This is a genomic window from Streptomyces sp. NPDC003943, assembly GCF_053605265.1.
The window spans coordinates 57,672-114,124 of the sequence record NZ_JBSGIW010000013.1; the positions used below are offsets into that span (position 1 = coordinate 57,672).

Here is a 56,453-nt window from a genome sequence, read left to right on the forward strand (position 1 = left end):
AGGACGCGGCGGTCGCTGCCGCGGTTGATCAGGTTGTGGGACTCGTCGATCACGACGGCGTCCCATTCGATGCCCTGGAGCCAGGCGCCGTAACGCTTGGCGTTCTTCAGGGTGTCCATGGAGATGATGACGCGCTTGTAGTACGTGAACGGGTTCCGGCCGACCGGGATCTTCCGCTCGATCCGGGAGATGCCCACACTGTCCAGCCGGACGAGGGGCAGCGAGAAGCGCGTCCACATCTCGTGCTGGAACTGCTCAAGGACGGGCGCCGGAGTGACCACGAGGATGCGTTCGCCGCGACCCCTGCGGATCAGCTCACCGAGCAGGACTCCGATCTCCAGCGTCTTGCCGAGGCCGACGACATCACCGATCAGCAGGCGCGGCCGCAGCGGATTGGCGAGGGCCTTCTCGGCCGGCCGCAGCTGGTAGTCCATGCGATCGAGCAGAAAGCCCTCGGTGAGGGCGAGGCGGCGCTCGATTTGAGGGAGCGGGGTCTTGCGCAGCACGGCCTCCAGGAAGAGCCGGCTGCGGCGGAAGCCTGCGGACTCGTCGTGGACGAGCCGGGTGTTCTCAGGGCGGAGGACGCGGGGCATGCCGTCGAGCGAGGTGAGGAAGCGTGCCCGGTGCCCGCGGACCAGTTCGGAGGCGCCGACGGCCTCGATCAGGATCTCGCCGGCGCGGACCTGGCTGCTGCTGCGGACCAGCCACTCCTCGTCCCGTACCTCGATCACCGTGCCCGCCGGGGGCGGGCCGGAGGGGAGGTCGGACGCTGCGTCGGGCATGGCGGGCGGTTCCTTTCGACAGGACGGCGGGGCGCACGCCGTACTCGGGCGCGCGAGGTTCTGTTTCTACCGGGGACGGGGGGCGGCGCGGGCCCCTTTTGAAGCCTAAGCGGACAAACGCCCTCGCGATCCGGGGCCCTGCGAGACCGGGCCGCCGTACCGCGGCAGGTCAGAGGCGCCCGCTGTGGGCGTACTCCTTCCGCAGCCGCTCGGCGGCACGCAGGGCGGCAGACGGAACCACGGTCGGGTCGAGCGCCGCGGCGGGGGGCTGCGGCGGCGCGAGGCGGTAGCTGGTCACGGTGGGCTGCGCGGGGACCGGTGCGACGGCCGCCGGAGCCTGCTGCGCGCCCGGGTCCACCACGGTCGGCACGTACCCGCCGGGGGCGGGCTCGGGCTCGGCCGCCACGTCCAGGGGCTCCAGGTCCTGCGCCTCGGCCTCCAGGAACTCGTCGAACAGGTCGGGCACCCACGGACTGTCCGGGGCGGCGCCCTGGTTGACCGCTTCCTGGGCCGCCTGCTGGACGCCCGGGTCCGGCAGGTCGGAGAGTGCCTTCGGGGGGAGCTCGGGGATCAGACCGGACTCCGCCACGAGGGCCCGCAGCTGGTCCGCGGCGGCCTCTTCCGTCAGCCCGTGAACGGCGAGCAACTGGCGAAGGTCGCTCGCGATCTCGTCGAGGGACGGCCGCTGCGTCTCCACCTGCACCAGAATCCGGCCGAGCAGCGGCAGGTACGGTGCGTGGACGCCGTCCCACTTCGGCGCGGTGAGCAGGGGAGTGATCGGGTACGGCGGCCGCTTGGCAGCCGCGAAGAACATGACGGCTCCCAGCGAGTAGATGTCCGCCGACTCCGTCACGTGCTTGGTGTCGGTCGCCTGCTCCAGCGACATGTAGGACGGGGTGCCGAAGCCGACGCCCGTCTTGGTGAGAGCCGCGTCGCTGTCCCGCTCGGTGAGGACGGCGAGACCGAAGTCGAGGACGACGGGGCCGTCGGGCCCGAGAGCGATGTTGCCCGGCTTGAGATCCCGGTGCAGCAGCTTGGCGCTGTGGATGGCGCGCAGCGCGTCCACCAGGGCGAGGCCGAGCGCTCCGTACGGGCCCACGGCCAGGGGTCCGCAGGTGTGGACGAGTTTGTGGAGGGTTGGGCCGTGGACGTAGTCCATGGCCAGCCAGGGCTGCTCGGCGTCGGCATCGGCGCCGAGCAGCGCCGGGACCCGAGCGCTGGCCACCGTGCGCATCGTCTCGATCTCCTGCGCGAACCGCGCCCGCGCTTCCGCTTCGGAGTGCTCGGAACTGTCCCGCAGCTTCGACGGCTTGATCACCTTGACCGCCGCCAGGGCCGGCTGAGCCGACTCCTTGAGCTCGGCCAGGTGGTACCCCGTCTCGAGTTCGGGTCCGAGGTTCTCGAGCGCGAGCCTGCGCCCCAGGTACGTACGGCCCATCCCGCCCTGCCCGAGCACGGCGAGCAGCTCGAACGGACCCAGCACCGCCGGATCCTTCTCCTCGTTCAGCTCGTACATGGCTCGTGCCCCCCCGTATCGAAACCCTGATCGTGGTTTCGTCGGCGGTGCGCGTGGCCCTGGAGGAGCCGGACGCGCGGGAGGGCCGCGTCCGGCCGACGGCGCACACGGCTCGCCGGTCAGTCTAGGGCGGGCGCTCCGCTTCTCTGCTGGAACCGGAGCAGGTCAGGGAGCCGAGCGGCCGGATCAGAGCGCGTACTGGCCGAGAACCGCCGTGCGGGTCTTGAGCATCGGCTGAAGCTCCCGGCGCAGCAGATCGGCGTCCGGCTCGGGCAGCCTCAGCGAAGCACGACGCATCCGAACACTCCAGGTCTTCGGGTCTGGGAAGACCTGAAGCTGTGGGACGAGGTCGGCGAGGATCACTCCTTCGTGACGCGGAGCGAGTCCGTGCACCTGGAGGGTGCACCCGGAGGTGAAGTCACGGCCGCCGAACGAGACAGGGTCCGGGAGCGCCGCGACCTCGGAGGTGACGGTCGCCAGGCCCATGATCCGACCGCGATCGCGCCCCGGGTTCCGGTAGCAGCCCCTCGTCGTGTAGAGCAGGACCTCATCACCCTTCTCGGGGAGTCCGGTGCTGCGCCCGGTAGGGAAGGCCATCCGCTGGCTCTCCAGTACCCAGGCCAGGGGCTCGCGGTCGCCGATGATGATCAGATGCGTCGCCATCAGGCCCCGCCTCGCAGCTGCTCGCGGAGGTCCTGGAGCCGGACCTCGGGGTTCGTCTTGAGGACGTACTTGCCGTAGCCGTTGATGTCGACCCCGGTTTGCGCCTTGAGCGCGGGCGAAGGCTTGGGGAACTCTCGCCCGTCCTCGATCGCGAGCCAGCCGTCCGCCGTCACCGTGGTCTCATGGGTCAGCCCGCGACGCGGCTGGACGTGGATGAGCTTGTCCCCGGCCGTCAGCAGACCGGCCTTGATGAACGGCATCAAGTCTCCGGGCCGGCGCTCCGACGTGGCATCCGGCAGCCGACCGGAGCTTCCGAGGAGCAGCCGTCGCAGTACGTCGTTGGGGGTGTCCACCAAGGGTTCGCTCTGGCTCTGCAGGAACGCGAACACCTCGTCGTCGATCTCGATGGAACGCTTGGGCACTACCGACCTCCATCAATCTTTGATGCTAAGACTTTAAAGTTTAGAAGATTAGGCGGCTTGGTGCAAGAGCTGACAGGACTTCGGCCGGAGATGGCCGCGGCCACTAGCATGTTCCTTCCGTGACGCAGGGGAGCGTCCTTGTTACTGGGGGGTGTGGGGTGGCGCTCGACGGGCCCAGCCTGGGCAAGATGCTGGATGACGTGGCGGCGGGGAGGATCCAGCTCCCCGACTTCCAGCGACAGTGGAAGTGGGACGACGACCGGATTCGCGCCCTTCTGGCGACGGTGACGCTCGACTATCCGCTGGGCGTCGCGATGACGCTGGAGACGGGGGGCGAAGCTCAATTCAAGGCCCGCCCGCTGCACGGCACCGAGGTGGGCCCGCAGACCGCCCCGGAACAACTGCTGCTCGACGGCCAGCAACGGCTCACGTCCCTGTTCCAGGCGCTCAGGTCCGACCGTCCGGTGGAAACGACCGGCGCGCGGAACAAGCCGCTCAAACGCTGGTACTACATCGACATCGCCAAGGCGGTGGACGACACGGCGGACCGGGACGAGGCGATCCTTTCCGTCCCGGAGGACCGTGTCGTGCGGGGGTCATTCGGTCGCGGCACTGAGTACGACCTCACCACGCGGGAAAAGGAGTGCGCGAGCGGCCTTTTCCCGTTGAACCTGATCTTCGAGCCAGAGCAGACGGGGAAGTGGCAACGGGCCTACGTCAGCGGTGCCGACGACCGGTGGGACCTGTGGTCGGCCTTCCAGGCCCGGGTCATCGACACCGTCAAAGGCTTCAAGGTGCCCTTGATCCGGCTGCCCAAGGAAACCCGCAAGGAAGCCGTGTGCTCAGTGTTCGAGCGCGTGAACACCGGTGGCGTCGTGCTCAACGTCTTCGAGCTGCTCACGGCGACCTATGCCGGTGACACGCAATACGCGGAGCGCAACGGGGGCGAGGACTTCAGCCTCATCAAGGACTGGCAGTCCATCAAGAGCACATTGTGCTCGGAGCACCAGGTCTTCGGGACGACGGACAAGGACGGAAGCCAGGAGACCGGGCTGACGAGCCTGGACTTCCTCCAGGCCATCGCGCTGGTGCGAACGTACCAGCGCAAGCAGGAGTTCCTGGCTGAGCACCCCGGGGCGACCAACGCACCCGCAGTGAGCTGCAAGCGCCGCGACCTGCTGCACCTCCCGCTCGCCGACTACACGAGGATCGCGCCGCAGACGGCGGAAGCACTCTCCTGGGTCGGCCGGTTCCTCGCCACACAGCACGTGTTCCGTGAGCGCGATCTGCCGTACGGGTCCCAGGTGGTGCCCCTCGCGGCGATCGGCGTCCTCCTCGGGGACGCGGTGAAGCGCCCGGGTGTCCAGGAAAAGCTCGCGCGCTGGTATTGGTGCGGTGTGCTCGGTGAGCTCTACGGAGGAGTCACGGACACCCGGTTCGTACGCGACGTCGAGCAGGTGGTCGGCTGGATCAAGGACGGCGGTCCGGAACCCGACACCATCGTGGAGGCGACCTTCCAGGAACAGCGCCTGCATCGGCTCACCACGCGCAACAGCGCCGCGTACAAGGGAATCCATGCCCTCCTTCTCAAAGAAGGGGCGATCGACTGGTTCTTCCACGAAGAGCCGGTCACCGAGCAGTTCCTGATCGGGCAGTACGTGGACATCCGGCAGGTCTTCCCCAAGGCCTGGTTCGAGCAGAACGATATGGACGTCTCCCGGATGAGCAGCATCGTCAACAAGACACCGCTGTCCTATCGGGCGCTGCAGGCCATGGGGGCGAGTGCGCCGTCCGCGTACCTGCCCTCCTTCGAACGGCATACCGGCAGTCCGGGTGACTGGTTCGACGACATCGTCGGGACGCACCTCATCGACGCCAAGGCACTGCGCGAGGACGACTTCGAGGCCTTCTACCGGGACCGGACGGCGAGACTTCTGGAACTCGTGGAGCGTGAAATGGGCAAGGCCACGGTGCGTGAGGGGGCGAGCGATGCCTACGCCGGCTGAGGCCACTGTCACAGGACTCGAAGGCGTGACCCTGCCGATCCGGGGCCTGCTGTCCCTGTGGGGATTTCGGATCCGTGACCACGCGTCCGTCCCGCAGATCCGGCTCGACCTGACGAACGCCGGCCTGAACACCGTGCCGGACTTCGCGGTCGGTTCCCTGGACGACGAGGTCGCGGTCGTCCCGATCGTCCGTGATCGTGAAGCGGGTGCTGCCGTCGATGACGTGGACACTGGTGTAGAACAGGACTCGGCCGATGACCTGGACGATCCTGTCGGCATGTTTCCGCAGGCGGCCATGCGGGTTCACGATCTGCCGTGCGCCGGACGGGTCACGTCGGTCACTCCCGACGAGCTCCTGCCCATCGCGATGGGAAAGATGGTCGAGCACGGCTACTCGCAGCTTCCTGTAATCGACGCGTCAGGGACTTTGCACGGGGTTGTCACCTGGGCATCGATCGCACACATGCACGCGACGGGCCGTACGTCGTGTCTGACCCACGCGATCAGCAGCGAGTACGAGGTTGTCAACGCCTCCGCTCACCTGCTGCCGGTACTGCCGGTCATCCGCGCACACGAGTTCGTCCTCGTCCGAGCCGCGGACGGGCGGGTGAGCGGCATCGTCACCTCCGCCGATCTCGCCGGCGAGTTCGGCACGGTCGCCAGGCCCTTCTTCACTCTCGGGGAGATCGAGCGGCGGCTGCGGCGTTGTCTGGGACGCGTCTACGACGAGGCGGACATCCAGAAGGTGCACAAGAACAAGCGATCCGTCGACGAGATGGTGTTCGGCGAGTACATCCGTCTTCTGGCCGACGAGGAACGGTGGCACAAGCTCGGCTGGCCCGGTGTTGACAAGGACCAGTTTGTCGGGCTGCTCAGGCGCGTGAAAGACGTCCGAAACACGGTCATGCACTTCAACGCGCCGTCACTCAGGCCCGAACAACTCGACCTGCTCGACAGATTCGTCTCCATGCTGCGTCTCTACGACCCGGACTACGGAACGATCGTCACGGCGTGAAGAAGCCTCTTGATTGCACGGGTCGTTTTGTGACGGGGTCGTGCTCGGCTACGGTACTGCGCTCGACGACGGGGAAGGACGGGGACGCATGGTTTGGGAAGAGTGGGAGCAGGCCAAGGCCGCGGTGCGGGACCGTCACGAAGCCAGAACGCAGCTCAATCAGGTCTCTCCTGCAAGCGGATCCGACGACGGGGATCTCGTCGTGCACCAGGACGACCTGGGAGCCGTGGGTCATGAGGCATTCATCCTCCACGGCGAGCTGAAGAAGAAGGCCGATATCGCCGGAGCAGGTGCCGACAAGAGCGGATCGGGTTCCACCATGCAGGCCGCCGCCGCGCTTAAGAGCCACAACCTGGGCCTGGGCGCGGAACTTGAATCGACCGTCGAGGTCTGGAGCTCGCAGGTGAAGCACGTCCTGCAGGCGTGCGCGCACATCTCGAACCACCTCGACTACAGCAAGAAACGGCACGCGCAGGACGACGCGATGATCGCCGCCGAGCTCCGCGGCCGGACAGGTCCCGTGTCCGTCTCGGCGCTAAACGAGTACTTCAAGTAGGAGGAACCGTGGGGGACTTCTCCTATTCGGATCTCATGGCCCTGGACCTTGCCAAGCTAGGTGCCGCGGCCACCGACTGGAAGACGATGGCCGGCGACCTGGCCAAGCTCGCGACCGACGTCCGGGACGGGCTGGCCAAGAAAGCGGACGCGGCTCGGTGGCAGGGCGTCAATGCCACTGTGACCAGAGAGTTCGTAGGCAAGACAGCCAAGGAGTTCGCCGACCTGCAGATGGAGGCCGAGAGCATCGCGAGCGTCCTTGCGGACGCCCACGCCGAGCTGACGCGGTACCAAAAGCAGGCGCAGACCCTCACCGAATCGGCAGGCAAGGGAGACCCGTCCCACCAGCCGCCGGATCCCGGACTCCTGGTCTTCGACGGCCCGAACGGCACGGTCCGCGTCTCCGAGACGATGTGCACCCCCGAGGGCCCCGACCAGCGGACCAGGGACCGCATTCAGTGGTACGCGGACACCCTCACCGGCATCGTTCAGCATGCCGCCGAGGTCGACGCCGCGGCCGTACGTGCGCTCCGCAAGAGCCACGGCAACGACCCGCAGAACGCCGGCCACGCCCGGTACACCTCCCTTGACGAGGAACAGCTGCCGCGCGCCAATGAACTCGCCGGTCTCGGCAAGGACGCGAATCCGCAGCAGCGGGCGGAACTGCGGCGCCTGTGGGAGTCCCTGAGCCCGGAGGCACGGGCCCAGCTCTGGCTGGCGCGGAAGGATGACCTGATGGCGGCGGGGATTCTCAGTCCGACCATGCCGCAGATCGCGGCGGACGCCGGGGCCGGGAAGCATGACTCCGAGTCGCCGGGCTTCGAGGAGTGGGCCACCGAGCAGAAGATGAAGCTGCTGTCGGAGGGCGCCGACTGGAAGGGCATGACGGACGCGTCCCGCCACATGGCGCACTACCTGGGCAACAGTGGCAGTCCCATGAACCTGCCGGTGGACAAGATGATGTCGGATGTACCGGCCTTCAAGTCGTACGTCGACGACATCGTCCGGATGAACCAGGACGACTGGCGCAAGCAGGCCCTGGAGGAGTTCCGGAAGAACGGCGGGAAGCCGGTTGCCTTCCCGGTCGAGGCGAAAGCGCCCGAGGGCTTCTACTTCTCCAAGGAGACCGACGAGAACTGGTTCTACGCGGTGGGCGGAGCCAACTCCAATGTCACGGGTGTGGTGACGGCGGTTCCGGACGCGAACGGCAACCCCAAGATCGGCATCGATTACCAGGCCAACGTCTGGGACCGCTACAACTGGGACGAGGGCAAGGGCGTCAGCATCGGTCCGATGGAGATCCCCGACGGACAGATGGCCAAGCTGCACCGGGTGGGACTCGCCCAGGAATTCGACATGTCCGGCAGCAGCGGCGTCAAGCACTACGACCTGGGCTCCGCAGAGCCCAACAACGACCCGCTCCCGGGTCCCGAAGAGAGCAGGGACGGACGGATGAATCCCGGCCGAGAGCAACAGCAGGACCGTACGTCCCCGGAGGCGGGGAGGGGCAGCGCCCGGTGAGCGAGTTCCGCACAGGCAGGACCAGAACCACCCGCGCCGGCCGCTTCGCGGGCCGTGGGCGGCTCATCGCATGGGCAGCAGGGGGGGTGCTGGCCGTCTCACTCGGAGTGGTGGGATGCGGCGATCGAGGCAATGGCGGCGGTGGCAGCGACCGCGAGGCGGGACAGGCGTCGGGTTCCACATGGGCCGCGGGCATCACGCCCCAGTGGATGAGCAAGCAGATGGGCCTCACGGTGCCGGTCACGGCGCAGTCACCCAAGGCGGCGTACGAGATCACCTCGCGCTTCGACACGGGCCTGCTCACCTTCACGCTGAGCAGGTCCGAGGCTGAGACGTACCTGAAGGAGAACCCCCCGAAGGGCAAGTGGCTGGAGCCCACGGCAGCCGCGACCGACGTCGAACCCCATGACTTCGCCCACTTCGGCCTCCCGGAGCCGGAGACACTCAAGGACGGCGTGCGCTACGGCTATGTCTGCCCGAGCAGCGGCGCTCCCAAGGCCACCGACCCTTCCGGCGCGTACGACACGTCCGATGAGCGCTGCGTCCGCCTGTACGCACACGAGTACTCCCCGGACCGTACCCGCCTCTACCTCCGAGCCCATTACGAACCAGGGATCCGCCCCCTCCCGGTTACTCCGTCGTCATCACCGAACTGAGAGCTGGTACTCCCACGAGACTGCCCCAGGGCCTCTGGACATGTTCCGGAGGCCTTCGCGTTTCCCTGCTGCCCGCACCCCGCCTGGCATACAACAAGACCCCGCGTTCAGCGTTTCCGCTGATCACGGGGTCTTTTGGCACTTCCTGCGAAGTGCCCCCGGCAGGATTCGAACCTGCGCACACGGCTCCGGAGGGCATGGCTGGGTCGAGGTGGACGGACCCTCTGACCTGCGCGTTCTCCTAGGCGGGGTTACGGGGGAGTTGGTCTCACTCGCCACTCACTCGTAGAGGGTGCACTCGCGCATGGGGTAGGTGTTCGTCGGTTGACTGACCGGAGGCGCACCTTCGAGTGCAAGTTGGCGCCCTTGTGTCGAATCGGCGCACGTCAGACTCGGCGTTCACAGTAGAGCTGGCTGCTGGTGGCGCGTATGTGTAGCCGAGCGGCGGATGAGACCTCTAGACTTTCAGGCATCGATCCTTCGAACAGTGATCTTTGAGTAGAAGGAGACGGGGATGATCGATGACACCCAGATGCGCCTGTTGGCGCTTTGTTCGCTACGCGTCGATGCGAAGAGCGTGGACTGGTCCCTGATCGCTCGGTGCGCTCTGAGGGGGAAGCTAGACAACCTGTGCGAGGGCTTCATTCCGGAAGACTCCGCCGCAGCTCGCAAGGCTCTTCCGCTCCTTCGACAGGGCCTCGCTGAAGCCCCGCTGGCGCAGCACTATGGGCGTATCGAAGAGGAATTGGAGTTGGCTGCCACCGCAGGGGCCAGTCTGGTCACCGTGCTCGATGCGGACTACCCAGAGAACCTGCGTAACGCGGATGACCTCCCGCCCTTCCTCTTCTATCGCGGGAATCTGGACCATGAGGCGGATGCACGTTCAGTGGCCGTTGTTGGCAGTCGGCAGGTCTCAGAGATAGGTCTATCCCGCGCGCGAAGAGTGGCCCGGGAATTGGGGGAAGCGGGCTATTGCATCACTTCCGGCCTTGCTCGTGGTGTGGATGCCGAAGCGCACCAGACGGCTCTATATTTCGGTCGCCGCACTATCGCGGTAATCGGCACCGGGATCACCAAGTGCTACCCGAAGGAAAACTTCGATCTCGCAGAAGAGATCGCTGAGCGTGGCGTAATCTTGTCGCAGTTTTGGCCGTCCCGCCCGCCCGGTCGCGACACCTTCCCGCGCAGAAACCACGTCACCTCTGCAGTCAGTCTCGGAAGTGTGGTGATCGAGGCGTCGGGAACGTCGGGCGCGAAGATGCAGGCGCGTGTCGCGGCAGAGCAGGGCAGGCACGTGTTGCTGTTGCGCTCGCTCGTGGACAGTCAGCCATGGGCCCGGAAGATGGTCGACGCTGGCAAGGCAACGCCCGTGGCCGGAACCGAACAGATGCTCGAAGTCTTGGCCACTCCGGTGCGCGTGAACGAACCTGCGCCCATGCTGCAACTGCTATTCGACGCTGAGTGATTGCCTGCTACTGGATCGTGCGCTTAGCCTTCCCTGGGGCACAGCTGTAAGCAGGGGGTGGCGTTGTCGTATCGAAATTTCGTGCGTCCGGACGATCGTGGCTGGAACACAGGGCACTGGCTGGATTGGCTTCGCGGTCAGCGTGTGGCTCCGCCGGTCCTGCCGGCTGACGCCGGGGCGACGTGCCTCACCTGCCGCGCGCCTACTCCGGTGGGTAGCTTGGGGACGCCCTATGAGCGTTGCTTCAGCTGCAATAGCGTTGTCTCCTTGAGTCTCGATGGCTTCGTTCCGATCTCCTATTCCCTTCACGGTGGACTGGAGGGAATGTTGTGGCGAGCCAAGAATGAGTCGTCGTACGAATGGCTTCGGTTTCCTCTGGGTTCGCTCCTCTGGGCATTCCTTGCGCGTCATGAGTCGTGCATTGAGGCAATGTACGGTGGGTCCTTCGACCTGCGGATAGCGATACCGTCCCATGCTTCAACGCGAGGTGGACGAAGTCATCTTGATTCAATGATTGGTTGCGTGAAGGATTTTTCTCAATCCTGGAGTGAGGTGGCTCTGGTCAAGAACTCTCCTTCAAAGGCAGAAGGGAGACGTGCGAAAGTCGTAGATGGGCTGTTCTCTGCCGCACCGGTAGTTGAGGGGAAGCGCGTACTTCTCTTCGATGACACGTTTACCACTGGCGGCACATTGGCTAGTGCGGCGAACGCTCTGAAGGCTGCTGGGGCGCATACGGTCGTGGGTATATCTATTGGCCGCCAGCTCTCCAGTGAGTGGGAAGTGTCTAGGGAATTGGTTGCGACGCTCCCGCAGAGAGATCTGACGCTGGATAGCTGCGTAGTGCATGGCGGCCCGTCGCAGGATCCGTTCGCCGCACTTTTCGGGCGTGCTCGATGAGTATCTCGCTGGTCCTTTTCGACCTGGATAGCACGCTGATTGACAGGCAGATCGGGCTAGATAGCTGGGTCCGGGAGTTTTCCACAGTCCGCGAGCTTCCCGAGCCCAGCGCCCGCGTGATTTCGGACATCCTTCGTGCGCGAGCGCACCCACAGGATTTTGTGCGGGTCAAGCTGGCGCTGGGGCTTGCCGACTCAGTTGATTCGCTGTGGCGTTCCTACGTATCCGGCATGGCCCAGCAGGTCCACTGCTACGACGGAGTCCTGGATGGACTCAGGTCGCTTAAGGCGGACGGTTGGTCGATCGGCATCGCCACGAATGGAGCTCCGGACATCCAGTACGCGAAGCTGGACGGAGCTGGGCTTTCTGAGTTGGTCGATGGGGTCTGCGCGTCCGGTGAGGTGGGAAGGCGGAAGCCTGATCGGACAGTCTTCGAAGTGGCCGCTCGCCGCTGCGGAGCGCGCCTTGAGGACGGCGGATGGATGGTAGGTGACAACCCCAGCACCGACATGGAGGGTGGCCGGGCCGCAGGACTACGGACGCTCTGGGTGTCTGGCGAACGGCAGTGGCCTGAGGGTGTTGAAAGCCCGGATGTGGCAGTGCCCGACGTCCGAGCGGCCGTCGGGCACCTGGCTAAGTGGGGACGCTCTCGGTCGCCTCAGCTCTCTGGAGCGATGTGAAGCCGGTTTAGTGCTTCCTCGATCCCCGGCGGCTGTTCCTTGAGGATTGCCCAGCGCCCCAACACCTCTGCTGACGCATCCATCAGGGCGGCCGGCAGGCCGACGTCATCGAGGGCCCGCGCCGTCTCACGCAGCTCCGGGGCCCAGCGCCAAGCGCGAGCGGCTGTCTTCGGGATGTACGACGTCTCTGTCAGGTAGCTAGTCGTACGGCCCCGAGCGATGTCGAGGAGTTCCTCCTCCACGCCGTGGTCGCTGGCGAGGGCGTACGAGACGGCGGCGAGGACCCGGCTCGCCTTCTGATAGCTCGTGTAGGCGAGCTTCAGAGCCGATGCCTTCCCGATGCCCCCTTCGAGGATGAACGGCTGGACGGCGCTGCCATGGAAGAGTTGGGCCACGGTGGCGGCTGGTCCGTCCGGACCCGAGAGGTACAGCCGCGGCTTCTTCGCTTCGGATGGCGGGGAACCCACCACGGCACCGTCGACCACCGCGGCTGCACTCGGCATCAGTAGATCGCCGATCTGCGCCATGGTGGCTGGCGCGATGGCATTGGCATCGACGTAGACACCGGGAAACGACTCGGCGGCAACGGCTTGAGCGACCTCGATGGCGTTGGCCGGCGGGCAAAGGCTGATGATGACATCGCATCGCCCGCACAGTTCTGTGAGGTCTGCTGTGGCAGCGAGACCGTACCGGCGGGCCCTTTCCTTGCTTGCGAAGCTGCGTCCCTCCGCGCACCAGAGGACATCTGCACCTTGCGCCTTCGCCTGCGCTCCGACGGCGGCGCCCATGCTGCCGGGATGCAGGATTCCGAGGGTCGTCATCCGACCAGCCCGCGAATGTCTCGTTCCTCCGCGGTGGCCTTGGAATCGACCGCATCGCTGATGATCCGTGCCGTCTCGGCGGGGGAGTGGTGGTGTGTTTCGATGACAACAGACCAAGGCTCCGCCGCGTGGTCCAAGAGGTCTTGTCGAGTCTCGCGCCAGACCTCCAACCGCGCCTCCAGGTCCTTGTCGCCCCGCTCTTCGCACCGCGTCTTGGTGACGTCCACGGGGCACCACAGGAGCACCTTCACCCAATGGATTGGGTAGGGAGTAACCGCGCTGGCTCCGGCGACCTGGCCCATGTGCAGGACGGGAACCAACCCCTGCTCGACGAGTTCGGAGACTCCCTGCCGATCGATGGCGTACTCGGCCCCGTACCGGGCGTTCCGGTAGAGCAGATCGCCGGCGCGGTCGAGATCCTCGATGTGCTCGATGGTTGTCAGGCGGTACCCCGTCGTGCGGCCCGGTCCGGCCTTGAGCCGCTGGAAGAGCCGGTACTCGGGCCGGGCGCGGGAGAGCTCCGCGGTCACCGTGTCCTTACCGGCTCCCGGGGGCCCGTAGAGAACGACGCCGACGTCGGTCACAGGGCCCCTCCGCTCAGCACATCGCGGGCCTCGTCCACCATCGCGATCGCGGCGCCCAACTTGTTGTCCACGACAAAGTGCGGCCCTTGCGGGCGCAACTCCAGGTTGAGCGACGACAGGTAGTCGTCCCAGGACTCCATCTTCCACGCGTCGCGTGCAGCGCCCCGGAACTCGATGTACTCGCGCATCGACTCGGGGTCGCACTCAACCCATATGGTCGTGACGGAAACACGCTTCGAGCGGCACCGATTATGGAATCGCTGCATCCAGTCCGCCTGTGAGAACTCGGAGACGAAGGGGGCGTCCAGGATCGTGGAGGTTCCGCAGTCGACGTTGTCCCAGGCCGCTTCCATGAGGCAGCGATATTCGAGGGGGCGCACCTTCTCGCGGTAGAGGTCGGAGCTCCGGTCGTGCGCCTCGCCGCCGAGGGCGACCAGGAGCTGGTCGACCAGAGGTCGGGTCAGGGAGTCCTTGTCGAGGATCGGCCAGCCGGTCAGGCCGCCGAGGAACTTGGCGAACTCGGACTTCCCAGATCCGGCGAACCCGCCGACGAGCACGACTGAGGGAGTGTCGTCCCCGGTCCCTGTCGTGCGCCGGCGCCAGGCGTCTATGACGCGGTTGCGGAGCGCCTCGCCGTCGACGTCGGGGGTTCCCTCGCGAATGCTCCCAAGGGCGTGCCGTACAGCTTCGGTCTGGTCGGGCAGTTTGCGTTCCACGGTTACGGGCGCGGGGTTCAACGGGGCGTCCTCTCCGGGCAGAGGTCCGCGAAAGCCCAGCTGGGCTTCGTTGCGGTTGTAGAGACGGCAGTACGCCCGGCGGTAATGAGGGCCGGGGTACACCGTTCCCTTTTCGTGCCCCCAGATCGTCTGGAAGTTGGCTGCGATGTTGAAGTTATGCCGCTCGGCAATCTCCCGCAGCTTTTCCCCCGCGTCTTCCAGTGTGAGCCCGAACTTTTCTCTGTGCTGACGCAGGAGTTCAGGGTTCCAATCAGGGTGCTTGCGAGCCATCTGCCCCTCCTGGGTGGCTACTCGGAGCCGCGAGTGTAGCGGCCCGCGTAGGTCGGTGGAAATTTGTGATAGCGCACGTGTAAGCGGATGTATAAAACTGCTGAGACCTATTCAGGTAAGGCGCCGTGATACCGGCTTCGATCCCCGTCCGGTGAACTTGCAGCACATTCCGAGAGGGGGTGCTGATGCGGTACATCGGGGGTGGGGTCGCTCGCCAGGAGCGACCCCGAACGGTCTCAGGCCGAGGGCGACTGCTCCTCAACTGCGTCCAGCCGGGCACGAAGGTCACTGACCTCAGCCCTCAGGCTGTTGATCTGCTCTTGCAGGTCGGCGAGGGCGCTTTCGGGGCTGCCGAGCTTGGCCGCCGCGGCGGAGCCCGGCGTGAGGAACGCACCCTTCCCCTGGTGCGTCACTGCGAGTCCGTCGGTGCCGAGCTGTCGGATGGCAGCACGAGCCACGGTGACGGTCACGCCGTACTTCTCCTGGATCTCCGCCAGGGAGGGCAGCTTGCCCGTCTCCTCGAACTCGCCGGCCGCGATCCGCTGCCGAAGCTGTTCAGCCACCTGTTGATAGGCGGGCTTGCCGGTCCACTCGACCATCTGCACCCCAAGTCTCTTCTCTCGGTCTCTGCCTCAGTGTGCCCAAGCGGCAGGGAGAGAACCAGTGTCGCCCCGCCCTTGTTCCGTGAGGGTGGTTGACACACTCTGCCTCACAGTGCACTCTGAGGCAGAGTTGAGGTTCGGAGATCGCTCCGAATCTGGCTCGAAGCCGCGACCTGCTGTTTTCGGCAGGGAGGGCACCGCAGTGCTCGCCCGGAGGGCCCCGTGAAACGGATCCAAAGGAAGCGATTGCTCCTTGAGAACTCAACAGCGTGACAAGTAGGCGGGGGTCAGAGCCCCGCCCCCCGCGACGGACCGGGTCACGTCCGTCGGCGGCCACTTCTCAACGTGCCAGCCCTGGAGAACACCCCTCGCGGGTGCCACCTGGTGCGTGCCGCCCTGCTGGCGTCAGAGCAGTGACGATGACGCACCCGACTCCCGGGCTCGGGACCGGACGGCCGTGGCAGCGGCCGGCCGGTGAAGCCCTGTCCCTCCCCGGAACGGAGGTTGATGTGCACAGACGAAGACCCTGGGCGCTGCTCGTGCTGGACCGGCACGGCGGACATGCCCACCGCGTCCCCCTGATCCGCCGCGCTTCGGCGCACCGGGATAGCCGGTGATTCGCGGACGTCAGGTCACCTGCGCAGCGGTTGCTGCGGCCGGTTGCCTCCCTCGCCCGTCCGGGCCCCGCACGGGGTGCCGTACGGGCGAGGCAGAGGGGAGCCGGAACCAACGGCCCCACCCTGCCGCGCTGGGGCGGCTGCCTCTCACCACGGACCGAGGCCGCCCCGGCGCCCCTTCGACACGACCAGGAGCGATCACTCATGCGTACGTTCATCGGCGGCCATCAGGCCGTCAGCACCAACGACTTCGTGGAACTCGCCCTCGGCACCCCGGTGGAACTGTGGCTCGGGGTGGAGGGCGAGAACGAGGAGGAGCGCGCGGCCCGTCTGGACGCGGCGCGGGACATCCTCGCGGACAACCCGAACCTGCCGGACGAGGTGAGCCGGGTCGCCGCCGAGGCGATCGAGGCGTTCGCGCCGGAGCTGTTCAACGTCATCCCGCTGGTACGGCCGGCGGCCCGCCGCTCCCGTTCCCGGAAGGGAGCGGCGGCATGAGCGCCCGGATGCCCTGGGGCCCGGAGCTGGGTCTCGTCTGGCTCGGCTCGCTGATCGCGGTGACCAGTGCCGCGGGCGCTGTTGCGGCCCATCAGGCGTGGCTGTTCGCCGCGGCGGTTCTCGGGTTCCTCATCCAGCACATCGGCTGGGCGGTTCGGAACCGGAAGCTCTTCGGCGGTGCGCGATGACGGCTGCGACCACCGGCGAGCGGTCAGCGGTGCCGCCGCTGACGCGTCCGGAGATGGGCCTCGCCGGTGTCGGGGCGCTCGCCGCCGCTGGCGTCGGAGCCCTGGGGCTTATCTCCTCCTTCGACGCGGTCTCGGCGGCCGCGCTGCGGTGGGGTTTCGGTGAGCCGTGGATGCTGCCGGTCGGCATCGACGTGGCGATCCCGGTGTTCACCGTGGCCAACCTGCTGCTGATCCGGATGGACATGGCCCTCGCGTGGGTGAGGTTCGTGCCCTGGGTCCTGACCCTGATCACGTGCGGCCTGAACGTGGCCGCCGGGCAGGGGATGTGGGCGAAGCTCGCGCACGGCACGATGCCGCTGCTGTGGGTGGTGTTTTCCGAGATCGGCGCCCACATCTACGCCGTACGGATCGGGGCGGCGACCGGCCGCCGGATGGACAAAATCCGGGCCTCACGGTGGCTGCTCGCCTTCCCCTCCACGTTCTCGCTGTGGCGCCGGATGACGCTGTGGGAGATCACCTCCTACGCCGACGCGCTCTCCCGCGAGAAGGAGCGACAGCTCGCCCGCGCCGACCTGCGCGAGACATACGGCTGGCGGTGGCGGTCGAAGACTCCGCGCCGTGAGCGTGTCCTCCTGCGGCTCGGGGAACTTGCCCCCGACGGAGCCGTGGAGGAGCCGGAGCAGGAGCCCGCTGTGCCGCCCGTGCCGCCGCCGGCCGAGGAGCCGGACGAGCGGAAGCCGCGCAAGCGCACCACCCGCCCGAAGCCCAAGGGAGCGAAGCCGCCGCGTTCGGCGGCGGAGCTCCTGGCCGAGGCCCGCAAGCTGACCGCCGACTGGCCGCTGGCGGGGATCAACGCCGAGGCAATCCGCACTGCACTGCACTGCTCGGCAGCCAACTCTCGCGTTCTGCGCGACGAGTTGCTCGCCGAGCGGGCCAGCCGCCCGGAACTCCACTCCGTCGACACGAACGACGGCAGCGACACGGACGAGTCCGCCGAGACGGCCGAGGAGGTCGCCGCATGAACACGCTCGCCACGATCCTCGCCGCGACCGGCCCGCTCGCGGCCGGATGGTCCGGCCACGTGCTGTGGCTGCGCCGTCGCCTCCGCACCGCCCGCCGCGACCCGCTCACCGGGCTGCGGACCCGCGAGGGCTTCACTCGCCGGGCCACCGCGCTCCTGCGCGACGACAGGGCGGTGGTTGTCCTCGCGGACGTCGACCACTTCAAGCAGATCAACGACCGCCACGGCCACGCGGCCGGCGACGCCCTCTTGAAGGCCACCGCCGACCGGCTCGCCCACTACGTCGGCCCGAACGGTGTCGCCGGGCGCCTCGGCGGCGACGAGTTCGCGGCCGTCGTCCTGGACACCGACGGCACGGTCACGGACCTGCTCGCCGTCCTGCACGGGGTACTGGCCCGCCCCGCTGGCAAGGACAACCCGCACGTGGCCACCACGGTGTCCCTTGGCTGGGTCCGCGCCGCCGACTTCCCCGGCGAAGACCTCTCCGCGCTCCTCGGCCGTGCCGATGAGGCCATGTACGCGGCCAAGCAGGCACGTGCCGGGATCCAGCGAGCGGGGCTGAGGCGGCTGTTCGCCACCGTGGCCGGCCGCCGCTCCGGACGACACGGCGCCCGCACCGACGCTCCCGCGATCGTGGCGGCGGCATGAGCGGGCCGCTGATCGGTTCGCTGTGCACTGGTTACGGCGGGCTGGACATGGCCGTCCAGACCGTCTTCGACGGGACGCTCGCGTGGGTGGCGGACAACGACCCCGGTGCGTCCCGCATCTTGGCCCACCACCACCCCGACGTGCCGAACCTCGGTGACCTTACGGCCGTGGACTGGCACGACCTGGAACCGGTCGACGTCGTCATCGGCGGCTACCCGTGCCAGCCGTTCAGCACCGCGGGCAAGCGGAAGGGAGTGCACGATCCCCGGCACCTCTGGCCCCACATCGCCCGTGCCCTTGGCGTTCTTCGACCCCGACTCGCAGTCTTTGAGAACGTCGCAGGGCACCTTCGACTGGGATTCGACACCGTCCTCCGTGACCTTGCCGCAATCGGGTTCGATGCGGAGTGGTGCCTTGTACGCGCATCGGAGGTCGGCGCTCCCCACCAGCGGCAGCGTCTCTTCCTCCTCGCCACTCCTGCCGACGCCGCGGACCTCGGACACGAATGGGGCCGGGACGCACGGCGACGGGGGCATGGACCTGCGGACCGTCGTCACGCTCCTGCCCACGCCGAGCGCCTCGTTCCCGGGCACCACGGCGAACTACCGGCCGGACGGGACGCCGTACAGCAGTGGGTACGGGCTGACGCTGCTCGATGCGGCGCGGCTGCTGCTGCCCACCCCGATGCGAGCGGACGGGGAGCGGACGAGCCCGACGTTCGGCCGGGGCAACCCGACGCTGGCTGGGGCCGTTTCGCCCCTGCGATCGCCCGCTGGGAGGCTGTCCTCGGACGACGTGCCCCCGGGGCAACTGACGCTCGACGCCGTCTGAGCCCCGCCTTTGTCGAATGGCTCATGGGCCTGCCCGCCGGCCACGTCACGGAGGTGCCGGGGCTGTCCCGCACGGCGCAGCTCAAGGCGCTGGGTAACGGGGTCGTACCTCAACAGGCCACGGCCGCCCTAGGAGCTCTCTGGGCCCGGCTGGAAGCTCCCGCGGATAGGGGGAGGGCCGCGTGAGGTCCGAGCCGATCGCTGCCGCGGGGCTGTTCCGCGCGGTGATGGTGGCCGCTGGCCACCGCTGTCAGTGCGAGGGCAAGTGCGGCCAGCCGCACACCAAGGGCGAGGGCCGCTGCACCCGCGAGCACGGCCGCCACGCGGGCAAGCACGGCGGCCCGATCCGCCTCATGGCCGCCGCGGCCGACCCGCTCGCCACCGAGCTCGCCGCCGCGGCTCTGCCCGCGAGCGAGCTGCGCGCCTGGTGCCCGCCCTGCTTCACCGCCGCCCGCCGGGCCGCTCAGCGCGCCACCGCGGCGCCTGACGACGACCAGGGCGGCCTGTTCGACCTGTGAGCAACGGGGTCCGGTCACGACCGACCAAAGCAGCGGCCGGACCCCACACTCCCTCCCAAGAGAAGGAAGAGTCTCAGTGAAGCACCCCGACGACGAGAACGACTTCTTCGACCGACTCGAAGCCGACATGGCCACCACCGGGTCGCCCGACTCCGGGGCCGACGTGGTCGACCTCGACAAGGCACGATCCGCCCGCACCGAGTCGGCCAACTCCACCGCCGACGCGTCGCCCGACTCCCACACGGACGGGTCGGCCGACGAGTCGGGCGACCCGTCGGCCCGCCGGTTGGTCGACGGTCCGGCGCTCGCCGGACCCGGATACCTCGGCCGACTCGCGGGCGCGAAGCGGCAACGGATCGTCCCCGCGTGGCTGCGATCGACGGCCGAACTCAAGACCGCCACCCGCTGGGTCGCCAGCCACTACACCCACCTCGCCGGTTACCACGCGCTCCGCTCCCCGGTCTACGCCGGGCGCCTCGCGCTCCAGGCCCCGCGCGGGGCGGCGAAGTTCGTCGGCGGCACGATGCGTTGGGTCGCCGACCGCGAGGGCGAGCCCGTCCGGCTCGCCGCCGTCCGGCGCGAGGACGCCGGGGAGTACCTGAAGCTGTCGCGGCAGCGCGACGGTCGGGTCCGGCTGCGGACCCTGGTCGCCACCCTCGCCGCGCTCATCGGTATGGGTGCCGCGCTCGCTCTCTACGTCCTCGCCCCCGGCTGGCTCCAGGTCGTCTCGGTCGGTGCGCTGCTACTCGCCCTCGGGTCGGCCGGCGGACAGGCCGACGCTCCGGTCATCAACCGGGCGGTGGAGATCACCAAGGCGCCCAAGCTCACCAGCGACATCGTCCTGCGCGCGTTGGGGGCGCTCGGAATCCCGGCGATCAACCAGGCGCAGGGCAAGGGCCGGGACGGCTTCACGTTCACCGCCCCGATCACCCGCGACGGGCCCGGCTGGCGTGCGGAGGGCGATCTCCCGTACGGCGTCACCGTCACGGACGTGATCGAGCGCCGCGACAAGCTCGCGTCCGGCCTGCGCCGCCCGCTGGGCTGCGTCTGGCCCGAAGCCGTGCCGGAAGAGCACACCGGACACCTGGTGCTGTGGGTCGGCGACCAGGACATGTCGACCGCGCGGAAGCCCGTGTGGCCGCTGCTCAAGAGCGGGGCCACGGACCTGTTCAAGCCGGTCGCCTTCGGCACCGACCAGCGCGGACGCTGGGTGGAGATGACGCTCATGTACATCGCCGCCGTCATCGGCGCGATCCCCCGCATGGGCAAGACGTTCCTCCTGCGCCTGCTGCTCCTGATCGCCGCCCTTGACCCGCGGGCCGAGCTGCACACCTACGACCTCAAGGGCACCGGCGACCTCGACCCGGTCGGCGAGCGCGTCTCGCACCGCCACCGCGCCGGAGACGACGACGAGGACATCGAGTACGCCCTCGCCGACCTGCGGGAACTGCGGGACGAGCTGCGACGCCGGGCGAAGATGATCCGCTCCCTGCCCCGGGACATCTGCCCGGAGTCGAAGGTCACCAGCGAACTGGCCAATATGAAGAACCTGGGACTCCACCCGATCGTCGTCGGCGTGGACGAGTGCCAGGTCTGGTTCGAACACCCCAAGCACGGCGCGGAGTTCGAGGAGATCTGCACCGACCTCGTCAAGCGCGGCCCCGCCACCGGCATCGTGCTGCTGCTCGCCACCCAGCGCCCCGACGCCAAGGCCCTGCCGACCGGCATCAGCGCGAACGCATCGGCCAGGTTCTGCCTCAAGGTCATGGGCCAGCTGGAGAACGACATGGTCCTCGGCACGTCCTCGTACAAGCGAGGCGTGCGGGCCACGATGTTCTCCTGGAAGGACAAGGGCATCCACTACTTCGTCGGCGAAGGAGCGGACGCCCGGATCGTCTCCTCCGTCTACGTCGACGCCCCCACCGCCGAGACCATCGGCCTGCGGGCCCGCAAGCTCCGCGAACAGGCCGGCACCCTCTCCGGCCACGCGCTGGGGGAGTCGTTCGAGACCGCCGAGACCAGCGCGTACGACCTGCTGCGCGACATCCTCGCCGTCGTCCCCGCCGAGGAGCCCAAGGTCTGGTCCGAAGTCGTCGTGGCCCGGCTCGCCGAGCTGCGCCCCGACGTCTACGGCGGCTGGGACCCCGAGGGACTGGCCGCCGCCCTCAAGCCGCACGGCATCTCCACCACCCAGGTGTGGGGCAAGACCGAGAGCGGCAAGGGCGCCAACCGGCGCGGCATCGAGCGCTCCCGCATCTCCGCCGCCATCACGGACCGTGACGGAAGCCGGGACGCGAGCTGACACGGATCGCCGCTAGACCTAGCAGCAAGCCCCGCTAGGTCTAGCGGCACCGCTAGCACCCCATACCGCATCTGATCAGCACGCTAGTTCCTAGCGGGCTGACCTGCGCAGACCCGGAAAACCGCCGGAGAGGCCCCGATGACCCCCTTCCTCGCCGCTAGCGCACTCCTGCTCACCGTCACACTCGGTTACGTCGCTCTGTGTGCGGCCTCGCCGTTCGGCAACTGCCGCAAGTGCAACGGACTCGGCTTCGCCCTCAAGACGGACCGCAAGGGCAAGCCCAAGCGCGGCAAGACCTGCCGCCGCTGCAAGGGCCACGGCATCCGCATACGCGTCGGCCGCCACCTGTTCAACATCGCCGCCCGCGTCCACCGCGACGGCACCCGCTGACCCCGCAACGACAGGAGCCTGACATGAACTTCGAGATCTCCGCCGTCCTGCTCTTCGGCGCCGCGTCCGTCTTCGCCGTGAAGAGCAAGTCCTCCGGGGCCGGCGCCGCCATCGTGCTCTTCCTCTTCGGGTTCTTCGCCGCCGGGACCGGCGCGTACGAGCCGATCGCCAACCTCGTCCAGTCCTCCGCCACGGCCCTCTCCGACCTCGCCAACTAGCCGAAGGAGCCCGCGATGAACGAGCCGATCACCGTCCCGCACTGGCTCACCACAGCCACGCCGAAGGTGGCCCCCGCCCTCGCCACGTCCACGGTCCTGGTCCTCGGCCGGATCTGGAACGCCAACGGCGCCGAACACTCCGTCGGCAACGCCGCCCTCATGGTCGTCCTCGCCGCCGGAGCCGCCACGGCCGGCGCCTTCGCCGCGGCCGGCCACCGCGGGGACAGCACGCTCGCCGGAACCGCGTTCGCGACCTCGGGCGGTCTCGCCTTCGCCGGGGTCGCCGGATACGCCGACGGACTGTCCCTCCCGCTCCTGCTGTGGGTGCTCGCCACCGCCGTCGCCTACGGGCTCGCCGCCCGCTACTGGCGCACCGATCGCCGCGCCACCGTCGCTCACGAGCGGCACACGGCCGAGCGGCGCGAGGACCACGCCCACATCGAGCGCGTGGAAGCCCTGCGCGCCGGAGCCCAGATCGAGGCCGCCCGCACCGGCGCCCTCTACGCCGAGCAGCTCGCCACCGCCCTCCTCACGCGCGCGGCCCTGCCCGGCTTCGACCCGCATGCCCTCACCCGCGCCGGACTGCCCGAACTCCCCGCCAGCGAGACCACCAAGGAGCACTGACCCATGTTCGAGATCCGCGTGATCTGCGACCCCGACGACGCCGACCAGGTGACCGCCGCGCTCGGCGGCGCCTTCACCACCGGCGCCGTACGCCAGTACGCCACCCGCGACGGCCAGCGCGAGCGCCTCTACCTCACCGCCGACCTCCGAGCCGAGCGGTGGCCGACGCCAGAGGACGCCTACGCGCTCGCCCCGAGCATCATCAGCGAGATCGGCTGGACCGCCCGCACCGCCGCCGACAAGCCGTTCGGCAAGGGCCTCGGCCGCGAGTTCTGGCTCCGCAAGGCCGCGCTCCTCGACCGCATCGCGCTGAGCGACGAGAGCGAGCGCGTACGGAGCGACGCGGCGGAGATGGCCACCGAGGCGGCCCGCCGCCTCATGGACAGCGACGACACCGCGGTCATCTGTGACCCCCGCGCCTACGTCCGCCAGCAGTACGAGCGGTGGCTCAAGCAGAAGTAGCTGTGCCCGGGGCGGTCGCCTCTCACCACAAGACCGCGACCGCCCCGGCTCTCCGTCCCTTCGACAGAAACAGGAGAAACCCCAGCATGACACCTGAGCCCGCCCATGGGCAGTACGCCCCCGTGGTGCCGCTGCACAGCGCGCCCGGCAGCGTGGAGCGGATGGCACCGCACGACCGGGAAGCCGAACAGGCCGTCGTCGGCGCGCTCATGCTCGCGCCCGGCGTCATCGGCGACGTGAACGGCTCGATGGACCCGGCCGACCACTACGTGCCCGCCCACGAGACCATCCACCGCGCGATCCTGGCCCTGCACGCCCAGGGCCAGCCCGTCGACCCGATCACCCTCGGGCACCACCTGGAGCAGACCGGCGAACTCGTCCGCGCGGGCGGCCGGCCCTACCTCCACACCCTCATCCAGGCCGTGCCCTCCACGGCCAACGCCACCTACTACGCCGAGATCGTCCACGACCTCGCCCGGCGCCGCCGGAGCATCGAGGTCGGCACCCGCATCGTCCAGGCCGGCATGTCGGCCGAGGCCACCGAGGACGACCTCCGTGAGGCCCTCGCGCTCGGCGCCGCGACCGTCCCGGCCGCGTGGCCGGAGCCGATCCCGCTGGACCGTCAGCCGAAGCTGCCGCCGTTCCCCGTCCACGCCCTCCCCGGCTGGGTCTCGGACTTCGTCGTCGCGCTTGCCGAGGAGACCCAGACCCCGGTCGACCTCGCGGGCGCCCTCGCCCTCTCCGTCCTCGCGACCGCGGCCGGCGGCCGGGCCGTTGTCCAGGTACGCGGGCGGTGGCGCGAGCCCACGAACCTCTTCGTCGTCGTCGCCCTCGGTCCGGCCAACCGCAAGTCCGCTGTCTTCGCCGCCATGACCGCCCCGCTCTACGAGGCGGAGAACACGCTCGTGGAGGGCTCCAACCTCACGATCGTAGAGGCCGAGGTCACGGCCCGCATGGCCCGCGAGGCCGCCGACAAGGCCGCCGCTCAAGCCGCCAAGGCGGAGGGCCCCGAGCGGGACAACCTGGTGGCTGAGGCGATCGGCCTCGCCCAGACCGCCGAGTCCCTTACCGTGCCGCCGCGCCCGCGGCTCCTCGCGGACGACGCCACCCCCGAGACCGTCACCACCCTGCTCGCCGAGCAGGGTGGCAGGCTCGCGGTCATGTCCGCCGAGGGCGGCATCTTCGACATCATCGCCGGGCGGTACTCCGGTGTGCCCAACATGGAGGTCTTCCTCAAGGGCCACGCCGGCGACCGGCTGCGCGTCGACCGCCGGACCCGCCAGGAGTTCATCGAGGCCCCCGCGCTCACCATGGGCCTCGCCGTCCAGCCCAGCGTCCTGGAGGACATCGGCAAGAACCGCGGCTTCGACGGACGCGGGCTGCTCGCGCGTTTCCTCTACTGCCTGCCGGAATCCCTGGTCGGCTACCGGAAGATCGACCCGGACCCCGTTCCGCCCGCCGTTGGTGCGACGTACGAGCGGAACGTCTTCGCCCTCACGCTCAAGCTCGCGGAGTGGACCGACCCCCTCGTGGTCCAAGTGGGCCCCGAGGCCGATGCCGCCCTGGTTGCGTACGCGGAACGCATCGAGCCGCAGCTCCGGGCGAAGGGTGGGCGTCTCGGGCACATCGGGAAGTGGGCGGGCAAGGTCATCGGCGCCACGGCCCGCATCGCCGGGCTCCTCCACCTGGCCGACCACATCGACGGCGGCACCAACAAGCCCATTAGCGCGGCGACCATGCAGTCTGCGATCGAGTTGGCGGACTACTTCACCGCCCACGCTCTGAGCGTCTTCGACCTGATGGGCGCAGATGCCACCCTCGCCCGCGCCCGTACCCTCCTGTCGGTCCTGGAGGACAACGGCTGGGAGAGCGTCAGCCGACGCGACCTGTTCAGTAAGGTCTCACGCTCCGCCTTCCCCACGGTCGCCGAGCTGGAGCCTGCCGCCGCCGTCCTGGAGGACCACGGCTACATCCGGATCGAGACGCCGCCCCGGACCGGCAAGCGAGGCCGCCCGCCGGCGCCCCGCTACTTCATCCACCCCTGCGTCCGAGGGGCTCAGTCGTGAGCCACCGCGTGCTCTCCTGCCTCGGCCCCTTGCCGCGCAAATCGCAGAACCCGCAGAAGACCCCGGCCGCCCCCGCCCACCTGCAGCGACGGTCCCTCGGCGTTGTCGCCGCAGAAGTCCCTGAAACATCCGCAGTAATGGGCACTCGGCTCCCGGGACGTCCCCCGGTGCCCATTGGCACCGGTTTCTGTGGCGATTCCCGAGACTTTTGCGGCAGCCGCCATCCCGCTCCCAACGCCGCAGGTCAGACCTCAGATCCGCAGCAATCTGCGGCCTACGCGGTTTTTGCGGCGCCCGTCAGTCCCGTACTGCTCAGCCAGATGAGGAGGACCCGAGCCCATGGCGCGTGACGAGATGCTCACCATCGACCAGGTCGTGGAGGAGATCGGAGTACCCCGCGCGACCTTCTACAGGTGGCGTCAGCTGAAGAAGGGCCCCAAGTCGATCAAGTTCCCGAATGGCTCCGTCCGCATCCGCCGCTCCGAGCTGGAGCGCTGGATCGAGACGCTGGAGGACGCAGCGTGACCCACCGCAAGACCAGCACGACGACGGGTGCCCGCAACAGCGGGCGCCCGCTCGTTTCCGAGGCCGCCACACTCTCCACCGACGTCAGGGTGTGGAAAGTCAGCCAGGTACGCAGCAAGAAGGCGCCGTACCAACTCCGTTGGAAGGTCGCCGGCCTGGTGAAGACGGCCAGCTTCGCCACGGTCACCCTCGCCGAGAGCCGCCGCTCCGAACTGTGGCAGGCAATGCGAAAGGGCGAAGCCTTCGATGTCGAGACTGGGCTCCCGGAGTCCGAACTCCGGGCCGCGGCCGCGAAGGAGAACCAGCGCCCCGACCCCTCGTGGTGGGACTTTAGCCGCGAGTACATGGCGAGCCGCTGGCGCACGGCGGCGGCCAAGACGCGGGAGGGCCTCGCCGACAGTCTGGCCACGGTGGCGCTCGCGATGGTGGAGGTCGGGAAGAAGGCGCCGCAGCCGGAGGAGATCCGCCTCGCGATGCGGTGGGCGGTTGTCCCTGCGCATCACGAGGAGGACCCGCCGCGCGAGCTGGCCGCGGCCTGCCAGTGGCTCCAGCACCGTTCGCTCCGGCTGTCAGCCTTCACGGACCCGAAGGTGGTCCGGGACGTGCAGTACAGGCTTTCCTTCAAGCTGGACGACACTCCGGCGGCGGGGGAGACGTACAAGCGCCGGCGCCGCGGCTTCAACACGGCGATGGAGTACGCGATCGAGTGCGGGTACCTGGAGGAGAACCCGCTCCACGGGCGCAAGCGTTCCGGCCCTACGAAGGGCGACGTCGTCGACCCCCGAGTCCTGGTGAATCCCGTCCAGGGCGCCGAGCTGCTGACAGCGGTCTCGTACGTAGGCTCCATCCACCGCCACCGAGGGCGCCGTCTGGTCGCCTTTTTCGCCTGCCAGTTGTACGCGGCGATGCGGCCGGCCGAGGCGGTGGGACTCAGGGAGAAGGATTGCCACCTCCCCGACGCCGGATGGGGAACCCTCACGCTGCGGGAGACGCGACCGGTGTCGGGGAAGAAGTGGACGGACTCGGGCGAGCGCCACGACAAGCGCGGCCTTAAGTCCCGGGCCCCCAAGTCGGATCGCCCGGTCCCGATCCCGCCACTCCTGGTCAAGATGCTCCGCGCCCACATAGCGGAGTTCGGTACCGCAAGGGATGGCCGACTCTTCACGAACGAACGCGGCGGTGTCCTTGGAACCTCCAGTTACTGGAGGGTCTGGCAGGAGGCCCGACCCTTGGCCCTACCCAAGGACAAGGCTGACTCCCCGCTGGCCCACAGGCCCTACGATCTCCGCCACACGTGCATCACGAATTGGCTGAACGCAGGAGTTCCGGTGGCTGAGGTGGCTCGTCGGGCGGGTAACTCGCCTGAGGTCATCCACCGACGCTACGAGGGCTGCATTGACGGGCACCAAGAAATTAATAACAGGAAGATCGAGAGTGCTATGGGTTGGTGATGTGACGGCGTCCCCAGAATGCGGTCGACACGGCATGGCAACCGCATTTTGGGGATACGCTGAAATGATCCGAGTGCCGCCCCTTCGACTGGCCCAAGGTCTAGACAGGTCGGCCGTTCAACATTTCACTTAGCGCTGCCTTCATCTGTCTTTCGCTTTCTTTCAATCCGATGCTACGAAATATCCGAATGGCTTCCTCGTAGTGGATCTGAGCTTGACGGATGTCTCCAGACATCCATTCTGCGGCCCCTAGCAATCCGAGAGAGTTGGCCTCGAAATGCTGATTTGAGGTGCTTTGAAAGAAGCGGAGCGCTCGGTGCAGCGACTGTCGGGCCTTTTTGATTTTTCCGGCCTTGAGCTGTGTATGCCCCAGGTTCATGTAGTTGAGGTGGATTCCCGCCTCGTCTTGCACCTCTCTGTAACCAGTGAATGCCTTCTCGAAGCACTCTTCAGATTTCTCTTGCTGACCTAGCTGACTTAGAGTCAACCCCAGCCCAGCATGTGCAGATGCCTCCTGTCTCCGGTTTCCCGAGGCGCGATGATAAGGAATGGATGCACTGAAGGCGGCTGCTGCTTGCCTCAAGAGGCCGGATTCCCGATATGCAGAACCAAGGTTGGTTAGCGACACCCCGATTTTGGTAGGGTCTTGATTCTCTCTGGAGATTTTAACGGCGTCGATCAGGATCGGGATGGCTGCGCTGGGGCTGACATGCTCGCGAACTGCCGCGCCAAGGCTGGTCGTTGCATCGCATTGGCCGTCCAGGAAGCCGATCCTTTCCGCAATGGCGGCCGCCTTCCTGAGAGTTCGAATAGCTTCGTCAAGCCTTCTCTGGCTGGTGAGTCCGATTCCAATGTTGTTAAGAGCTCTAACCTGTCGCTCGGCGTCGCGATCTTTACGCGCTGCTTCGTAGGCGATCTGTGCCGATTGAAGAGCTTCGGTAGCGCGTCCCCTCAGGTCGAGGTAGACGATGAGGTGCATCGATATTGCGTACGCCTGCTCGTTCAGGTCGATGTCGCGAGCGAATCGCGCCGAAGCCTGTAGGTTCGCGCACTCTACGTCAAGCCAGCTCAAGGCATCTGCAGCTGACTGAAAGTAAGTCGGGTTGCTTTCGGGGCTTCCTCGCAGCGTGAGATCTGCGTTCAGTGAGGTCTGGTAGTACAGCTCGGCTAGACGGTCGAATACTTGTCGGCGCTCGCTATCGGAGACCTTTGCTCGACATTGTTCGCCAGCGAATAGATAGACGAGATCATGCATTCGCCACCGTGATGTGGCGGATCCGCGGGAAATGAGGCTGGCCTGGCTGAGTCGGCGCAGGAGTGAGCGAGTCTGCGCTACAGGTGTCCCGAGGACCGCCGAGGCTGCCTGCTCGGACATCTCGCTGCCCGGGTGGATGGAGAGACGGCAGAAGGGGTCCCGCAAAGCAGAGTCGAGGCGAGCGAGCGAGACCTGAAGGGCTGCCCTTACGGCAGTGTCCCCAAAGTGCAGGACATCAAGCCGGCTCTTCTCTTCCCGCAGTTCTGCCAGTAGGTCGTCGGTCGTGAGGTCAACGTCGTCCTTCAGGATTGCTGCCGAGATGCTGAGCGCCAGCGGAAGATGGCCACACAGCGTGCACAGATCACGGATCGGGCCGGGGGTGCGGAGGCGCTGGTCCTCAGACCCCAAGATCTGTGTGAGCAGGACGTCTGACTCATCTGGGCTGAGGCAGTCGAGGTTGATCGTCTCGATTCCTTCGAGTACCCCCAACCTGCTGCGGGAGGTCAGTACCACGCCATGGGCGTCTGCCCTGGGGAGCAACTCGGCGACCTGAGAGAGTTCGGCTACGTTGTCGAACACCATCAGCACCGGTTTGCCAGAGGCGTCGAGGGCGTCGAGCGTTCGGTGGTAGAGCGCAGCCTGGCCTTCTGCGGTACGCGGGATCTCGTCACCCGGCACACCAAGAACTGACAGGAGAGGTCCATACGCGATTCCGGGGCGGGCCATGCGCGTGCGATGCGCCGAGAACCCGTGCATGTCTGCGACGATCACGCCGCCAGAGAACACCGTAGACACATCGTGGTGCCTGACCACTTGGTCCACCAAGGACGTCTTGCCGACGCCGGCCATCCCTGAGACCAGGACTCGACGTCCCCTGGCGGTGGTCAGCATGTCCCTGATCGCCTGCTGCTCTTGCTTCCGGCCTACGAACCGGGGAGAGGCGCTGAAGGTTCCTGACAGCCGAGTGACGTGCAGTGATGACTCTTCGATGCGTCCTTGTGAACGAGCCTCAACGAACTTGTGGGTCAAGGCCAGGAACGACTGGATCGTGTCCTCGTTCAGTTCCTGCTCCCGCGGTACTGCGATCCAGCTGGGCGCCTCCTCGGAAGACTCAAGGCACTCTGTGAGGTTCGCCCAGAACAACTCCCTTGTTGCTACGTCGAACACGACGCCCAGGACAGGCAGCAGGCCGTTCTTCCAGTCGTTCGCATGTCCGTCGACAGGGATCGCGTAACCATGCGCCCGCTTGTACTTGTCGCCGCTCTTCACCTGGATGGCGATCGCGACACCAGTTCGCTCGCCGTCCTTGGTGAGCATGACGAACAGGTCTTCCCCGTAGTCGTTGCCGCCGTCGATCTCCTGGACGATCTGATCGTGATCTTCGAGGAGTGTGCGTAGAGCGTTAACTCCCGCCCGCTCGATCCTTCTGCTCTGGGTGACCCTTGCCGGCACCGTTCCCCCAAGTCACTGGCCAGTCGGTAGCTCGATCTTCGGCGAGGCTATCGGTGGTCTTGCGCCCGAGGAGGGGCTTTCGGACGCGATCGCGCCTCACGCACCACTCACGCGCGACCAGTGACACACAACGATGAAGGGCCGGACTCAGTGAGACTGAGTCCGGCCCTTCATCTTCGGCACTTCAGCAGGTCAGCGGGTTGATCACGCTGTCCGAGCTGGAGTGCCCCCGGCAGGATTCGAACCTGCGCACACGGCTCCGGAGGCCGTTGCTCTATCCCCTGAGCTACGGGGGCGTCCGCCGCTTCTCGCGGCGACGGGAAGAACACTACCAGCTCTCGGAGGGTGCCTGTGAACAGGTATTTCCGGGGCGTCACGGAGGTGGCGTTCGCTCGCACGGGTCAGAAGTGGGCAAAAGCCGGACGCGGCCGCTCCCCGCGACCTACTCTCGACGTGTGTCAGGGGTGTCCGGGCGGGTGCTGGTTGTGGACGACAACCGCGTGATCCGTCAGCTGATCAGGGTCAATCTCGAACTCGAGGGGTTCGAGGTGGTGACCGCGGCCGATGGTGCCGAGTGTCTGGATGTGGTGCATCAGGTCTGTCCTGATGTGGTCACCCTCGATGTCGTCATGCCCCGGCTCGACGGGCTGAAGACGGCCGCGCGGCTGCGGGAGGATCCGCGGACGAGTCATCTGCCGGTGGCGATCATCAGTGCCTGTACCGATTACGACACGTACGAGACGGACGGCGTCGGCGTCTCCGCCGCCGACGCGTTCCTGGCGAAGCCCTTCGAGCCGGCCGAGCTCGTGCGGGTCGTGCGGCAGCTCATGTACCGGGAGCCGCGGGAGCGGCGCGGGCCGCGGGACGAGGCGGGTGGGCAGGACGCCGGTGAGGAGCCGGCCGCAGGTGAGGGGCGACAGGGCGCCTGGAGCATGAGGCCGAACGGCTAGAGCGTGTTTTAGAAGTCGCTGGTGTGCTGGTTGGGCCGTCCGGGGAAGTCGCGGGCGGCCATCCAGATGGTCAGGCCGCGGGCGATCTCGTCGATGCTGGTCTCGATGGCGACATCGTGTTCGCGGCGGGTGGTGTCGCGTCGGACGACCTCGTAGCCGCCTTCGTCCAGGACCGCGACCGAGGTGAACCACACTGGGTCGTCCTCGTCGGGCTGGATGACGACGAAGGTGTTGTCCGAGCCGTTGAGGTCGTCGATCAGCATGAACAGTGCGTCCTCGGACGGGTCCTCGATGTGGTCGCCGCTCTCACTCTCGGCCCGGTAGTACGCAGCCCCCATCGGCCCTGTCTCCCCTCAACCCACTGACCTGATCGCGGACAGAATGACACGCAGGGCTGACACTCCCGGCAGGTCACAGCCACTCGTTGATCGCGGCGATGAGGACGGTCGCCTCGAAGCGGACCGCGAGTTTGTCGAACCGGGTCGCCACCGCCCGGTTCCGCTTCAGCCGGTTGATGCCGCACTCGACCGCGTGCCGGGCCTTGTAGTCCTCACGGTCGAAGGCCGGAGGCCGCCCGCCGGACTTTCCCCGACGCTTGCGGTGGCCGGCCTGGTCGGCAGGTTCCGGAATCGTGCAGCGGATCCCACGCCGACGCAGGTAGGCGCGGTTCGCGCGCGATGAGTACGCCTTGTCGCCACGAACCCTCAACGGACGAACCCGTGGCCGGCCCAGTCCGAGGCGAGGGACCCGGATGGCTTCCAGCACGGCCGTGAACTGCGGGCTGTCTCCCCGCTGACCCGCTGTGACCAGCAGCGACAGCGGCTTCTGTCCTTGCTCGCAGGCCAGGTGAATCTTCGTGGTCCAGCCCCCGCGCGAACGGCCCAGGCCGTGGTCGTCGGGTTCGGCCCGGTGGCCGCCCGGCGGTTCCTTCTGGGACTGGCCGTCACGCCGGGCACCGGCCGCGTGCTGATGGGCCCGGCAGATCGTCGAGTCGACGTTCACCTCCCAGGTGATCAGCCCGGCGGCGTCCGCCCGGGCCTGCAACCCGGTCAACACAGCCGACCAGACACCATCGCGCTGCCAACGGCGGAAGAGCCCGTAGACCGTCTGCCACGGCCCGTACTCCGCCGGCAGATCCCGTTACGGCGCACCGGTCCGCACCCGCCAGCGGATCCCGTCGATCAACCGCCGCCGGCACACCGACGGCCTGCCCAACACCGCGACCGGCAACAACGGCCCCAGCACCGCCCACTGGTCATCTGAAAGATCCCCTCGCCCCACACCGAGATCATCACGGCGCGAGGCGAGACACGGACCCCAGTTCTAAAACACGGCCTAGCTCGGGGTCGTACTGAACGGGTGGTGCCGTCCGCGCGGAACCTGTGGTTCCGACCCGCACCGCCCACATGCCGAAACCCGTTCGCGTTCCGACCCCCCTCCTCCCCTAGGCTGGTCCCGTGACCCCCGCGGACCTCTCTCTTACCGTGCTGCACGCCGTGCGCCGTGCGGTCGACGAGGGTGCGCTGCGGGTCGAGGTGCCGCCGCGCGTCAAGGTCGAGCGGCCGCGCGCCGGGGGAGTCGGCGACTACGCGAGCAGCGTCGCCCTCGGGCTCGCCCGGCCCGCCGGGCTCGACGCCCGCGAGGTCGCGAAGATCCTCAGGGAACGGCTTCACCCCCACCCCGGCATCCGTGCCGTCGACATCACCGGGCCCGGCTTCCTCAACTTCACCCTGGACGAGCAGAACGACACGCGCGTCGTCCAGCGCGTCCTCGCCGAAGGCGCCCGGTACGGCTACTCCACCGCCCTCGTCGGAAGCCACCCCCGGCTCCGCCCCTCCGCCGAGCCCCGCGCCGCCCTCCTCGTCGACACGGTTCTGCGACTGCTGCGCTCCCAGGGCGCCGACGCCGCCCTCGACCCCGACGGCGAGCCGGTTCCCGTACTCCCGGCGCCGTACGAGGCCATCGGCGACGATGCCGCCCGCTGGGCCCTGCTCCGGCCCGCCGCGCACGATCACGCACTCGCCGGCGCGCCCCTCCTCGTCCAGCACGAGCGCAATCCGCTCTTCCGGGTTCGGTACGCCCACGCGCGGGCCCGGCGGCTCGCCGACAACGGCGCGCGGCTCGGGGTCACCCCCGCGTACGAGCACCCCGTCGACGCCCCCCACCTGCTCACCCTTCTCGGTGACTACCCCGAGCTCCTCCTCTCCGCCGCCCGCCTCCGCGCCCCCGACCGGGTCGCCCGGCACCTGGAGAGCGTCGCCGACGCGCTGCTCGCGTTCCAGCACACCGTTCTGCCCCTCGGTGACGAGAAACCCTCGGCCGCCCACCGTTCCCGGCTCGCGCTCGCCGAAGCCGCCGGGACGGTGCTCGCCGGTGGCCTCTCCCTGCTCGGCATCAGCGCACCCGACCAGATCTGAAAGAGCCAGTCGTCATGAGCCGTTCCGCCCACCCCGCCGGGCCCCGTCACGCCGATGTCCTCCCCGAGGGGCACTACTCCGCGCCGCCCGCCGACCTCAACCACCTCGACCCGAAGGTCTGGGCCCGGACCGTCTCCCGGGACGAGCAGGGGCAGATCACCGTCGGTGGTCTGAGCGTCGCCGAGCTCCGTGAGCAGTTCGGCACTCCCGCCTACTTCCTCGACGAGTCCGACTTCCGCGCCCGCTGCCGCGCGTGGGCCGATGCCTTCGGCAAGGACGCCGACGTCTTCTACGCGGGGAAGGCGTTCCTCTCCCGTGCCGTCGTCCGGTGGCTCAAGGAAGAGGGGCTCAACCTCGACGTCTGCTCCGGCGGCGAGCTCTCCACCGCCCTCTCCGCCGGCATGCCCGCCGAGCGCATCGCCTTCCACGGCAACAACAAGAGCACCGAGGAGATCGAGAGGGCCGTCGAGGCCGGCGTCGGGCGCATCGTCCTCGACTCCTTCCAGGAGATCGTCCGGGTCGCGCACATCGCCGAGTCCCTCGGCAAGCGGCAGCGCGTCCAGATCCGCGTCACCGTCGGCGTCGAGGCGCACACCCACGAGTTCATCGCCACCGCCCACGAGGACCAGAAGTTCGGCATCGCCCTCGCCGGCGGCCAGGCCGCCGAGGCGGTGCGCCGGGCCCTCGCGCTCGACGGTCTTGAGCTCATCGGCATCCACTCGCACATCGGCTCGCAGATCTTCGACATGGCGGGCTTCGAGGTGTCCGCGCGCCGCGTCGTGCAGCTGCTCGCCGAGGTGCGGGACGAGCACGGAGTCGAGCTGCCCGAGATCGACCTCGGCGGCGGGCTCGGGATCGCGTACACGTCGGACGACGACCCGCGCGAGCCGCACCACATCGCCAAGGCGCTCACCGAGATCGTCACCCGCGAGTGCGAGGCCGCCGGGCTGCGGACGCCGCGGATCTCCGTCGAGCCGGGGCGGGCCATCGTCGGCCCGACCGCGTTCACGCTGTACGAGGTGGGCACGGTCAAGCCGCTGGAGGGGCTGCGCACGTACGTCTCCGTCGACGGCGGCATGTCGGACAACATCCGCACCGCGCTGTACGACGCCGAGTACAGCGTCGTCCTCGCGTCCCGTACCAGTGACGCCGAGCCCATGCTCTCCCGCGTCGTCGGCAAGCACTGCGAGAGCGGCGACATCGTCGTCCGCGACGCGTTCCTGCCCGCCGACGTGGCCCCCGGCGACCTGATCGCCGTGCCCGCCACCGGGGCGTACTGCCGCTCCATGGCGAGCAACTACAACCACGCGCTGCGCCCGCCCGTCGTGGCGGTACGGGACGGCGAGGCGCGCGTCATCGTGCGGCGCGAGACGGAGGAAGATCTCCTGCGTCTCGACGTCGGGTGACGAAAATAGTCATGTGATGGAATCCATGTCTCGCCATCCGGACAAAGCCCTGAAATGGACGTCCGGTGCGTGAGACTGGTTCCACCGTAGGGATCCCGTAGGGATACGACGCAGAGAACCGTAGAGATACGGATCAGTAGGTTCGAGAAACGAGGTCGGATGATGCGTACGCGTCCGCTGAAGGTGGCGCTGCTGGGCTGTGGAGTGGTCGGCTCAGAGGTGGCGCGCATCATGACGACGCACGCCGACGACCTCGCCGCGCGCATCGGCGCGCCGGTCGAGCTCGCCGGCGTCGCCGTCCGCCGGCCCGACAAGGTCCGCGCCGGCATCCCCGCCGAGCTGCTCACCACCGACGCCACCGCCCTCGTCAAACGCGGCGACATCGACGTCGTCGTCGAGGTCATCGGCGGCATCGAGCCGGCCCGCACCCTCATCACCACCGCCTTCGAGCACGGCGCCTCCGTCGTCTCCGCCAACAAGGCGCTGCTCGCCCAGGACGGCGCGACCCTCTACGCCGCCGCCGAGCAGCACGGGCAGGATCTCTACTACGAGGCCGCCGTCGCCGGCGCCATCCCGCTGATCCGGCCGCTGCGCGAGTCCCTCGCCGGCGACAAGATCAACCGGGTGATGGGCATCGTCAACGGCACGACCAACTTCATCCTCGACAAGATGGACACCTCCGGGGCCGGCTACTCCGAGGCCCTCGACGAGGCCACCGCCCTCGGTTACGCCGAGGCCGACCCGACCGCCGACGTCGAGGGCTTCGACGCCGCCGCCAAGGCCGCCATCCTCGCCGGCATCGCCTTCCACACCCGGGTCCGCCTCGACGACGTCTACCGCGAGGGCATGACCGAGGTCACCGCGGCCGACTTCGCCTCCGCCAAGGAGATGGGCTGCACCATCAAGCTGCTCGCGATCTGCGAGCGGGCCGCCGACGGCGAGTCCGTCACCGCGCGCGTGCACCCCGCGATGATCCCGCTCAGCCACCCGCTCGCCTCCGTCCGCGAGGCGTACAACGCGGTCTTCGTCGAGGCGGAGGCCGCCGGACAGCTCATGTTCTACGGCCCCGGGGCGGGCGGCTCGCCGACCGCCTCCGCCGTTCTCGGCGACGTCGTCGCCGTCTGCCGCAACCGTCTCAACGAGGCGACGGGCCCCGGCGAGTCCGCGTACACCCAGCTGCCCGTGAGCCCCATGGGCGACGTGGTGACGCGGTACCACATCAGCCTCGACGTGGCCGACAAGCCTGGCGTGCTCGCCCAGGTCGCGACGGTCTTCGCCGAGCACGGCGTATCCATCGATACGGTGCGCCAGCAGGGCAAGGACGGCGAGGCATCGCTCGTCGTCGTCACCCACCGCGCGCCCGACGCCGCCCTCTCCGGGACCGTCGAGGCGCTGCGCAAGCTCGACACCGTGCGCGGTGTCGCCAGCATCATGCGTGTTGAAGGGGAGTAAGGACCCATGACCAGCAAGGGCACCCACCAGTGGCGCGGCATCATCGAGGAGTACCGGGACCGCCTTCCGGTCACGGACACGACGCCGGTCGTCACGCTCCGTGAGGGCGGCACGCCGCTCGTCCCCGCTCAGGTCCTCTCCGAGCGCACGGGCTGCGAGGTGCACCTCAAGGTCGAGGGCGCCAACCCCACCGGCTCCTTCAAGGACCGGGGCATGACCATGGCCATCTCGAAGGCCAAGGAGGACGGCGCCAAGGCCGTCATCTGCGCCTCCACCGGCAACACCTCGGCCTCCGCCGCCGCCTACGCGGTGCGTGCCGGGATGGTCTCCGCGGTCCTCGTGCCGCAGGGCAAGATCGCGCTCGGCAAGATGGGCCAGGCCCTCGTGCACGGCGCGAAGATCCTCCAGGTCGACGGCAACTTCGACGACTGCCTGGACCTGGCCCGCGCGCTGTCCGACAACTACCCGGTCGCGCTGGTCAATTCCGTCAACCCGGTCCGCATCGAGGGCCAGAAGACCGCCGCCTTCGAGATCGTGGACATGCTGGGCAACGCCCCCGACATCCACGTCCTTCCGGTCGGCAACGCGGGCAACATCACCGCATACTGGAAGGGGTACCGGGAGTACGCCGCCGACGGCCTCGCCGCGCGCACCCCGCGCATGTGGGGCTTCCAGGCGTCCGGCTCCGCCCCGCTGGTGCGCGGCGAGGTGGTGAAGGACCCGGCGACGATCGCCACCGCGATCCGCATCGGCAACCCGGCCTCCTGGGAGTACGCGATCGCCGCGCGCGACGAGTCCGGCGGCCTCATCGACGAGGTGACGGACCGTGAGATCCTGCAGGCGTACCGCCTGTTGGCCTCGCAGGAGGGCGTCTTCGTCGAGCCCGCCTCGGCCGCCTCGGTCGCCGGTCTGCTGAAGGCCGCCGCCCAGGGCAAGGTCGACCCGGGCCAGACCATCGTCTGCACGGTCACCGGCAACGGCCTCAAGGACCCCGACTGGGCCGTCGCCGGCGCGCCGCAGCCGGTCACCGTCCCGGTCGACGCCTCGGCCGCCGCCGAGCGCCTCGGCCTGGCCTGAAACCGGCGCCGAGTCACCGCCGCATCATCGCTGGTGGGTTCTTGATCGGGGGTAAAACCCGATCAGGAACCCACACAGATGCACAGGTTGGCCCGCGACACGCATCGTGCGCCTCCTGTGCGCCCTATGTCGCCACAGAACCTTCCTTCGATAGGCTGTATCGAACCCGCCCCGCCGTATGTGTGCGGTGTTGTCGCCGTCGTCGCCCGTGAGGCGCGAACGGCCCCCGGGTTCCGTGTACTTCCTTCGAGTCACCCCGCACGTCAAGGAGATCATCGAGCGATGGCCGGTCCAGCGTTCCGCGCCGCCGCCGTACGGGTGCGCGTTCCCGCCACCAGCGCCAACCTCGGCCCGGGCTTCGACGCCTTCGGCCTGGCTCTGGGCCTCTACGACGACGTCGTCGTCCGGGTCGCCGACTCCGGGCTGCACGTCGACATCGCCGGAGAGGGCGCCGACACCCTGCCGCGTGACGAGAGCCACCTGCTCGTACGTTCCATGCGCACGGCCTTCGACCTGCTCGGCGGGCAGCCGCGCGGCCTCGAGGTCGTCTGCGCCAACCGCATCCCCCACGGCCGTGGCCTCGGCTCCTCGTCCGCCGCCATCTGCGCCGGCATCATGGCCGCCCGCGCCGTGACCATAGGCGGCGACGCCCGCCTCGACGAGGCCGGCCTGCTCGAACTCGCCACCGAGATCGAGGGCCACCCCGACAACGTCGCCGCCTGTCTGCTCGGCGGCTTCACGCTCGCCTGGACCGAGGTCGGCGCCGCGCGGGCGATCACGATGGATCCGCACGATTCCATCGTTCCGGTGGTTTTCGTCCCCGGAAAGCCCGTACTGACCAAGACCGCCCGTGGCCTGCTCCCGCGCACCGTCCCGCACGTTGACGCCGCCGCCAACGCCGGCCGGGCCGCCCTCCTCGTCGAGGCCCTGACCCGCCGTCCCGAGCTGCTGCTCGCGGCCACCGAGGACCGGCTGCACCAGGAGTACCGGGCGCCCGCGATGCCCGAGAGCATCGCCCTCGTGAACCGGCTGCGGGCGGACGGAGTGCCCGCGGTCATCTCCGGCGCGGGCCCCACGGTGCTCGCACTGGCGGAGCCGGGCACCGCCGACAAGGTCGCCCTGCTCGCGGGCGAGGGCTGGGCCGCCAACCGGCTCGACCTCGACCACTCCGGGGCGAGCGTCCTGCCGCTCGCGCCCTGACGCACGGGGGCCGTCCCCGCCGGGCGGCCCGCACGGTCCGCGCACGTCCTTGAGCCGGGGACCCGCGCGGACACGAGATCGCCGGTGAGCCGGACACGGGATTGCCGGTGACGGAGAGGGGGAATGTTTGTTGGAGCCGGTAGTGTTAACCTCAAGCTTGTGCACCCGACGTCTTCAAGGCGCGGTGCTGAGTGTCCCCATCAGGGACCACCAATTCTTCCGGGAGCCTCCTCCACTGCCTGAGCAGCCTGCCTGAGCAGTTTCGAGCACGCTCCGGAACCGGCACGACACCCCTCGCTCTTCTCTTGGTGAGGGCCGAGCAGGGGGCGCTCGGGCCGGACCCAGCACGTTTTCTCTCTTTCCGCCGCACCCGGCGGGACCACCGCCCCGACACGGCCCACCAAGCAGGGCCGATGCCGGACAGCACAACCGGTCGCCGAGCCAGATGGCCGACGTCCGCTCCAGGGAAGGACCCTTCGTGAGCGACACCACCGATCTGATGGGCGTGACTGCCGACAACAGTGTCGACGCCGCCGCGCCCGCCGCAGGTGCTGCCTCCGGCACCACCGCACGGCGCCGCCGCTCCGGCACCGGCCTCGAGGGCATGGTCCTGGCCGAGCTGCAGCAGGTCGCGTCCGGCCTCGGCATCAGGGGCACCGCGCGGATGCGCAAGGGCCAGCTGATCGAGGTCATCAAGGAGGCGCAGGCCGGGGGCTCCGGTGCCGCCGCGTCCGCCAAGTCCGCGGACGCCGCCGAGACCAAGCCGAAGCGCCGCGCCACCTCCAAGGCCCGTACGGGCGAGACCGCCGCCGAGGCCGCGCCGAAGGCCGACAAGGCCGAGCCGGTCGCCCAGCAGCAGATCGAGATCCCGGGCCAGCCCGCCTCCGACGACGCCCCCGCGGGTGAGCGCCGCCGGCGCCGGGCCACCGCCCCCGCCGGTTCGCCGGAGGGCGCCGAGCCCCAGGCCGCCGAGGCCGTGCAGGCCGTCAAGACCGAGGCCCGTACGGCCGAGGCCAGGACCGAGGCGCAGCCGCAGGCCGACGCCAAGGCCGAGGCCGCCGTCGACGGCGCCGAGGGCCGCGGCCGCCGCGACCGCGGTGAGCGTGGCGAGCGCGGTGACCGCCGCGACCGCCGGGACCGCCAGGACCGTCAGCGCGACCGCAAGGGCGACGAGCAGGGCGGCGGCCAGGGCGGCCAGCGCCAGCAGCGCCAGGGCGGCCCGCAGGGCCCGCAGGGCGGCCAGCAGGCCGGCCCGCAGGACGAGGACGACTTCGAGGGCGGCCGGCGCGGCCGGCGCGGGCGCTACCGCGACCGTCGCGGCCGTCGCGGCCGTGACGAGTTCGCCGGCGGCGGCGAGCCGCAGGTCTCCGAGGACGACGTCCTGATCCCCGTCGCGGGCATCCTCGACATCCTCGACAACTACGCGTTCATCCGGACCTCCGGCTACCTGCCCGGCCCGAACGACGTGTACGTCTCGCTCGCCCAGGTCCGCAAGAGCGGCCTGCGCAAGGGTGACCACGTCACCGGTGCGGTGCGCCAGCCGAAGGAGGGCGAGCGCCGCGAGAAGTTCAACGCGCTCGTGCGCCTCGACTCGGTCAACGGCATGGCGCCGGAGTCCGGCCGCGGCCGCCCCGAGTTCAACAAGCTCACGCCGCTCTACCCGCAGGACCGGCTCCGTCTGGAGACCGACCCGGGCGTGCTGACCACGCGGATCATCGACCTCGTGTCGCCGATCGGCAAGGGCCAGCGCGGTCTGATCGTGGCCCCGCCGAAGACCGGCAAGACCATGATCATGCAGGCGATCGCCAACGCGATCACCCACAACAACCCCGAGTGCCACCTGATGGTCGTCCTCGTCGACGAGCGTCCGGAAGAGGTCACCGACATGCAGCGGTCGGTGAAGGGCGAGGTCATCTCCTCGACCTTCGACCGCCCGGCCGAGGACCACACCACGGTCGCCGAGCTGGCCATCGAGCGCGCCAAGCGCCTCGTGGAGCTGGGTCACGACGTGGTCGTCCTGCTCGACTCCATCACCCGCCTGGGCCGCGCGTACAACCTCGCGGCGCCCGCCTCCGGCCGCATCCTGTCCGGTGGTGTCGACTCGACCGCGCTCTACCCGCCGAAGCGCTTCTTCGGTGCGGCGCGCAACATCGAGGACGGCGGCTCGCTGACCATCCTGGCCACCGCGCTGGTCGACACCGGCTCGCGCATGGACGAGGTGATCTTCGAGGAGTTCAAGGGCACCGGCAACATGGAGCTCAAGCTCGACCGCAAGCTCGCCGACAAGCGCATCTTCCCGGCCGTCGACGTCGACGCCTCGGGTACGCGCAAGGAGGAGATCCTGCTCGGCAGCGACGAGCTCGCCATCACCTGGAAGCTGCGCCGCGTGCTGCACGCGCTCGACCAGCAGCAGGCGATCGAGCTGCTGCTCGACAAGCTCAAGCAGACGAAGTCGAACGGCGAGTTCCTGCTGCAGATCCAGAAGACCACGCCCGGCGGCAACAACGACTGACGCCGACGCCGAGGCCGACACCGAGGCCGACGCCGAGGCCGAGAGGTCCGTCACACGAGGTCCGTGGGCTCCGCCTTCGTAATCTTGCTGTGACCTGCGCAAACGACCGCGCCCACCGAGTTCGCTCGGTGGGCGCGGTCGCGTTTCCGATGATCACTCACCGAAACCTCACAGCCTCCTATGCAACCCTTTCGGGTGGTTCGCCGTCACCCAAGGTGAACCGTTGGGCTAAGGGATGGCGATGAGCGAGCAGAAGACGAAGGGCCGAATACGGGCCGGCGGCGGCCGCCGCCGCAAGCCGCCCGCCAAGGGACGCCGCGCCGCGACCGTCGCCGCCTGGGGCGCCGCCGGCGTCGTCCTCGTCGGCGGTTCCGGGCTCGGCTACGTGTACGTCAAGCTGAACGGCAACCTCAAGGGCGTCGACATCAACGGGCAGCTCGGCAAGGACCGGCCCGACGACGTCGACAACGGCTCGATGGACATCCTGGTCCTCGGCTCCGACTCCCGCTCCGGCGCCAACGGCGAGTACGGCAGGGACGAGGGCGCGGCCCGCTCCGACACCGCGATGGTCGTGCACGTCTACGAGGGCCACAAGAAGGCGTCCGTGGTCTCCATCCCGCGCGACACCCTCGTCGACCGCCCGCGGTGCACCGACGCCAAGGGCAACAAGGTCGCCGGCGAGCACCGGGCCATGTTCAACACGGCGTACGAGGTCGGCGGGCCGGCCTGCGCCGTGAAGACCGTCGAGTCGATGTCCGGCATCCGCATGGACCACTACATCGAGGTCGACTTCACCGGCTTCAAGAAGCTCATCGACAAGCTCGGCGGCGTCGAGATCACCACGACCAAGGCCATCAGGGACTCCAAGAGCCACCTCGACCTCGCCCCGGGCACGCACACTCTGGACGGCGAGCAGTCCCTCGGCCTGGTCCGCACCCGCAAGAGCGTCGGCGACGGCAGCGACCTCGGCCGCATCCAGCTCCAGCAGGCGTTCATGAAGGCGTTCATCGACCAGGTGAAGAGCGTCGGCGTCTTCTCGAACCCGAAGAAGCTCTTCGACGTCGCCGACACCGCGACCAAGGCCATCACGCCCGACTCCGAGCTCGACTCCGTCAACGAGCTGATGGGCTTCGCGAAGGGGCTGTCCGGGCTCGGCGCCAAGGACGTCCACATGGTGACGATGCCGGTCCGCTACGACCCGGTGGACCCCAACCGCGTGGTGCCCCTGGAGGCGCAGGCGCGGCAGGTCTGGACGGCCCTCAAGGCCGACCGGCCGATCCCCGCCTCGGCCACGAAGGACACGGCCACCGGCAAGGCCGACGGCCTCGTGAAATAGCGATCCATGATGCCAGGAATAGTTCCGCGCCGACCCCGGTTTTGGGAGATGCGGCCGGTCCTGGCAGACTGGTACGTCGGCCCCGGTTCACGCATGTGCATCCCGCACGGCGACCCGGAGCCCTCCCGAAACTAGGAGACACCTTGAAGCGCGAGATCCACCCCGAGTACGTCGAGACCCAGGTCAGCTGCACCTGTGGCGCGTCGTTCACCACCCGTAGCACCCTGACCGAGGGCACCATCCGTGCCGAGGTCTGCTCCGAGTGCCACCCGTTCTACACGGGCAAGCAGAAGATCCTCGACACCGGCGGCCGCGTCGCCCGCTTCGAGGCCCGCTTCGGCAAGGCTGCGGCCAAGAAGTAGCACGTCACTGCGCCGGTCCTGGGTCGCTCCCGCACGGGGGCACCGGACCGGCGCTTTGCCGTCCCCGCAGTATTTCCCGCAGCAGCCCTTCACGAATTCACCCCAGGAGCACCCGATGTTCGAAGCGGTCGAGGAACTGGTCGGCGAGCACGCCGACCTCGAGAAGAAGCTCGCCGACCCTTCGGTCCACTCCGACCAGGCGAACGCGCGCAAGCTCAACAAGCGTTACGCGGAGCTGACCCCGATCATCGGCACGTACAAGGCGTGGAAGCAGTCGGCGGACGACATCGAGACGGCCAAGGAACTGGCCGCCGACGACCCCGACTTCGCCGCCGAGGTCAAGGAGCTGGAGAAGCAGCGCGAGGAGCTCACCGAGAAGCTCCGCCTGCTGCTGGTCCCGCGCGACCCCAGCGACGACAAGGACGTCATCCTGGAGATCAAGGCCGGCGCCGGCGGCGACGAGTCCGCCCTGTTCGCCGGTGACCTGCTGCGCATGTACCTGCGGTACGCCGAGCGCGTCGGCTGGAAGACCGAGATCATCGACTCCACCGAGTCCGAGCTCGGCGGCTACAAGGACGTCCAGGTCGCCGTGAAGACCAAGGGCGGCAACGGCGCCACCGAGCCCGGCCAGGGCGTCTGGGCGCGGCTGAAGTACGAGGGCGGGGTGCACCGCGTGCAGCGCGTGCCCGCCACCGAGTCGCAGGGCCGCATCCACACCTCCGCGGCCGGTGTGCTCGTCACGCCGGAGGCCGAGGAGGTCGAGGTCGAGATCCACGCCAACGACCTGCGCATCGACGTCTACCGCTCGTCCGGCCCCGGCGGCCAGTCCGTCAACACGACCGACTCGGCCGTCCGCATCACGCACCTGCCGACCGGCATCGTCGCCTCCTGCCAGAACGAGAAGAGCCAGCTCCAGAACAAGGAGCAGGCCATGCGCATCCTCCGTTCCCGGCTGCTCGCCGCGGCGCAGGAGAAGGCCGAGGCCGAGGCCGCGGACGCGCGCCGCAGCCAGGTCCGCACCGTCGACCGCTCCGAGAAGATCCGTACGTACAACTTCCCGGAGAACCGCATCTCGGACCACCGCGTCGGCTTCAAGGCGTACAACCTGGACCAGGTGCTCGACGGCGAGCTCGACCCGGTCATCCAGGCGTGCGTCGACGCCGACTCGGCCGCCAAGCTCGCCAACGCGTAGGACCGCGACGCTCAAGGCCCCGTACGGCAAGCCGGCGGACGACGCACGACGCACGACGCACGACCTTGTAAAGCCCCACCCGCACCACGGAGGACCAGCGTGAACCTGCTGCTTGCCGAGGTGGCCCAGGCCACCCAGCGGCTGGCCGACGCCGGCGTTCCCTCACCGCGTTTCGACGCCGAGGAGCTCGCCGCGTTCGTGCACGGCGTCAAGCGGGGGGAGCTGCACAACGTCAAGGACGCGGACTTCGACGCCCGCTACTGGGAGGCCGTCGCCCGCCGCGAGGCGCGCGAGCCGCTCCAGCACATCACCGGCCGCGCGTTCTTCCGCTACCTGGAGCTCCAGGTCGGCCCCGGCGTCTTCGTGCCCCGGCCCGAGACCGAGTCGGTCGTCGGCTGGGCCATAGACGCCGTGCGGGCCATGGACGTCGTCGAGCCGCTCATCGTCGACCTGTGCACCGGCTCCGGCGCGATCGCCCTCGCCATGGCCCAGGAGGTGCCGCGCTCGCGCGTGCACGCCGTGGAGCTGTCCGACGACGCGCTCGTGTGGACGCGGAAGAACGCCCAGGGCTCCCGCGTCACCGTGCACCAGGGCGACGCGCTCACCGCGCTGCCGGAGCTCAACGGCCAGGTCGACCTGGTCATCTCCAACCCGCCGTACATCCCGCTCACCGAGTGGGAGTACGTGGCACCCGAGGCCCGCGACCACGACCCCGAGATGGCGCTCTTCTCCGGCGAGGACGGCCTCGACACCATCCGCGGCATCGAGCGCACCGCGCACCGGCTGCTCAGGCCCGGCGGGCTCGTCGTCATCGAGCACGCGGACACCCAGGGCGGTCAGGTGCCGTGGATCTTCAACGAGGAGGCCGGCTGGGCGGACGCCGCCGACCACCCCGACCTGAACAACCGGCCGCGCTTCGCGACCGCGCGCAAGGCAACCCCATGACCAGGCAGATGCACGTGTACGAGGAGGAGCGGGACTGATGGCTCGGCGATACGACTGCAACGAGGCGACGGACCGTGCGACGGGTCTGCGTGAGGCCGCGTCCGCCGTGCGCCGCGGCGAGCTGGTCGTGCTGCCCACCGACACCGTGTACGGGATCGGGGCGGACGCCTTCAGCTCGGAGGCCGTCGCGGACCTCCTGGCCGCCAAGGGCCGGGGCCGCAACATGCCCACGCCCGTCCTCATCGGCTCCCCGAACACGCTGCACGGCCTGGTCACGGACTTCTCCGAGGCGGCCTGGGAGCTCGTCGACGCCTTCTGGCCCGGCGCGCTGACCCTCGTCGCCAAGCACCAGCCGTCGCTCCAGTGGGACCTCGGCGACACCCGCGGCACCGTCGCGATCCGGATGCCGCTGCACCCGGTCGCCATCGAGCTGCTCACCGAGGTCGGCCCGATGGCCGTCTCCTCGGCGAACCTCACCGGGCACCCGTCGCCGGAGAACTGCGACGCCGCGCAGGGCATGCTCGGCGACTCCGTCTCCGTGTACCTCGACGGCGGCCCGACGCCCGGCATCGTGCCGTCGTCGATTGTCGACGTCACGGGCAAGGTGCCGGTGCTGCTGCGCCAGGGCGCGCTCAGCGCGGAGGAGCTCCGGAAGGTGGTACCCGACCTCGAGGTGGCGAATTGACCGCCCCTGAGGGGCGTGGCATAGCGGGGCACGAGTACGACCGCAGTACCTTCCGCATCCTCCACGTCAGCACCGGCAACGTCTGCCGCTCGCCGATCACCGAGCGGCTGACCCGCCATGCCCTCGTCGACCGGCTCGGCGACCCCATGAGCGGCGGCCTGATCGTGGAGAGCGCGGGCACCTGGGGCCACGAGGGCGCCCCGATGGAGGCCAACGCCGAACTCGTCCTCGCGGACTTCGGCGCCGACCACACCGGCTTCGCGGGCCGCGAGCTCCTCGACGAGCACGTCATCCGCGCCGACCTGGTCCTCACCGCGACCCGCGACCACCGCGCGCAGGTCATCTCGATGGGCCACTCGGCGGGCCTGCGCACCTTCACCCTGAAGGAGTTCACCCGCCTCGTCCGCGCCATAGACCCGGCCACCCTCCCGGACCCCCTCGGCACCCACGGCACCGTCGACCGCGCCCGCGCCCTGGTCCGCGCGGCCGCCGCTCTACGCGGGTGGCTCCTGGCCCCGTCGGCGGAGGCGGACGAGGTGAACGACCCGTACGGGGCGCCGATCACGTTCTTCCGCTCGATCGGCGACGAGATCCAGCAGGCGCTGGACCCGGTGGTGACGGCGCTGACGGGCGTCCCGGCGAAGCGCTGATCCCGCCGGCCGGAGGCCGGCGCAGCGGCTCGAAGCCTGGGAGGCCCTCTGGGGCCGAGCAGTGCGAGAGGCGCGTCGGGATGGGGGCTCCAGCAGGCGCTGGACCCGGTGGTGACGGCGCTGACGGGCGTCCCGGCGAAGCGCTGAGCGGGGCTGGTCGGGGTTTTGACGCGTCGGTAGTCCCAGTGCACCAACTCGGGGCGCGGGGCGGCTCTGGCGTGCCTACAGTGGATTTCTAGGCCCCGCTCACGCCCGGAGTGCCCCCATGCCGGTCACCGCTCCACCCGAAGCCGAGCACGAGCTCGACGTACTGCGTCGCCAGGACCCCGAGGTCGCCGATGTGCTGCTCGGGGAGGCGCGGCGGCAGGGGGACAGTCTGCAGCTGATCGCCGCGGAGAACTTCACGTCGCCCGCGGTGCTCGCCGCGCTCGGGTCGCGGCTCGCCAACAAGTACGCCGAGGGGTATCCGGGGGCGCGGCACCACGGGGGCTGTGAGTACGCCGACGCGGTCGAGCGGATCGCCGTCGCCCGGGCGAAGTCGCTGTTCGGGGCCGAGCACGCGAACGTACAGGCGCATTCCGGGTCGTCGGCCGTGCTCGCCGCGTACGCCGCGCTGCTGCGGCCCGGGGACACGGTGCTCGCCCTGGGGCTCGCGTACGGCGGCCACCTCACACACGGCTCGCCGGCGAACTTCTCGGGCCGCTGGTTCGACTTCGTGCCGTACGGGCTCGACGCCGAGACCGGGCTCGTCGACTACGAGCAGGTCGCCGCGCTCGCCCGGCACCACCGGCCGAAGGCGATCGTCTGCGGGTCCATCTCCTATCCGCGGCACCTCGACTACGCGACCTTCCGGGCCATCGCCGACGAGGTCGGCGCCTATCTGATCGCCGACGCCGCCCACCCCCTGGGCCTGATCGCCGGCGGCGCCGCGCCGAGCCCCGTCCCGTACGCGGACATCGTCTGCGGCACCACGCACAAGGTGCTGCGCGGTCCGCGCGGCGGCCTCGTGCTGTGCGGCGAGGAGCTGGCGGCGCGCGTCGACCGGGCGGTGTTCCCGTTCACCCAGGGCGGCGCGCAGATGCACACCATCGCGGCCAAGGCGGTGGCTTTCGGGGAGGCGTCGACGCCGGCCTTCACGACGTACGCCCATCAGGTGGTCGAGCACGCCCGCGTGCTGGCCGCCGCGCTCGCCGCCGAGGGCTTCGCGCTGACGACGGGCGGCACGGACACCCATCTGATCACCGCCGACCCCGCGCCCTTCGGCGTCGACGGCCGCACGGCGCGCGCCCGGCTCGCCGCCGCCGGCATGGTGCTCGACACGTGCGCGCTGCCGTACGGGGACGGGCGCGGGATCCGGCTCGGCACCGCCGCCGTGACGACGCAGGGCATGGGCTCGCCGGAGATGGCGAGAATTGCCGGACTGTTCACCGCCGCGTTGCGGGACGACCCGCGGGAGACGGCGAAGGTACGGGCGGAAGTACGCGAGCTTGCCGGCCGATTTCCCCCGTATGGCCGGTGAATGGGCGGGAAAGCGGGCCGTACGGAACCGTTCGCGGGCCCGGGGTGTCCTCGACCATGGGGACGGCCCGGCTAGGGTGTGGGGCTGAGATGGCCAGCGATTCCTGTGGGGCAGCCCGTGCGTGATTACCTGCTGACGCTCTGTGTCACGGCCGCGGTGACCTATCTGCTGACCGGTCCGGTGCGGAAGTTCGCCATCGCGACCGGCGCGATGCCGGAGATCCGCGCCCGCGACGTGCACCGAGAACCGACTCCGCGGCTCGGTGGCATCGCCATGTTCTTCGGCCTGTGCGCGGGCCTGCTGGTCGCCGACCACCTGCAGAACCTCAACAGCGTCTTCGAGCTGTCCAACGAGCCCCGCGCGCTGCTCTCCGGTGCCGCCCTGATCTGGCTGATCGGCGTCCTCGACGACAAGTTCGAGCTGGACGCGCTGATCAAGCTCGGCGCGCAGATGATCTCCGCGGGCGTGATGGTGATGCAGGGTCTGACGATCCTGTGGCTGCCGATCCCGGGTGTCGGCACGGTCGCGCTGACCCAGTGGCAGGGCACCCTGCTGACCGTCGCCCTGGTCGTGCTCACCATCAACGCCGTGAACTTCGTCGACGGTCTCGACGGTCTCGCCGCCGGCATGGTGTGCATCGCCGCCGCGGCCTTCTTCCTCTACGCGTACCGGATCTGGTTCAGCTACGGCATCGAGGCGGCCGCCCCGGCGACCCTCTTCGCAGCCATCCTGATGGGCATGTGCCTGGGCTTCCTGCCGCACAACATGCACCCGGCGCGGATCTTCATGGGCGACTCGGGCTCGATGCTGATCGGCCTGATCCTGGCCGCCTCCGCCATCTCCATCACGGGTCAGGTCGACCCGGACGCGCTGAAGATCTTCGAGGGTTCGACGAAGGCCGCGACGCACGCGGCCCTGCCGGTCTTCATCCCGCTGGTGCTGCCGCTGACCATCATCGCGATCCCGATGGCCGACCTGGTGCTCGCCATCGTGCGCCGCACGTGGAAGGGTCAGTCGCCGTTCGCCGCGGACCGCGGGCACCTGCACCACCGGCTCCTGGAGATCGGGCACTCGCACAGCCGCGCGGTGCTGATCATGTACTTCTGGTCGGCGCTCATCGCCTTCGGCACGCTGGCCTACTCGGTGCACTCGACGTCGATGTGGATCGTCCTCTCCGTGGTCCTGCTGAGCGCGGTCGGACTGGTGCTGCTCCTGCTGCCGCGCTTCTCGCCGCGCGCCCCGCGCTGGGCCGAGGCGGTCGTCCCGCCGCGCTACCGGCGCCGGGTCCGGGCGGTGCTCGACGACGAGCCCGAGGCGCCGGAGGCGGAGGACCTCCTGGGGGAGGACCGCGTCGAGGAGGAGTGCGAGCCCGTACCCGCCGGAGTCAACGGAGCGACCGCCATCGGCCACCGTTCGCGTTTCTCCGACCGGAGTAAGGCCGGGGCGCGGGGTTGACGAAAGCCCCACGCGGGTCCAATAGCAGACAAGTCGACCCCCTGTCGTGCACACACGCGCGCGGTCACTCTCACGTGTGACAGTTGGCACACCACACGGGTAAAGACCTATTCAAATAGTTTGTGATACGGTTCACGAGACCCGGCGACAGTGCCGAAAGACCGTAGTGCGACGGTCCCTTAGGCCCCGAGACCCACCTCGGACCGGGCTTACGCTCGTCCATGACGACACCATCGCCCCCTCCAGCAAGCGGAGACACCGCCATGCCGTCCAACGACGCACGCACCCTGCTGCTCACCGCAGTGCCCACCGCCGCCGCCGGCATCATCGCCACGGTGATCAGCGGTGTGGTCGCCGGTGGCAAGGGCGCGCTCGGCGCCGTCGTCGGCACCGCGGTCGTGATCCTCTTCATGGGCATCGGGCTGGTGGTTCTGCAGCGGACGGCGAAGAAGCTTCCGCAGTTGTTCCAGCCGATGCTGCTCATGCTCTACGCGGCCCAACTGCTCCTGCTCTTCATCTTTTTGGCCTTGCTGAAGGACACCACGGCGTTCGACTTCAAGGCCTTCGCCTTCACGCTGCTCGGAACCACCATCGTGTGGGTCGCCGCACAGGCCCGGGCCTATCTGAAGGCCAAGATCATGTATGTCGACCCCGACAAATCGGGGCCGAAGCCGTGAAGGGTAGGGCCGGGATAAAGACGCGTTCGGCTTCCTGCTATCGTCCGGTGCCAACTGCGGCACTGCGGGCGCGGGCATCCGAAGCGGCGCCTGACCCAGCGCGAGGCTCGATGCCGAACCGCCGCCCCCTTATCCGTAAGACCAGTCCAGTGCCGACCCGCGGCTGCGTGCCGCGCCGACACAACGAGGTTGCCGTACCTATGCGCCACGCTGAAGGAGCCCGCGGTGAGTGCTGACCAGACGCTTGCCTTCGACCCGGATTGCCACATCTTCTCTGGATGTGGCTTCCCGGCGCCGGGGCTGCACACGTTCATGTACGAGCCCATCTTCACCGTGGGCAGCTTCGAGTTCACCAAGCCGATGCTGCTCGCCATCCTGGGTTCGATCGTGGTCGTCGGCTTCTTCTGGGCCGCGTTCAACAAGCCGAAGCTGATCCCCGGCAAGATGCAGATGGTCGGTGAGGCCGGTTACGACTTCGTCCGCCGCGGCATCGTCTACGAGATCATCGGCAAGAAGGACGGACAGAAGTACGTCCCCTTCATGGTCTCGCTGTTCTTCTTCGTGTGGATCATGAACCTGTGGTCGATCGTTCCGGTCGCACAGTTCCCGGTCACCTCGCTGATCGCCTTCCCGGCGGCCCTCGCGCTGATCGTGTACGTCCTCTGGATCACGCTGACCTTCAAGAAGCACGGCTTCGTCGGCGGCTGGAAGAACATCGTCGGCTACGACAAGTCGCTCGGCCCGATCCTGCCCCTGGTCGTCGTTCTCGAGTTCTTCTCGAACCTGCTCATCCGGCCCTTCACGCACGCGGTCCGACTGTTCGCGAACATGTTCGCCGGTCACCTGCTGATCGTGATGTTCTCGCTGGCCACCTGGTACCTCATGAACGGCCTCGGCTTCGTCTACGCCGGCGCCTCCTTCGTGATGGTCATCATCATGACCGCCTTCGAGCTCTTCATCCAGGCCGTCCAGGCGTACGTCTTCGTCCTCCTGGCCTGCAGCTACGTCCAGGGCGCGCTCTCCGAGCACCACTGAGCCGGCCCGGCAGCAGCACCACCCCCCTTACCAACAGTCGTCCGGTGGCCAACCCCCACCGGGTCCTTGAAAGAGAAGGAAGAACCGGCATGTCCGCTCTCGAGACTCTCGCCGCCGTCAACGGAAACGTCGCCTCCATCGGCTACGGCCTCGCTGCCATCGGCCCCGGCGTCGGCGTCGGCATCATCTTCGGTAACGGCACCCAGGCCCTCGCCCGTCAGCCCGAGGCGGCCGGCCTGATCCGTACCAACCAGATCATGGGTTTCGCCTTCTGTGAGGCGCTCGCCCTCATCGGCATCGTCATGGGCTTCGTCTACAAGTAAGCCGGCCCTGACAGCCCGATTCTTTTACGGAAGGCACTGATGTGAACGCTCTGCTTCTTGCGGAAGCGGCGGAGGAGCAGCCTCCGCTCATCCCGCATCTCGACGAGCTCGTCATCGGCCTGATCGCCTTCGTCATCGTCTTCGGCTTCCTCGCCAAGAAGCTCCTCCCGAACATCAACAAGGTTCTGGACGAGCGCCGCGAGGCCATCGAGGGTGGCATCGAGAAGGCCGAGTCGGCCCAGATCGAGGCTCAGAGTGTGCTGGAGCAGTACAAGGCTCAGCTCGCCGAGGCCCGCCACGAAGCCGCGCGTCTCCGCCAGGAGGCGAACGAGCAGGGCGCCGCGATCATCGAGCAGATGAAGGCGGAAGGCACGCGCCAGCGCGAGGAGATCGTCGCCGCCGGTCAGGCCCAGCTCGAGGCCGACCGCAAGGCCGCGACCGCCACGCTGCGCCAGGACGTCGGCAAGCTCGCCACCGACCTGGCCGCGAAGCTGGTCGGCGAGGCCCTCGAGGACCACGCTCGTCAGAGCCGGACCATCGACCGCTTCCTCGACGAGCTCGAGGAGAAGGCCGAGGCCGTGCGATGAACGGAGCGAGCCGCGAGGCACTGAGTGCCGCACGTGAGGCCCTCGACGCGCTGACGGACAACACGTCGGTGGACGCGGGCAAGCTCGCGGGCGAGCTGGCCGCGGTCACCGCGCTGCTCGACCGCGAGGTGTCGCTGCGTCGGGTCCTGACCGACCCGGCGCAGGCGGGCGAGGCCAAGGCCGAGCTCGCGCAGCGACTCCTGGCCGGACAGGTCGGCGGCGAGGCCGTCGACATCGTCTCGGGCATGGTGCGCTCCCGCTGGTCGCGTTCGCGCGACCTGGTGGACGGCGCCGAGGAACTGGCGAACATCGCCGACCTCACCGCCGCCCAGAAGGCGGGCGGCCTCGACGACGTCGAGGACGAGCTGTTCCGGTTCGGCCGGATCGTCTCCTCCAGCAACGAGCTCCGCTCGGCGCTGACGGACAAGAAGGCCACCGCCACCGCCAAGGGCGAGCTGCTGCGCAGCCTGCTCGGCGGCAAGGTGAACGTGGTCACCGAGCGCCTGGTCGTCCGTCTCGTGACCCAGCCCCGGGGACGTAGCCTGGAAGCGGGACTCGAGTCCCTGTCCAAGCTCGCCGCGGCGCGCCGGGACCGGATGGTCGCCGTGGTCACCTCGGCGGTGCCGCTCACCGACCAGCAGAAGCAGCGCCTCGGCGCCGTTCTGGCCAAGCTGTACGGCCGCCAGATGCACCTGAACCTGGACGTGGACCCGACGGTCCTCGGCGGGATCGTGGTGCGCGTCGGTGACGAGGTCATCAACGGCACCATCGCGGAGCGCCTCGACGAGGCGACCCGCCGCCTGGCCGGCTGACCTCGGCCAGAACTGAACAAGCATGACCAGCGGCCCGGTTGGGCCGTGCAGAGATTGCAGAAGATTCCTGGGGGTCGCCCCCAGACCCCTAAGAAACTTCGGGCCCAACAAGGAGAGCAGGGAACCCAGATGGCGGAGCTCACGATCCGGCCGGAGGAGATCCGGGACGCGCTGGAGAACTTCGTCCAGTCGTACCAGCCGGACGCGGCCTCGCGCGAGGAGGTCGGCACGGTCAGCCTGGCCGGCGACGGTATCGCGAAGGTCGAGGGTCTTCCCTCGGCCATGGCGAACGAGCTGCTTAAGTTCGAGGACGGCACCCTCGGCCTCGCGCTGAACCTGGAAGAGCGCGAGATCGGTGCGATCGTTCTCGGCGAGTTCAGCGGCATCGAGGAGGGGCAGTCGGTGCAGCGCACCGGCGAGGTCCTCTCCGTCGGCGTCGGTGAGGGATACCTGGGTCGCGTCGTCGACCCGCTCGGTAACCCGATCGACGGTCTCGGCGAGATCGCGACCGAGGGCCGCCGCGCCCTCGAGCTGCAGGCCCCCGGCGTCATGCAGCGCAAGTCGGTCCACGAGCCGATGGAGACCGGCTACAAGGCCGTCGACGCCATGACCCCGGTCGGCCGTGGTCAGCGTCAGCTGATCATCGGTGACCGCCAGACCGGCAAGACCGCCCTGGCCGTCGACACGATCATCAACCAGCGCGACAACTGGCGCTCGGGCGACGTCAACAAGCAGGTCCGCTGCATCTACGTCGCCGTCGGCCAGAAGGGCTCCACCATCGCGTCCGTGCGCGCGGCCCTCGAAGAGGCCGGTGCGCTCGAGTACACGACGATCGTCGCCGCCCCGGCGTCCGACCCGGCCGGCTTCAAGTACCTGGCGCCGTACACCGGTTCGGCCATCGGTCAGCACTGGATGTACCAGGGCAAGCACGTCCTGATCGTCTTCGACGACCTGTCGAAGCAGGCCGACGCCTACCGCGCCGTCTCCCTGCTGCTGCGCCGCCCGCCGGGCCGCGAGGCGTACCCGGGTGACGTCTTCTACCTGCACTCCCGTCTGCTCGAGCGCTGCGCCAAGCTCTCGGACGACCTGGGTGCCGGTTCGATGACCGGTCTGCCGATCGTCGAGACCAAGGCCAACGACGTCTCGGCGTTCATCCCGACCAACGTCATCTCCATCACCGACGGCCAGTGCTTCCTGGAGTCCGACCTGTTCAACGCCGGCCAGCGTCCGGCCCTGAACGTCGGTATCTCGGTCTCCCGAGTCGGTGGCTCCGCCCAGCACCCGGCCATGAAGCAGATCTCCGGCCGTCTGCGCGTGGACCTGGCCCAGTTCCGTGAGCTGGAGGCGTTCGCCGCCTTCGGTTCCGACCTGGACGCCGCGTCGAAGGCGCAGCTGGAGCGCGGTCAGCGCATGGTCGAGCTGCTCAAGCAGGCTCAGTACCAGCCGATGCCGACCGAGAACCAGGTCGTCTCCATCTGGGCCGGCACCACCGGCAAGATGGACGACGTCCCGGTCGCGGACATCCGTCGCTTCGAGGCCGAGATGCTGGCGTTCCTGCGCCAGAACAAGTCGAGCCTCATGACCTCCATCCGTGAGGGCAAGAAGATGTCGGACGACACCCTGACGGCTGTCGCCGACGCCATCGCGGAGTTCAAGAAGCAGTTCGAGACGTCTGACGGCAAGCTGCTCGGCGACGACGCCTCCGCCGTCAACGTCTCGAAGTGACGACGGAAGGGACCTGACTCATGGGAGCGCAGCTCCGGGTCTACAAGCGTCGCATCAAATCCGTCACCGCGACGAAGAAGATCACCAAGGCGATGGAGATGATCGCCGCCTCCCGCGTCGTCAAGGCGCAGCGCAAGGTGCAGGCGTCGACCCCGTACGCGACCGAGCTCACCCGCGCGGTGACCGCGGTCGCCACGGGTGCGAACGACAAGCACGCGCTGACCACCGAGGCGGAGAACCCGACCCGCGCCGCGGTCCTGCTCCTCACGAGCGACCGCGGTCTGGCCGGCGCCTTCAACTCCAACGCCATCAAGGCGGCGGAGCGGCTCATCAAGCAGCTGGAGAGCGAGGGCAAGGCGGTCGACATCTACGTCGTCGGTCGCCGTGGCGTCGCGCACTTCAACTTCCGTGAGCGCAAGCTGGCCGACACGTGGACCGGTTTCACGGACGAGCCGTCGTACGCGGACGCCAAGAAGATCGGCGAGCCGCTGATCGAGGCGATCGAGAAAGACACGGCCGAGGGTGGTGTGGACGAGCTCCACATCGTCTACACCGAGTTCGTCTCGATGATGACGCAGACGGCGGTCGAGGCCCGGCTGCTGCCCCTCAGCCTCGACGAGGTGGCGAAGGAGGCCGGCCCGGCGGACACCCTCCGTCCGCTGTACGACTTCGAGCCGTCGGCCGAGGACGTCCTCGACGCGCTGCTGCCGCGGTACGTCGAGAGCCGGATCTACAACGCGCTGCTCCAGTCCTCGGCTTCGAAGCACGCCGCCACGCGGCGCGCGATGAAGTCGGCGACCGACAACGCGGGTGAGCTGATCACCAACCTCACCCGACTTGCCAACGCGGCCCGCCAGGCCGAAATCACCCAGGAAATCAGCGAGATCGTCGGTGGCACCGCAGCCCTGGCCGACGCGACCGCGGGGAGTGACAAGTAATGACGACCACTGTTGAGACGGCCGCCGCCACGGGCCGCGTCGCCCGGGTCATCGGCCCGGTCGTCGACGTGGAGTTCCCCGTCGACGCGATGCCGGAGATCTACAACGCGCTGAACGTCCAGGTGCCGGACCCGTCCACCGGCGGCACCAAGACGCTGACCCTCGAGGTCGCGCAGCACCTCGGTGACGGCCTGGTCCGCGCCATCTCCATGCAGCCCACCGACGGTCTGGTCCGCCAGGCCCCGGTGACCGACACGGGCGCGGCCATCTCCGTGCCGGTCGGTGACGTCACCAAGGGCAAGGTGTTCAACACCCTGGGCGAGGTCCTCAACGAGGACGCGTCCACGGTCGCGAACGCCGAGCGCTGGCCGATCCACCGCAAGGCCCCGGCCTTCGACCAGCTCGAGTCCAAGACCGAGATGTTCGAGACCGGCCTGAAGGTCGTCGACCTGCTCACCCCGTACGTCAAGGGTGGAAAGATCGGTCTGTTCGGTGGTGCCGGTGTCGGCAAGACCGTTCTGATCCAGGAAATGATCATGCGTGTGGCGAAGCTGCACGAGGGTGTGTCGGTCTTCGCGGGCGTCGGTGAGCGCACCCGTGAGGGCAACGACCTCATGGTCGAGATGGAGGAGGCCGGCGTTCTCGACAAGACCGCGCTGGTCTTCGGCCAGATGGACGAGCCCCCGGGCACCCGTCTGCGCGTCGCCCTGGCCGGTCTGACCATGGCGGAGTACTTCCGCGATGTGCAGAAGCAGGACGTGCTGTTCTTCATCGACAACATCTTCCGCTTCACGCAGGCCGGTTCCGAGGTCTCGACCCTGCTCGGCCGTATGCCCTCCGCGGTGGGTTACCAGCCGAACCTGGCCGACGAGATGGGTCTCCTCCAGGAGCGCATCACCTCGACCCGTGGTCACTCGATCACCTCGATGCAGGCGATCTAC

General features: G+C 68.7%; 55 protein-coding genes, 1 tRNA gene and 2 pseudogenes (2 of these 58 cut by a window edge). 46 read left to right on the plus strand and 12 right to left on the minus strand.

Annotation, left to right across the window (positions count from 1 at the left end; all coding sequences use genetic code 11):
- The 4 genes from ACWEV0_RS08235 to ACWEV0_RS08250 form a co-directional block, all read right to left on the minus strand.
- On the minus strand, nt 1–782 hold the 5' portion of the coding sequence (locus ACWEV0_RS08235) for an SNF2-related protein (RefSeq protein ID WP_453147550.1). 2,305 nt of this gene lie to the left of the window's left edge; only the first 782 of its 3,087 coding nucleotides appear in the window; it begins with the start codon at nt 780–782; its stop codon lies beyond the left edge, outside the window.
- A 169-nt stretch (nt 783–951) separates the two neighbouring features.
- Nucleotides 952–2,298, minus strand: coding sequence for a serine/threonine-protein kinase (locus tag ACWEV0_RS08240; protein WP_453147552.1), 1,347 nt, complete (start codon nt 2,296–2,298; stop codon nt 952–954).
- A gap of 186 nt (nt 2,299–2,484) precedes the next feature.
- On the minus strand, nt 2,485–2,961 hold the full coding sequence (locus ACWEV0_RS08245) for a hypothetical protein (RefSeq protein WP_453147553.1): 477 nt from the start codon (nt 2,959–2,961) through the stop codon (nt 2,485–2,487).
- Complete coding sequence (locus ACWEV0_RS08250) at nt 2,961–3,383, minus strand: restriction system modified-DNA reader domain-containing protein (protein ID WP_453147555.1); 423 nt, start codon at nt 3,381–3,383, stop codon at nt 2,961–2,963. The genes ACWEV0_RS08245 and ACWEV0_RS08250 overlap by 1 nt, the downstream gene beginning before the upstream one ends.
- Nucleotides 3,384–3,571: 188 nt before the next feature.
- Here ACWEV0_RS08250 and ACWEV0_RS08255 point away from each other — a divergent pair, with 188 nt between their 5' ends.
- The 8 genes from ACWEV0_RS08255 to ACWEV0_RS08290 all read left to right on the plus strand — a co-directional run bounded on the left by ACWEV0_RS08255 (nt 3,572) and on the right by ACWEV0_RS08290 (nt 12,178).
- Complete coding sequence (locus ACWEV0_RS08255) at nt 3,572–5,389, plus strand: GmrSD restriction endonuclease domain-containing protein (RefSeq protein WP_453147557.1); 1,818 nt, start codon at nt 3,572–3,574, stop codon at nt 5,387–5,389.
- Nucleotides 5,390–5,414: 25 nt separating this feature from the next.
- The gene (locus tag ACWEV0_RS08260) at nt 5,415–6,404 is read left to right on the plus strand and encodes a CBS domain-containing protein (protein ID WP_453147559.1); all 990 of its coding nucleotides are present in this window, start codon (nt 5,415–5,417) and stop codon (nt 6,402–6,404) included.
- 88 nt (nt 6,405–6,492) lie between these two features.
- A complete protein-coding gene (locus ACWEV0_RS08265; protein WP_453147560.1) occupies nt 6,493–6,960 on the plus strand; it encodes a hypothetical protein in 468 nt (155 codons plus the stop codon).
- A 35-nt stretch (nt 6,961–6,995) separates the two neighbouring features.
- A complete protein-coding gene (locus ACWEV0_RS08270; protein ID WP_453147562.1) occupies nt 6,996–8,480 on the plus strand; it encodes a hypothetical protein in 1,485 nt (494 codons plus the stop codon).
- A gap of 209 nt (nt 8,481–8,689) precedes the next feature.
- Entirely contained in the window at nt 8,690–9,136 is a 447-nt protein-coding gene (locus ACWEV0_RS08275) for a hypothetical protein (RefSeq protein ID WP_453147564.1), read from the plus strand.
- A gap of 514 nt (nt 9,137–9,650) precedes the next feature.
- The gene (locus tag ACWEV0_RS08280; protein WP_453147566.1) at nt 9,651–10,601 is read left to right on the plus strand and encodes a DNA-processing protein DprA; all 951 of its coding nucleotides are present in this window, start codon (nt 9,651–9,653) and stop codon (nt 10,599–10,601) included.
- Between the two features lie 510 nt (nt 10,602–11,111).
- Nucleotides 11,112–11,498 (plus strand): phosphoribosyltransferase family protein, encoded by a 387-nt coding sequence (locus ACWEV0_RS08285; RefSeq protein ID WP_453147635.1) that lies wholly within the window; start codon nt 11,112–11,114, stop codon nt 11,496–11,498.
- Complete coding sequence (locus ACWEV0_RS08290) at nt 11,495–12,178, plus strand: HAD family hydrolase (protein ID WP_453147568.1); 684 nt, start codon at nt 11,495–11,497, stop codon at nt 12,176–12,178. Before ACWEV0_RS08285 ends, ACWEV0_RS08290 begins: the two co-directional genes overlap by 4 nt.
- Here the strand turns inward: ACWEV0_RS08290 and ACWEV0_RS08295 are convergent.
- From ACWEV0_RS08295 to ACWEV0_RS08310, 4 genes are all read right to left on the minus strand, one after another.
- Nucleotides 12,157–12,999, minus strand: a complete 843-nt coding sequence (locus ACWEV0_RS08295; RefSeq protein WP_453147570.1) for a DUF1932 domain-containing protein — start codon at nt 12,997–12,999, stop codon at nt 12,157–12,159. The two genes, ACWEV0_RS08290 and ACWEV0_RS08295, sit on opposite strands and share 22 nt — an antisense overlap.
- Nucleotides 12,996–13,583, minus strand: coding sequence for a guanylate kinase (locus tag ACWEV0_RS08300; protein ID WP_453147571.1), 588 nt, complete (start codon nt 13,581–13,583; stop codon nt 12,996–12,998). The genes ACWEV0_RS08295 and ACWEV0_RS08300 overlap by 4 nt, the downstream gene beginning before the upstream one ends.
- The gene (locus ACWEV0_RS08305; RefSeq protein ID WP_453147573.1) at nt 13,580–14,590 is read right to left on the minus strand and encodes an AAA family ATPase; all 1,011 of its coding nucleotides are present in this window, start codon (nt 14,588–14,590) and stop codon (nt 13,580–13,582) included. Before ACWEV0_RS08305 ends, ACWEV0_RS08300 begins: the two co-directional genes overlap by 4 nt.
- A gap of 236 nt (nt 14,591–14,826) precedes the next feature.
- Nucleotides 14,827–15,189, minus strand: coding sequence for a GntR family transcriptional regulator (locus tag ACWEV0_RS08310; protein WP_453147637.1), 363 nt, complete (start codon nt 15,187–15,189; stop codon nt 14,827–14,829).
- An 824-nt stretch (nt 15,190–16,013) separates the two neighbouring features.
- Between ACWEV0_RS08310 and ACWEV0_RS08315 the strand changes: the two genes are divergently transcribed.
- The 15 genes and pseudogenes from ACWEV0_RS08315 to ACWEV0_RS08385 all read left to right on the plus strand — a co-directional run bounded on the left by ACWEV0_RS08315 (nt 16,014) and on the right by ACWEV0_RS08385 (nt 27,550).
- Nucleotides 16,014–16,307, plus strand: coding sequence for a hypothetical protein (locus tag ACWEV0_RS08315; RefSeq protein ID WP_453147575.1), 294 nt, complete (start codon nt 16,014–16,016; stop codon nt 16,305–16,307).
- Nucleotides 16,304–16,495 (plus strand): hypothetical protein, encoded by a 192-nt coding sequence (locus tag ACWEV0_RS08320; protein WP_453147577.1) that lies wholly within the window; start codon nt 16,304–16,306, stop codon nt 16,493–16,495. The genes ACWEV0_RS08315 and ACWEV0_RS08320 overlap by 4 nt, the downstream gene beginning before the upstream one ends.
- Entirely contained in the window at nt 16,492–17,517 is a 1,026-nt protein-coding gene (locus ACWEV0_RS08325) for a DUF2637 domain-containing protein (RefSeq protein WP_453147579.1), read from the plus strand. The genes ACWEV0_RS08320 and ACWEV0_RS08325 overlap by 4 nt, the downstream gene beginning before the upstream one ends.
- Nucleotides 17,514–18,164, plus strand: a complete 651-nt coding sequence (locus ACWEV0_RS08330) for a GGDEF domain-containing protein (protein WP_453147581.1) — start codon at nt 17,514–17,516, stop codon at nt 18,162–18,164. The genes ACWEV0_RS08325 and ACWEV0_RS08330 overlap by 4 nt, the downstream gene beginning before the upstream one ends.
- A pseudogene (locus ACWEV0_RS08335) lies at nt 18,161–18,637 on the plus strand (DNA cytosine methyltransferase); the annotation flags it as partial. The gene ACWEV0_RS08330 and the pseudogene ACWEV0_RS08335, both read left to right, overlap by 4 nt.
- A 61-nt stretch (nt 18,638–18,698) precedes the next feature.
- Complete coding sequence (locus ACWEV0_RS08340) at nt 18,699–18,995, plus strand: hypothetical protein (RefSeq protein WP_453147639.1); 297 nt, start codon at nt 18,699–18,701, stop codon at nt 18,993–18,995.
- Between the two features lie 181 nt (nt 18,996–19,176).
- Complete coding sequence (locus tag ACWEV0_RS08345; protein WP_453147582.1) at nt 19,177–19,512, plus strand: hypothetical protein; 336 nt, start codon at nt 19,177–19,179, stop codon at nt 19,510–19,512.
- Nucleotides 19,513–19,588: 76 nt separating this feature from the next.
- Nucleotides 19,589–21,814, plus strand: a complete 2,226-nt coding sequence (locus tag ACWEV0_RS08350) for a cell division protein FtsK (RefSeq protein ID WP_453147584.1) — start codon at nt 19,589–19,591, stop codon at nt 21,812–21,814.
- Between the two features lie 138 nt (nt 21,815–21,952).
- Complete coding sequence (locus tag ACWEV0_RS08355) at nt 21,953–22,204, plus strand: hypothetical protein (RefSeq protein WP_453147586.1); 252 nt, start codon at nt 21,953–21,955, stop codon at nt 22,202–22,204.
- 23 nt (nt 22,205–22,227) lie between these two features.
- Nucleotides 22,228–22,422 (plus strand): hypothetical protein, encoded by a 195-nt coding sequence (locus ACWEV0_RS08360; RefSeq protein ID WP_328942541.1) that lies wholly within the window; start codon nt 22,228–22,230, stop codon nt 22,420–22,422.
- A gap of 15 nt (nt 22,423–22,437) precedes the next feature.
- On the plus strand, nt 22,438–23,046 hold the full coding sequence (locus ACWEV0_RS08365; protein WP_453147587.1) for a hypothetical protein: 609 nt from the start codon (nt 22,438–22,440) through the stop codon (nt 23,044–23,046).
- Nucleotides 23,047–23,049: 3 nt separating this feature from the next.
- Nucleotides 23,050–23,508 carry a hypothetical protein gene (locus tag ACWEV0_RS08370; protein ID WP_453147589.1) on the plus strand — a complete coding sequence of 153 codons (459 nt, stop codon included), beginning with the start codon at nt 23,050–23,052 and terminating at the stop codon, nt 23,506–23,508.
- A gap of 86 nt (nt 23,509–23,594) precedes the next feature.
- Nucleotides 23,595–25,574, plus strand: coding sequence for a DUF3987 domain-containing protein (locus ACWEV0_RS08375; protein WP_453147591.1), 1,980 nt, complete (start codon nt 23,595–23,597; stop codon nt 25,572–25,574).
- 339 nt (nt 25,575–25,913) lie between these two features.
- On the plus strand, nt 25,914–26,099 hold the full coding sequence (locus ACWEV0_RS08380; protein WP_453147593.1) for a helix-turn-helix transcriptional regulator: 186 nt from the start codon (nt 25,914–25,916) through the stop codon (nt 26,097–26,099).
- A complete protein-coding gene (locus ACWEV0_RS08385) occupies nt 26,096–27,550 on the plus strand; it encodes a tyrosine-type recombinase/integrase (protein WP_453147595.1) in 1,455 nt (484 codons plus the stop codon). The genes ACWEV0_RS08380 and ACWEV0_RS08385 overlap by 4 nt, the downstream gene beginning before the upstream one ends.
- Nucleotides 27,551–27,650: 100 nt before the next feature.
- Here ACWEV0_RS08385 and ACWEV0_RS08390 read toward each other — a convergent pair whose 3' ends face one another.
- Together ACWEV0_RS08390 and ACWEV0_RS08395 are read right to left on the minus strand one after the other, a co-directional pair.
- Nucleotides 27,651–30,257 (minus strand): tetratricopeptide repeat protein, encoded by a 2,607-nt coding sequence (locus tag ACWEV0_RS08390; RefSeq protein WP_453147596.1) that lies wholly within the window; start codon nt 30,255–30,257, stop codon nt 27,651–27,653.
- 224 nt (nt 30,258–30,481) lie between these two features.
- Nucleotides 30,482–30,553: transfer RNA gene (locus ACWEV0_RS08395), tRNA-Arg, on the minus strand.
- A 111-nt stretch (nt 30,554–30,664) separates the two neighbouring features.
- Here ACWEV0_RS08395 and ACWEV0_RS08400 point away from each other — a divergent pair.
- Nucleotides 30,665–31,207, plus strand: a complete 543-nt coding sequence (locus ACWEV0_RS08400) for a response regulator (RefSeq protein WP_453147597.1) — start codon at nt 30,665–30,667, stop codon at nt 31,205–31,207.
- 8 nt (nt 31,208–31,215) lie between these two features.
- Here the strand turns inward: ACWEV0_RS08400 and ACWEV0_RS08405 are convergent, their stop codons facing one another.
- Both ACWEV0_RS08405 and ACWEV0_RS08410 read right to left on the minus strand, forming a co-directional pair.
- Nucleotides 31,216–31,545, minus strand: a complete 330-nt coding sequence (locus tag ACWEV0_RS08405) for a hypothetical protein (RefSeq protein ID WP_453147599.1) — start codon at nt 31,543–31,545, stop codon at nt 31,216–31,218.
- Nucleotides 31,546–31,618: 73 nt separating this feature from the next.
- A pseudogene (locus ACWEV0_RS08410) lies at nt 31,619–32,488 on the minus strand (IS5 family transposase).
- 176 nt (nt 32,489–32,664) lie between these two features.
- Between ACWEV0_RS08410 and nrtL the strand changes: the two are divergent.
- The 22 genes from nrtL to atpD form a co-directional block, all read left to right on the plus strand.
- Nucleotides 32,665–33,624 (plus strand): ArgS-related anticodon-binding protein NrtL, encoded by a 960-nt coding sequence (gene nrtL / locus ACWEV0_RS08415; protein WP_453147601.1) that lies wholly within the window; start codon nt 32,665–32,667, stop codon nt 33,622–33,624.
- 14 nt (nt 33,625–33,638) lie between these two features.
- Nucleotides 33,639–35,030 carry a diaminopimelate decarboxylase gene (gene lysA / locus ACWEV0_RS08420; protein ID WP_453147603.1) on the plus strand — a complete coding sequence of 464 codons (1,392 nt, stop codon included), beginning with the start codon at nt 33,639–33,641 and terminating at the stop codon, nt 35,028–35,030.
- A gap of 159 nt (nt 35,031–35,189) precedes the next feature.
- Nucleotides 35,190–36,482 carry a homoserine dehydrogenase gene (locus ACWEV0_RS08425; protein ID WP_453147605.1) on the plus strand — a complete coding sequence of 431 codons (1,293 nt, stop codon included), beginning with the start codon at nt 35,190–35,192 and terminating at the stop codon, nt 36,480–36,482.
- A 6-nt stretch (nt 36,483–36,488) separates the two neighbouring features.
- Entirely contained in the window at nt 36,489–37,559 is a 1,071-nt protein-coding gene (gene thrC, locus ACWEV0_RS08430; RefSeq protein WP_453147607.1) for a threonine synthase, read from the plus strand.
- A gap of 282 nt (nt 37,560–37,841) precedes the next feature.
- Nucleotides 37,842–38,759, plus strand: coding sequence for a homoserine kinase (gene thrB, locus ACWEV0_RS08435; protein WP_403792067.1), 918 nt, complete (start codon nt 37,842–37,844; stop codon nt 38,757–38,759).
- 478 nt (nt 38,760–39,237) lie between these two features.
- Complete coding sequence (gene rho, locus ACWEV0_RS08440; RefSeq protein WP_453147609.1) at nt 39,238–41,271, plus strand: transcription termination factor Rho; 2,034 nt, start codon at nt 39,238–39,240, stop codon at nt 41,269–41,271.
- Between the two features lie 241 nt (nt 41,272–41,512).
- A complete protein-coding gene (locus ACWEV0_RS08445) occupies nt 41,513–42,607 on the plus strand; it encodes an LCP family protein (protein WP_453147611.1) in 1,095 nt (364 codons plus the stop codon).
- A gap of 143 nt (nt 42,608–42,750) precedes the next feature.
- A complete protein-coding gene (gene rpmE, locus ACWEV0_RS08450) occupies nt 42,751–42,969 on the plus strand; it encodes a 50S ribosomal protein L31 (RefSeq protein WP_046909139.1) in 219 nt (72 codons plus the stop codon).
- A 115-nt stretch (nt 42,970–43,084) separates the two neighbouring features.
- The gene (gene prfA, locus ACWEV0_RS08455) at nt 43,085–44,161 is read left to right on the plus strand and encodes a peptide chain release factor 1 (RefSeq protein ID WP_451607261.1); all 1,077 of its coding nucleotides are present in this window, start codon (nt 43,085–43,087) and stop codon (nt 44,159–44,161) included.
- Between the two features lie 99 nt (nt 44,162–44,260).
- Nucleotides 44,261–45,106, plus strand: a complete 846-nt coding sequence (gene prmC, locus ACWEV0_RS08460; protein ID WP_403792059.1) for a peptide chain release factor N(5)-glutamine methyltransferase — start codon at nt 44,261–44,263, stop codon at nt 45,104–45,106.
- Between the two features lie 37 nt (nt 45,107–45,143).
- Nucleotides 45,144–45,791 (plus strand): L-threonylcarbamoyladenylate synthase, encoded by a 648-nt coding sequence (locus ACWEV0_RS08465; RefSeq protein WP_451607260.1) that lies wholly within the window; start codon nt 45,144–45,146, stop codon nt 45,789–45,791.
- Entirely contained in the window at nt 45,788–46,441 is a 654-nt protein-coding gene (locus ACWEV0_RS08470) for an arsenate reductase/protein-tyrosine-phosphatase family protein (protein WP_453147614.1), read from the plus strand. Before ACWEV0_RS08465 ends, ACWEV0_RS08470 begins: the two co-directional genes overlap by 4 nt.
- Before the next feature lie 265 nt (nt 46,442–46,706).
- Nucleotides 46,707–47,960 (plus strand): serine hydroxymethyltransferase, encoded by a 1,254-nt coding sequence (locus ACWEV0_RS08475; RefSeq protein ID WP_453147616.1) that lies wholly within the window; start codon nt 46,707–46,709, stop codon nt 47,958–47,960.
- A 117-nt stretch (nt 47,961–48,077) separates the two neighbouring features.
- Entirely contained in the window at nt 48,078–49,415 is a 1,338-nt protein-coding gene (locus ACWEV0_RS08480; protein ID WP_453147618.1) for an MraY family glycosyltransferase, read from the plus strand.
- Between the two features lie 263 nt (nt 49,416–49,678).
- A complete protein-coding gene (locus ACWEV0_RS08485) occupies nt 49,679–50,092 on the plus strand; it encodes a hypothetical protein (RefSeq protein ID WP_453147619.1) in 414 nt (137 codons plus the stop codon).
- A 225-nt stretch (nt 50,093–50,317) separates the two neighbouring features.
- The gene (atpB, locus tag ACWEV0_RS08490; protein WP_453147621.1) at nt 50,318–51,127 is read left to right on the plus strand and encodes a F0F1 ATP synthase subunit A; all 810 of its coding nucleotides are present in this window, start codon (nt 50,318–50,320) and stop codon (nt 51,125–51,127) included.
- An 89-nt stretch (nt 51,128–51,216) separates the two neighbouring features.
- Nucleotides 51,217–51,450 carry an ATP synthase F0 subunit C gene (atpE, locus tag ACWEV0_RS08495; RefSeq protein WP_010474382.1) on the plus strand — a complete coding sequence of 78 codons (234 nt, stop codon included), beginning with the start codon at nt 51,217–51,219 and terminating at the stop codon, nt 51,448–51,450.
- Between the two features lie 41 nt (nt 51,451–51,491).
- Nucleotides 51,492–52,037, plus strand: coding sequence for a F0F1 ATP synthase subunit B (locus ACWEV0_RS08500; protein ID WP_403792046.1), 546 nt, complete (start codon nt 51,492–51,494; stop codon nt 52,035–52,037).
- Nucleotides 52,034–52,849, plus strand: a complete 816-nt coding sequence (locus ACWEV0_RS08505; protein WP_453147623.1) for a F0F1 ATP synthase subunit delta — start codon at nt 52,034–52,036, stop codon at nt 52,847–52,849. The genes ACWEV0_RS08500 and ACWEV0_RS08505 overlap by 4 nt, the downstream gene beginning before the upstream one ends.
- 129 nt (nt 52,850–52,978) lie before the next feature.
- A complete protein-coding gene (atpA, locus tag ACWEV0_RS08510; protein WP_453147624.1) occupies nt 52,979–54,574 on the plus strand; it encodes a F0F1 ATP synthase subunit alpha in 1,596 nt (531 codons plus the stop codon).
- Nucleotides 54,575–54,594: 20 nt separating this feature from the next.
- The gene (locus tag ACWEV0_RS08515) at nt 54,595–55,512 is read left to right on the plus strand and encodes a F0F1 ATP synthase subunit gamma (RefSeq protein ID WP_453147626.1); all 918 of its coding nucleotides are present in this window, start codon (nt 54,595–54,597) and stop codon (nt 55,510–55,512) included.
- A protein-coding gene (gene atpD, locus ACWEV0_RS08520; RefSeq protein ID WP_453147627.1) for a F0F1 ATP synthase subunit beta crosses the window boundary here: on the plus strand, nt 55,512–56,453 show its 5' portion. Its footprint extends 498 nt past the window's final position; only the first 942 of its 1,440 coding nucleotides appear in the window; the start codon lies at nt 55,512–55,514; its stop codon lies beyond the right edge, outside the window. The genes ACWEV0_RS08515 and atpD overlap by 1 nt, the downstream gene beginning before the upstream one ends.

Excerpts from the sequence above, each read along its gene's own strand:
- ACWEV0_RS08240 (WP_453147552.1), bottom strand. The coding sequence starts at position 2,298 with ATGTACGAGCTGAACGAGGAGAAGGATCCGGCGGTGCTGGGTCCGTTC.
- ACWEV0_RS08245 (WP_453147553.1), bottom strand. The coding sequence starts at position 2,961 with ATGGCGACGCATCTGATCATCATCGGCGACCGCGAGCCCCTGGCCTGG.
- ACWEV0_RS08255 (WP_453147557.1), top strand. The coding sequence starts at position 3,572 with ATGCTGGATGACGTGGCGGCGGGGAGGATCCAGCTCCCCGACTTCCAG.
- ACWEV0_RS08265 (WP_453147560.1), top strand. The coding sequence starts at position 6,493 with ATGGTTTGGGAAGAGTGGGAGCAGGCCAAGGCCGCGGTGCGGGACCGT.
- ACWEV0_RS08270 (WP_453147562.1), top strand. The coding sequence starts at position 6,996 with ATGGCCCTGGACCTTGCCAAGCTAGGTGCCGCGGCCACCGACTGGAAG.
- ACWEV0_RS08275 (WP_453147564.1), top strand. The coding sequence starts at position 8,690 with ATGAGCAAGCAGATGGGCCTCACGGTGCCGGTCACGGCGCAGTCACCC.
- ACWEV0_RS08280 (WP_453147566.1), top strand. The coding sequence starts at position 9,651 with ATGATCGATGACACCCAGATGCGCCTGTTGGCGCTTTGTTCGCTACGC.
- ACWEV0_RS08285 (WP_453147635.1), top strand. The coding sequence starts at position 11,112 with ATGATTGGTTGCGTGAAGGATTTTTCTCAATCCTGGAGTGAGGTGGCT.
- ACWEV0_RS08290 (WP_453147568.1), top strand. The coding sequence starts at position 11,495 with ATGAGTATCTCGCTGGTCCTTTTCGACCTGGATAGCACGCTGATTGAC.
- ACWEV0_RS08295 (WP_453147570.1), bottom strand. The coding sequence starts at position 12,999 with ATGACGACCCTCGGAATCCTGCATCCCGGCAGCATGGGCGCCGCCGTC.
- ACWEV0_RS08305 (WP_453147573.1), bottom strand. The coding sequence starts at position 14,590 with ATGGCTCGCAAGCACCCTGATTGGAACCCTGAACTCCTGCGTCAGCAC.
- ACWEV0_RS08310 (WP_453147637.1), bottom strand. The coding sequence starts at position 15,189 with ATGGTCGAGTGGACCGGCAAGCCCGCCTATCAACAGGTGGCTGAACAG.
- ACWEV0_RS08315 (WP_453147575.1), top strand. The coding sequence starts at position 16,014 with ATGCGTACGTTCATCGGCGGCCATCAGGCCGTCAGCACCAACGACTTC.
- ACWEV0_RS08320 (WP_453147577.1), top strand. The coding sequence starts at position 16,304 with ATGAGCGCCCGGATGCCCTGGGGCCCGGAGCTGGGTCTCGTCTGGCTC.
- ACWEV0_RS08325 (WP_453147579.1), top strand. The coding sequence starts at position 16,492 with ATGACGGCTGCGACCACCGGCGAGCGGTCAGCGGTGCCGCCGCTGACG.
- ACWEV0_RS08330 (WP_453147581.1), top strand. The coding sequence starts at position 17,514 with ATGAACACGCTCGCCACGATCCTCGCCGCGACCGGCCCGCTCGCGGCC.
- ACWEV0_RS08340 (WP_453147639.1), top strand. The coding sequence starts at position 18,699 with ATGGACCTGCGGACCGTCGTCACGCTCCTGCCCACGCCGAGCGCCTCG.
- ACWEV0_RS08355 (WP_453147586.1), top strand. The coding sequence starts at position 21,953 with ATGACCCCCTTCCTCGCCGCTAGCGCACTCCTGCTCACCGTCACACTC.
- ACWEV0_RS08360 (WP_328942541.1), top strand. The coding sequence starts at position 22,228 with ATGAACTTCGAGATCTCCGCCGTCCTGCTCTTCGGCGCCGCGTCCGTC.
- ACWEV0_RS08365 (WP_453147587.1), top strand. The coding sequence starts at position 22,438 with ATGAACGAGCCGATCACCGTCCCGCACTGGCTCACCACAGCCACGCCG.
- ACWEV0_RS08370 (WP_453147589.1), top strand. The coding sequence starts at position 23,050 with ATGTTCGAGATCCGCGTGATCTGCGACCCCGACGACGCCGACCAGGTG.
- ACWEV0_RS08375 (WP_453147591.1), top strand. The coding sequence starts at position 23,595 with ATGACACCTGAGCCCGCCCATGGGCAGTACGCCCCCGTGGTGCCGCTG.
- ACWEV0_RS08380 (WP_453147593.1), top strand. The coding sequence starts at position 25,914 with ATGGCGCGTGACGAGATGCTCACCATCGACCAGGTCGTGGAGGAGATC.
- ACWEV0_RS08405 (WP_453147599.1), bottom strand. The coding sequence starts at position 31,545 with ATGGGGGCTGCGTACTACCGGGCCGAGAGTGAGAGCGGCGACCACATC.
- lysA (WP_453147603.1), top strand. The coding sequence starts at position 33,639 with ATGAGCCGTTCCGCCCACCCCGCCGGGCCCCGTCACGCCGATGTCCTC.
- ACWEV0_RS08425 (WP_453147605.1), top strand. The coding sequence starts at position 35,190 with ATGATGCGTACGCGTCCGCTGAAGGTGGCGCTGCTGGGCTGTGGAGTG.
- thrC (WP_453147607.1), top strand. The coding sequence starts at position 36,489 with ATGACCAGCAAGGGCACCCACCAGTGGCGCGGCATCATCGAGGAGTAC.
- thrB (WP_403792067.1), top strand. The coding sequence starts at position 37,842 with ATGGCCGGTCCAGCGTTCCGCGCCGCCGCCGTACGGGTGCGCGTTCCC.
- ACWEV0_RS08445 (WP_453147611.1), top strand. The coding sequence starts at position 41,513 with ATGAGCGAGCAGAAGACGAAGGGCCGAATACGGGCCGGCGGCGGCCGC.
- prfA (WP_451607261.1), top strand. The coding sequence starts at position 43,085 with ATGTTCGAAGCGGTCGAGGAACTGGTCGGCGAGCACGCCGACCTCGAG.
- ACWEV0_RS08465 (WP_451607260.1), top strand. The coding sequence starts at position 45,144 with ATGGCTCGGCGATACGACTGCAACGAGGCGACGGACCGTGCGACGGGT.
- ACWEV0_RS08475 (WP_453147616.1), top strand. The coding sequence starts at position 46,707 with ATGCCGGTCACCGCTCCACCCGAAGCCGAGCACGAGCTCGACGTACTG.
- ACWEV0_RS08485 (WP_453147619.1), top strand. The coding sequence starts at position 49,679 with ATGCCGTCCAACGACGCACGCACCCTGCTGCTCACCGCAGTGCCCACC.
- atpE (WP_010474382.1), top strand. The coding sequence starts at position 51,217 with ATGTCCGCTCTCGAGACTCTCGCCGCCGTCAACGGAAACGTCGCCTCC.
- ACWEV0_RS08505 (WP_453147623.1), top strand. The coding sequence starts at position 52,034 with ATGAACGGAGCGAGCCGCGAGGCACTGAGTGCCGCACGTGAGGCCCTC.
- atpA (WP_453147624.1), top strand. The coding sequence starts at position 52,979 with ATGGCGGAGCTCACGATCCGGCCGGAGGAGATCCGGGACGCGCTGGAG.
- ACWEV0_RS08515 (WP_453147626.1), top strand. The coding sequence starts at position 54,595 with ATGGGAGCGCAGCTCCGGGTCTACAAGCGTCGCATCAAATCCGTCACC.